52 protein-coding genes, 3 tRNA genes, 1 other RNA gene and 2 pseudogenes are annotated in these 57671 nt (G+C 66.6%); 2 read left to right on the top strand and 56 right to left on the bottom strand.

Annotated features, from left to right (window positions below; translation table 11 throughout):
- Positions 1 to 152 precede the first annotated feature (152 nt).
- The 20 genes from E6K79_08185 to E6K79_08090 all read right to left on the bottom strand — a co-directional run bounded on the left by E6K79_08185 (position 153) and on the right by E6K79_08090 (position 21570).
- Positions 153 to 1631 carry a hypothetical protein gene (locus E6K79_08185; GenBank protein TMQ64247.1) on the bottom strand — a complete coding sequence of 493 codons (1479 nt, stop codon included), beginning with the start codon at positions 1629 to 1631 and terminating at the stop codon, positions 153 to 155.
- Positions 1632 to 1653: 22 nt separating this feature from the next.
- Positions 1654 to 2823, bottom strand: coding sequence for a glycosyltransferase family 2 protein (locus tag E6K79_08180; GenBank protein TMQ64259.1), 1170 nt, complete (start codon positions 2821 to 2823; stop codon positions 1654 to 1656).
- Complete coding sequence (locus E6K79_08175) at positions 2810 to 3958, bottom strand: GNAT family N-acetyltransferase (protein ID TMQ64246.1); 1149 nt, start codon at positions 3956 to 3958, stop codon at positions 2810 to 2812. The genes E6K79_08180 and E6K79_08175 overlap by 14 nt, the downstream gene beginning before the upstream one ends.
- A complete protein-coding gene (nadE, locus tag E6K79_08170; protein TMQ64245.1) occupies positions 3862 to 4854 on the bottom strand; it encodes an NAD(+) synthase in 993 nt (330 codons plus the stop codon). The genes E6K79_08175 and nadE overlap by 97 nt, the downstream gene beginning before the upstream one ends.
- Positions 4851 to 6422, bottom strand: coding sequence for an acyl--CoA ligase (locus E6K79_08165; GenBank protein ID TMQ64244.1), 1572 nt, complete (start codon positions 6420 to 6422; stop codon positions 4851 to 4853). Before E6K79_08165 ends, nadE begins: the two co-directional genes overlap by 4 nt.
- The gene (locus tag E6K79_08160; GenBank protein ID TMQ64243.1) at positions 6412 to 6678 is read right to left on the bottom strand and encodes an acyl carrier protein; all 267 of its coding nucleotides are present in this window, start codon (positions 6676 to 6678) and stop codon (positions 6412 to 6414) included. Before E6K79_08160 ends, E6K79_08165 begins: the two co-directional genes overlap by 11 nt.
- On the bottom strand, positions 6678 to 8618 hold the full coding sequence (gene asnB / locus E6K79_08155; GenBank protein TMQ64242.1) for an asparagine synthase (glutamine-hydrolyzing): 1941 nt from the start codon (positions 8616 to 8618) through the stop codon (positions 6678 to 6680). Before asnB ends, E6K79_08160 begins: the two co-directional genes overlap by 1 nt.
- Before the next feature lie 39 nt (positions 8619 to 8657).
- Positions 8658 to 9611 (bottom strand): SDR family oxidoreductase, encoded by a 954-nt coding sequence (locus E6K79_08150; GenBank protein TMQ64241.1) that lies wholly within the window; start codon positions 9609 to 9611, stop codon positions 8658 to 8660.
- A 7-nt stretch (positions 9612 to 9618) separates the two neighbouring features.
- Complete coding sequence (locus E6K79_08145) at positions 9619 to 10947, bottom strand: nucleotide sugar dehydrogenase (protein TMQ64240.1); 1329 nt, start codon at positions 10945 to 10947, stop codon at positions 9619 to 9621.
- A gap of 20 nt (positions 10948 to 10967) precedes the next feature.
- Complete coding sequence (locus E6K79_08140) at positions 10968 to 12059, bottom strand: CpsD/CapB family tyrosine-protein kinase (protein ID TMQ64239.1); 1092 nt, start codon at positions 12057 to 12059, stop codon at positions 10968 to 10970.
- The gene (locus tag E6K79_08135; protein TMQ64238.1) at positions 11741 to 13381 is read right to left on the bottom strand and encodes a hypothetical protein; all 1641 of its coding nucleotides are present in this window, start codon (positions 13379 to 13381) and stop codon (positions 11741 to 11743) included. The genes E6K79_08140 and E6K79_08135 overlap by 319 nt, the downstream gene beginning before the upstream one ends.
- Before the next feature lie 9 nt (positions 13382 to 13390).
- Complete coding sequence (locus tag E6K79_08130) at positions 13391 to 14431, bottom strand: hypothetical protein (GenBank protein ID TMQ64237.1); 1041 nt, start codon at positions 14429 to 14431, stop codon at positions 13391 to 13393.
- A 31-nt stretch (positions 14432 to 14462) separates the two neighbouring features.
- Positions 14463 to 15512 (bottom strand): UDP-N-acetylglucosamine 2-epimerase (non-hydrolyzing), encoded by a 1050-nt coding sequence (locus E6K79_08125; GenBank protein TMQ64258.1) that lies wholly within the window; start codon positions 15510 to 15512, stop codon positions 14463 to 14465.
- Positions 15513 to 15553: 41 nt separating this feature from the next.
- Positions 15554 to 16291 carry a DUF92 domain-containing protein gene (locus tag E6K79_08120; GenBank protein ID TMQ64236.1) on the bottom strand — a complete coding sequence of 246 codons (738 nt, stop codon included), beginning with the start codon at positions 16289 to 16291 and terminating at the stop codon, positions 15554 to 15556.
- Between the two features lies 1 nt (position 16292).
- Positions 16293 to 16958, bottom strand: coding sequence for a hypothetical protein (locus tag E6K79_08115; GenBank protein TMQ64235.1), 666 nt, complete (start codon positions 16956 to 16958; stop codon positions 16293 to 16295).
- Positions 16959 to 16989: 31 nt separating this feature from the next.
- Positions 16990 to 18099, bottom strand: a complete 1110-nt coding sequence (locus E6K79_08110; protein TMQ64234.1) for a sensor domain-containing diguanylate cyclase — start codon at positions 18097 to 18099, stop codon at positions 16990 to 16992.
- Between the two features lie 65 nt (positions 18100 to 18164).
- On the bottom strand, positions 18165 to 18368 hold the full coding sequence (locus E6K79_08105; GenBank protein TMQ64233.1) for a hypothetical protein: 204 nt from the start codon (positions 18366 to 18368) through the stop codon (positions 18165 to 18167).
- Between the two features lie 50 nt (positions 18369 to 18418).
- Positions 18419 to 18495 (bottom strand) — tRNA-Arg (locus E6K79_08100).
- Positions 18496 to 18552: 57 nt separating this feature from the next.
- A complete protein-coding gene (locus tag E6K79_08095) occupies positions 18553 to 19179 on the bottom strand; it encodes a carbonic anhydrase (GenBank protein TMQ64232.1) in 627 nt (208 codons plus the stop codon).
- A 21-nt stretch (positions 19180 to 19200) separates the two neighbouring features.
- Entirely contained in the window at positions 19201 to 21570 is a 2370-nt protein-coding gene (locus tag E6K79_08090; protein ID TMQ64231.1) for a glycosyltransferase, read from the bottom strand.
- Between E6K79_08090 and E6K79_08085 the strand changes: the two genes are divergently transcribed.
- Positions 21560 to 22456, top strand: a complete 897-nt coding sequence (locus tag E6K79_08085; GenBank protein ID TMQ64230.1) for a class I SAM-dependent methyltransferase — start codon at positions 21560 to 21562, stop codon at positions 22454 to 22456. The two genes, E6K79_08090 and E6K79_08085, sit on opposite strands and share 11 nt — an antisense overlap.
- Here E6K79_08085 and trpB read toward each other — a convergent pair.
- The 32 genes and pseudogenes from trpB to E6K79_07925 all read right to left on the bottom strand — a co-directional run bounded on the left by trpB (position 22453) and on the right by E6K79_07925 (position 51579).
- Positions 22453 to 23583 carry a tryptophan synthase subunit beta gene (gene trpB / locus E6K79_08080; GenBank protein TMQ64257.1) on the bottom strand — a complete coding sequence of 377 codons (1131 nt, stop codon included), beginning with the start codon at positions 23581 to 23583 and terminating at the stop codon, positions 22453 to 22455. The two genes, E6K79_08085 and trpB, sit on opposite strands and share 4 nt — an antisense overlap.
- Before the next feature lie 77 nt (positions 23584 to 23660).
- Positions 23661 to 24293: a phosphoribosylanthranilate isomerase gene (locus E6K79_08075; protein TMQ64229.1), complete on the bottom strand. Its 633-nt coding sequence runs from the start codon at positions 24291 to 24293 to the stop codon at positions 23661 to 23663.
- Positions 24290 to 25108, bottom strand: a complete 819-nt coding sequence (locus E6K79_08070) for an indole-3-glycerol-phosphate synthase (GenBank protein TMQ64228.1) — start codon at positions 25106 to 25108, stop codon at positions 24290 to 24292. The genes E6K79_08075 and E6K79_08070 overlap by 4 nt, the downstream gene beginning before the upstream one ends.
- Positions 25108 to 25995, bottom strand: coding sequence for an anthranilate phosphoribosyltransferase (gene trpD / locus E6K79_08065; protein TMQ64227.1), 888 nt, complete (start codon positions 25993 to 25995; stop codon positions 25108 to 25110). The genes E6K79_08070 and trpD overlap by 1 nt, the downstream gene beginning before the upstream one ends.
- Positions 25824 to 26120 (bottom strand): hypothetical protein, encoded by a 297-nt coding sequence (locus E6K79_08060; protein ID TMQ64226.1) that lies wholly within the window; start codon positions 26118 to 26120, stop codon positions 25824 to 25826. Before E6K79_08060 ends, trpD begins: the two co-directional genes overlap by 172 nt.
- Positions 26117 to 26710, bottom strand: a complete 594-nt coding sequence (locus E6K79_08055) for an aminodeoxychorismate/anthranilate synthase component II (GenBank protein ID TMQ64225.1) — start codon at positions 26708 to 26710, stop codon at positions 26117 to 26119. The genes E6K79_08060 and E6K79_08055 overlap by 4 nt, the downstream gene beginning before the upstream one ends.
- Positions 26707 to 28173, bottom strand: coding sequence for an anthranilate synthase component I (trpE, locus tag E6K79_08050; GenBank protein ID TMQ64224.1), 1467 nt, complete (start codon positions 28171 to 28173; stop codon positions 26707 to 26709). The genes E6K79_08055 and trpE overlap by 4 nt, the downstream gene beginning before the upstream one ends.
- Positions 28170 to 29915, bottom strand: coding sequence for a DNA repair protein RecN (gene recN, locus E6K79_08045; GenBank protein ID TMQ64223.1), 1746 nt, complete (start codon positions 29913 to 29915; stop codon positions 28170 to 28172). The genes trpE and recN overlap by 4 nt, the downstream gene beginning before the upstream one ends.
- Before the next feature lie 4 nt (positions 29916 to 29919).
- The gene (locus E6K79_08040) at positions 29920 to 30879 is read right to left on the bottom strand and encodes an NAD(+)/NADH kinase (protein TMQ64222.1); all 960 of its coding nucleotides are present in this window, start codon (positions 30877 to 30879) and stop codon (positions 29920 to 29922) included.
- The gene (gene dxs / locus E6K79_08035) at positions 30813 to 32723 is read right to left on the bottom strand and encodes a 1-deoxy-D-xylulose-5-phosphate synthase (protein TMQ64256.1); all 1911 of its coding nucleotides are present in this window, start codon (positions 32721 to 32723) and stop codon (positions 30813 to 30815) included. The genes E6K79_08040 and dxs overlap by 67 nt, the downstream gene beginning before the upstream one ends.
- An 11-nt stretch (positions 32724 to 32734) precedes the next feature.
- Complete coding sequence (locus E6K79_08030; protein ID TMQ64255.1) at positions 32735 to 33124, bottom strand: divergent PAP2 family protein; 390 nt, start codon at positions 33122 to 33124, stop codon at positions 32735 to 32737.
- Positions 33125 to 33197: 73 nt separating this feature from the next.
- Complete coding sequence (locus E6K79_08025; protein TMQ64221.1) at positions 33198 to 34091, bottom strand: polyprenyl synthetase family protein; 894 nt, start codon at positions 34089 to 34091, stop codon at positions 33198 to 33200.
- Positions 34069 to 34368 carry an exodeoxyribonuclease VII small subunit gene (locus E6K79_08020; protein TMQ64220.1) on the bottom strand — a complete coding sequence of 100 codons (300 nt, stop codon included), beginning with the start codon at positions 34366 to 34368 and terminating at the stop codon, positions 34069 to 34071. The genes E6K79_08025 and E6K79_08020 overlap by 23 nt, the downstream gene beginning before the upstream one ends.
- The gene (gene xseA, locus E6K79_08015) at positions 34365 to 35864 is read right to left on the bottom strand and encodes an exodeoxyribonuclease VII large subunit (GenBank protein TMQ64219.1); all 1500 of its coding nucleotides are present in this window, start codon (positions 35862 to 35864) and stop codon (positions 34365 to 34367) included. The genes E6K79_08020 and xseA overlap by 4 nt, the downstream gene beginning before the upstream one ends.
- Positions 35762 to 36646 (bottom strand): bifunctional 5,10-methylene-tetrahydrofolate dehydrogenase/5,10-methylene-tetrahydrofolate cyclohydrolase, encoded by an 885-nt coding sequence (locus E6K79_08010; GenBank protein ID TMQ64254.1) that lies wholly within the window; start codon positions 36644 to 36646, stop codon positions 35762 to 35764. Before E6K79_08010 ends, xseA begins: the two co-directional genes overlap by 103 nt.
- A gap of 8 nt (positions 36647 to 36654) precedes the next feature.
- The gene (locus E6K79_08005) at positions 36655 to 37461 is read right to left on the bottom strand and encodes a TIGR00282 family metallophosphoesterase (protein ID TMQ64218.1); all 807 of its coding nucleotides are present in this window, start codon (positions 37459 to 37461) and stop codon (positions 36655 to 36657) included.
- 6 nt (positions 37462 to 37467) lie between these two features.
- Positions 37468 to 39036, bottom strand: coding sequence for a ribonuclease Y (gene rny / locus E6K79_08000; protein ID TMQ64217.1), 1569 nt, complete (start codon positions 39034 to 39036; stop codon positions 37468 to 37470).
- Between the two features lie 23 nt (positions 39037 to 39059).
- Positions 39060 to 39241: non-coding RNA, 6S RNA (gene ssrS / locus E6K79_07995), on the bottom strand.
- Between the two features lie 74 nt (positions 39242 to 39315).
- Positions 39316 to 39609: a cell division protein ZapA gene (locus E6K79_07990; GenBank protein TMQ64216.1), complete on the bottom strand. Its 294-nt coding sequence runs from the start codon at positions 39607 to 39609 to the stop codon at positions 39316 to 39318.
- Positions 39610 to 39673: 64 nt separating this feature from the next.
- Positions 39674 to 39961 carry a cell division protein ZapB gene (gene zapB / locus E6K79_07985; protein ID TMQ64215.1) on the bottom strand — a complete coding sequence of 96 codons (288 nt, stop codon included), beginning with the start codon at positions 39959 to 39961 and terminating at the stop codon, positions 39674 to 39676.
- Positions 39958 to 42390: a phenylalanine--tRNA ligase subunit beta gene (locus E6K79_07980; protein TMQ64214.1), complete on the bottom strand. Its 2433-nt coding sequence runs from the start codon at positions 42388 to 42390 to the stop codon at positions 39958 to 39960. The genes zapB and E6K79_07980 overlap by 4 nt, the downstream gene beginning before the upstream one ends.
- 9 nt (positions 42391 to 42399) lie before the next feature.
- On the bottom strand, positions 42400 to 43413 hold the full coding sequence (gene pheS / locus E6K79_07975) for a phenylalanine--tRNA ligase subunit alpha (GenBank protein TMQ64213.1): 1014 nt from the start codon (positions 43411 to 43413) through the stop codon (positions 42400 to 42402).
- Positions 43414 to 43428: 15 nt separating this feature from the next.
- The gene (gene rplT, locus E6K79_07970; protein ID TMQ64212.1) at positions 43429 to 43791 is read right to left on the bottom strand and encodes a 50S ribosomal protein L20; all 363 of its coding nucleotides are present in this window, start codon (positions 43789 to 43791) and stop codon (positions 43429 to 43431) included.
- Positions 43792 to 43826: 35 nt separating this feature from the next.
- Positions 43827 to 44027, bottom strand: a complete 201-nt coding sequence (gene rpmI / locus E6K79_07965) for a 50S ribosomal protein L35 (protein TMQ64211.1) — start codon at positions 44025 to 44027, stop codon at positions 43827 to 43829.
- A 10-nt stretch (positions 44028 to 44037) separates the two neighbouring features.
- Complete coding sequence (locus E6K79_07960) at positions 44038 to 44733, bottom strand: translation initiation factor IF-3 (GenBank protein TMQ64210.1); 696 nt, start codon at positions 44731 to 44733, stop codon at positions 44038 to 44040.
- A 211-nt stretch (positions 44734 to 44944) separates the two neighbouring features.
- Positions 44945 to 46857, bottom strand: a pseudogene (thrS, locus tag E6K79_07955) (threonine--tRNA ligase).
- A 31-nt stretch (positions 46858 to 46888) separates the two neighbouring features.
- Positions 46889 to 46965 (bottom strand) — tRNA-Val (locus tag E6K79_07950).
- Between the two features lie 60 nt (positions 46966 to 47025).
- The gene (locus tag E6K79_07945; GenBank protein TMQ64209.1) at positions 47026 to 48669 is read right to left on the bottom strand and encodes a hypothetical protein; all 1644 of its coding nucleotides are present in this window, start codon (positions 48667 to 48669) and stop codon (positions 47026 to 47028) included.
- Positions 48669 to 49682, bottom strand: coding sequence for a 3-deoxy-7-phosphoheptulonate synthase (aroF, locus tag E6K79_07940; GenBank protein ID TMQ64208.1), 1014 nt, complete (start codon positions 49680 to 49682; stop codon positions 48669 to 48671). The genes E6K79_07945 and aroF overlap by 1 nt, the downstream gene beginning before the upstream one ends.
- A 98-nt stretch (positions 49683 to 49780) precedes the next feature.
- Entirely contained in the window at positions 49781 to 50395 is a 615-nt protein-coding gene (locus E6K79_07935; GenBank protein TMQ64207.1) for a hypothetical protein, read from the bottom strand.
- A 1-nt stretch (position 50396) separates the two neighbouring features.
- Complete coding sequence (locus E6K79_07930; GenBank protein TMQ64206.1) at positions 50397 to 51374, bottom strand: MBL fold metallo-hydrolase; 978 nt, start codon at positions 51372 to 51374, stop codon at positions 50397 to 50399.
- A 128-nt stretch (positions 51375 to 51502) separates the two neighbouring features.
- Positions 51503 to 51579 (bottom strand) — tRNA-Arg (locus tag E6K79_07925).
- A gap of 289 nt (positions 51580 to 51868) precedes the next feature.
- Here E6K79_07925 and E6K79_07920 point away from each other — a divergent pair.
- The gene (locus E6K79_07920; protein ID TMQ64205.1) at positions 51869 to 53281 is read left to right on the top strand and encodes a glycosyltransferase family 39 protein; all 1413 of its coding nucleotides are present in this window, start codon (positions 51869 to 51871) and stop codon (positions 53279 to 53281) included.
- A gap of 16 nt (positions 53282 to 53297) precedes the next feature.
- Here E6K79_07920 and E6K79_07915 read toward each other — a convergent pair.
- The 4 genes and pseudogenes from E6K79_07915 to E6K79_07900 form a co-directional block, all read right to left on the bottom strand.
- Positions 53298 to 53989: pseudogene (locus E6K79_07915) on the bottom strand (HAD family hydrolase).
- A 19-nt stretch (positions 53990 to 54008) separates the two neighbouring features.
- Entirely contained in the window at positions 54009 to 54959 is a 951-nt protein-coding gene (locus tag E6K79_07910; protein ID TMQ64204.1) for a hypothetical protein, read from the bottom strand.
- Positions 54956 to 55417: a chromate resistance protein gene (locus tag E6K79_07905; GenBank protein TMQ64203.1), complete on the bottom strand. Its 462-nt coding sequence runs from the start codon at positions 55415 to 55417 to the stop codon at positions 54956 to 54958. Before E6K79_07905 ends, E6K79_07910 begins: the two co-directional genes overlap by 4 nt.
- Positions 55418 to 55518: 101 nt before the next feature.
- Positions 55519 to 57624, bottom strand: coding sequence for a PKD domain-containing protein (locus E6K79_07900; protein TMQ64202.1), 2106 nt, complete (start codon positions 57622 to 57624; stop codon positions 55519 to 55521).
- Between the last annotated feature and the right edge of the window lie 47 nt (positions 57625 to 57671).

Raw genomic sequence — 57671 nt, 5'->3', positions numbered from 1 at the left:
CGGCCAGGTCCCAGCGAACGCGCTCCAGCTCCCGCCGCGGATGCCATTGGCTCCGCTCGAGCGAGCGCCACTCGGAGAGCCGTGCGCTTCGGTCCTTCAGATCCCAGAGGGGATAGAAAAGGCTCCGGGTCAAAGAGGCGCGCAGATCCACCCTACTGCCTTTCGAGGCCGAGCCGACGAGCGACGAAGCTTCCGGCCCGCCCGACATCCTCCCGCGAGATGGCGCGCGTCAAGAACAGAAGCACGGGAAACGCGAGGAAGAGCCCTCCCTTGAAAACGACAGTCTCCGCCAGCCTCGGGAAATGAATGAGCCGCGAGGCGAAGAAGAGAAGGGCCGCGATCCCGGCGACCCGGAATTGGCGGCCGAAGTCGAACGGGATCGCATAGAGCCGTTGACCCGCCACGTAGACCGCGACGGTATTGAAGCTCACGGTCCCGACAGCCGCCAGCGCGGCCCCGAAGACTCCGTAGGCGCGGACGAGAATGAGGTTGAGCGTAACGTGAAGGACCGCGGTCGCCATGTTGATCACCGCGTAATGGTGCGTCTTCTTTGCGTAGAGGATCCCGAACTCGAAGTGATACTTCATTCCGAACAGGACCATCGACAGCACGATCCACGGGACGAGAGCGCCCGCCGAGTAGAAGCCGGGGGTGGTCATGACCAGAAGAATTTCGTCGACGAAGAGCACGACAAAGAGCCCGCACGTCGTGATGGCGAGGAAAAAGTATTCGCCCACGCGAGCGAACGTCTCCGGCGCATCCGCGCGCTTCACGATCTCGAATCGGCGCGGCAAGAACGTCATGATGAAGGGAGAGGTGATCAGCATGTGGATCGCCGTCCCCATCTTGTTCGCGAGACCCCAGATGCCCGCGTCCGCGATCGACGCGAAGTGCTTGATGAAGTAGCGGTCGGAATAGTTGACCAGAGTGGACGCCAAGCTCGACGGGACGAGCGGCGCTCCGAACCGGACCATCTGCTTCGCCAGTGGCCAATCCAGCCCCAGGCCGGTTCGCGTGAGGGTCCAGACCGTGAGCGGCAGGCCGATAATGATTCGCGTCACCAAAGAGCTGAGCAGGATCCCCATGACGCCCCAGTGGAACGCGACGATGAAGACGACGTTCAACGTCACGCCGAGCACAAGGCTCAGGATCGAGATCGCGTTGAAGACCATCGATTTGTATTGGAGACGGAGGTTCAGCTGTCCTATGTCGACGATGACCCCGATCGCGAGCGCCGCGAAGCTGACCAGGAGGAGCGGGGCGCTCTTCGACGAGTCGAGGGCGAGTCCCGCGAGCGGTACCGCGAAGAGAGAGGCGACAAACGCGCCGGCGCCCGTGAGAGCGGTCGCGACCCAGTAGGCCGTGCTCACGACCCTGTTTCGCTCCTGGAGCGCGGTCGGCTCGTAATAGAAGCGGCTGACCGCCTCCGCGACGCCGAGGCCGATAATGATCCCGATCATCCCCGCCGTCACGTCGATCAGCTCGAGGATCCCGTAGTCCGTGGGCGTGAGATACCGCGTATAGAGCGGAAGCAGGATGAAGCCGACCGCCTTGGAAAGCAGGTTTCCAATGCCGTAGACCGAGGAGTGCTTCAGCAGGAATTTGAACTCGCCTTTCGATTCCTCGGGCATTCTTATCGCCTCACGCGGCGGCTCATCCTGTCCGCGGATTCCAGACAACGATCGTCTGCCCAGCCAGGAGCTTGAGCACGGCGTGGCAGGAGGCTGCCTGGATCAGAATGAAGTAGTACGGCAGCGAGAGAAGCCCGGGAACGGATCGGCGTCCGGAGAGAAGAAATCCAAGAGCCCCCGCCCCGTAGCCTGCGGCCTGAACCCAGAAAAGGAACCGGTAGAGCCCCGGCTGAACCGCCAGGATGCCACTGACGACGAGCAAGAGGAGAAGCGGCGCGAACGCTCCATACCGAAGCACCTTGTGCGAGAAGAGCTGCCATGAGAACACACCGAAGCGAAACGGGTTCAGGAGGTCGGGTTCATCCCGGAGCGCCCACAGCGCCCGGAGCGCGACCCGGACCCGCATACGGTACTCGTCCGCCGGCTTGGTGGTCGTTGCCTCGCGGAGCACCGCCGCGGGCTCATAGACTACACGGTAACCGGCGCGCGTAACATGCAGTGGCATAACGAAATCCGGGAGCTGATCCGGACGGAGCGGTTGGTACAGGCCCCGCCTCATGGCGTCCACCCCGCCATCCACCCCGACGATCGACCCGACCTTCGTCTCCCATTCCCGGAGCCGATTCTCGTAGCGCATGTAGGCCGAACAGCCCTCCCCGACGATCGAGCCGTCGGGGTGGGTGTAGACCATCTTTCCGGTGACGTATCCCACGGAGGGGTCCTCGAAGGCGCGGACAAGCTCCCGGAGGGCGGAGCGCTCGTAGATCGAATTCGCGTCCGAGAAGACGATGATCTCCCCCTTTGCGATCTCGAGCCCGAGGTTGAGCGCAGCCGACTTGCCGCCGCGCTCGTTCTGCCTGACGAGACGGACTCCCTGGTCCGCGAACTCACGGACGATCTCGTCGGTGCCGTCGTCGGACGCGTCCGAGATGACGATGATCTCCCGGCGATCCGCCGGGTAGTCGAGGGACAACTTGTTCTCGATCGTCGCCCGGATGCAGGACGCTTCATTGCGCGCGGCCGTCATGATGCTCACGAACGGCGTTCCAGTTCCGCGGCGCACGTCCCGAGGCCTCAAGCGGGAGAGCACGAGCAACGCCGCCGGATACCCGAGGAACGTGTAGAGGACGATTCCCGCGAGGACCCAGAAGAGGATCGTGAGGCTCCACCAGAGGGGGCTAGGGACAGTCATCATCGGATTGGAACAGCATCCAGGGGGCGGAGTTCATGAAGTCGGGATCGCCCGCGGCCACGCTCGGCCCCGGAAAGGCGTACACGTGGAGCGAATCGGGTCGCCTGAGGAAGGCGGCCCGCTTGAGGCAGAGCTGCTCCAGCATCTCGTTCTGAAGCCCCGTCCAGACCAGCGAGTGGGCTCCCCCGCCCCACGCCCAACCGGAGAACGCGGCGAGAAGCGCGGACCAGATCTCCGGGTCGGCCGGAGCCATCGCGTCCCGGACATCGACGGAGCCGCCTTGGCGCCGGTGGACCACATACCCCCGAAGGTCGGACGTTCCGCGGTCCCAGAGCCCGAAAACGCCGTGCGCCTCCCGCCCGACCGTCGGGTAGCGCCAGCGGAGATAGCTCGAATCGCGCTCGCCTAGCACCGGGTACGCGTCCGATACCTCGCCCCAGAGCGCGTCGAACCGATCGTCGAATCCGGCAAGCGGTCCGCTCGCGAGCTTCCGCTTGGACGGGCGGGCGGCCTGAAGATCCCGTGCTCGCAGGAACTGATCGACGATGAACCCGAAGGGGCGCCGCCAGAGCGCCGTCCCGCGGTGCCGGGCAAAGTAGGGCGCCGTGCGGAGGATCTTCACGTAGCGTGCGCGGGGTCCCACCCTCCGATAGCCGATCCGCTTCATGACCGGCTCCGCGAGCGCGTTGGGAAACCCGTACATGAACTCGATGCCGCGCTCCCAGGCGCCCTGCACGGCCGCGCGCTCGAGCTGGAGCGCGGGGCCCGCCTGTCGATGCCCTTCGTGGACCTGAAGGTCTCCGGCGATCCCGGCGCGCACGGAGCGGCCACGGACGCGGAAGAGCCGCGGAAAGATCGTGGCGAGTCCCACGTCCCGGCGGGAGCCTTCATCGTGAAGGATCCAGACGATCGCGGGCCCCGCGGGATTGTCCCGATAGATCCATTGGAATTTCGACTCGAACGATTCGCGATCGGCGTCGCCCACGTCCGGACTCGACGTCGACCGAATGGACGGAATAGGCCATGGGTGGGGGCCCTTCAGACCCCGACCTCTGGCATATCCTCGATCAGGAGAGGTTTCGAGTGGAGGTACCGTGTCGCCCGCCGCTTCGCTTCGATGTCGCGGTAGACCCATTCGACCTGTGGCTCAGTCAAATCGGCGACCGCGGCCACGTCGGCAGCGGGAATCCTGTGGTTCCATCCGTAGAGACAGAGGTCCAGCTGCCCGTGCGGGAGCGAGAAGTAGAACTCGTCCTGCGATTGAGGGAGTGAATAGGTATCCGTCGTGGGGGGGCGGCTCCGGACGTCCGCGGGGATGCCGACATATTCCGCGAGCTGATAGACCTGAGTCTTGTACAGATGAGCGATCGGCTTGAAGTCGGCAGCGCCGTCGCCGTTCTTGACGAAGAAGCCCTGGTCGTACTCGAGGCGGTTCGGCGTTCCGGCCACGGCGTAGTGCTTCCGATCGGCGTGGTAATACTCGAGCATTTTCCGCGTCCGTTGCTTGAAGTTCGTCGCCGCGACGATTCCCAGGTAGGCCTCCCCGGTGAGGCGGACGCGGATCTCCTTCCCCCGCGGATCCTCGGCCACCAGCCAATTGACCGCGTAGCCGCGCCGCTCCGAGAGGCCGGGCAGGACAATCTTGCTCTTGTACCCGGCCCCGTATTCGGGGAGGACCGAGCGAATCGCGTCGTCCCGCCGCTGGTAGCAGCCGGCGGCCTCGAGCACACCCGAGATATCCTCGAGGACGCTCTCGATTCCCAGGGACTTCGCGACCGACCGGCCCAGGCCGGTGGTCTCGCCCGAGCTATCGGCCTCCGGCATGAAGATGCCCAGGACGCGGTCGGGTCCCAGCGCTCGGGCGCATAGGGCGGCCACGACGCTACTGTCGATTCCTCCCGAGAGCCCGACGACCGCGCCGCGGAGACGAAGCTTCTGAGTCACTTGGTCTCGAATGGCGGCTTCGATCTCGGAGCACGAACGGGCGGCATCGAGCTCCAGAGCCTTATGGGAGAACTTGGGAGGGCTCATGAGGGCACCTCCCCGGCCGCCTGGAGGCGTAGCTCACGCTTGTTGACCTTTCCGTTGGGCGTGTGCGGAAGCGATTCGCGGAACTCCACGAGCTTCGGAATCATGAACGTCTCGAGGCGCCCCGCGCAGTGTCTCAGCACGTCCTGGGCGGAGACCTTGGCGCCCGCGCGAACGACCACGATCGCCTTGACGGCTTCCCCGAGGACCGGATCCGGCATGCCGACGACCGCAGCCTCCGCCACGCCCGGCAGCGAGGCGATGACCGTCTCGACTTCCTTCGGGCTGACCTTTTCGCCCCTCGTCTTGATGATGTCGTCTTTGCGGCTGACGAAATAGAGGCAGCCCTCCGCGTCCATGGTGAAGAGGTCGCCCGTATGGAGAACTCGCTCGCCCGGCAGCGGGCCGGGTCGAAGGGCACGCGCCGTCTCCTCGTCGCGTTCCCAGTATCCCCGCATCACATGCGGTCCGCGCACCACGAGCTCCCCCACCACCCCGGGGCCGACGCGCTCGGACGACTCGTTCACGATGTAGACCTCCGTGTTGGGAATCGCGATGCCGACCGAGCCCGGCTTCTTCTCCAGAAGGTGTGGGGGCAGATAACAGACGCGCGTGCACTCCGTCTGGCCGTACATGGAGTAGAGCTTGGTACTCGGGAAAAGATCCCGGATCGCGCGGATGTGCGCGGGAGGCAGAGCGGCGGCCGCGTTCGTTATATACCGAAGCCGCGGAAACTGTCCCGGTTTCAGTCCCTTCATCTGAAGCATCAGGGCCGCCATCGTGGGGATGATCGGAAAGCCGGTGACCTGCTCCTGGGCGAGCATCTCCATGATGCGGGCGGGATAGGCGAAGGTGCGCTCGAGGACGAGCGTGCCCCCGCTCCGGATCGTAACCAGAAGCTGGTAGAGCCCATACCCGAAGGAAAGGGGCAATACCGACAGGATGATGTCGCTGCTTGAATTCTCGAGATATTGGATGATGGAGGCCGAGACGTTGACGACGTTCGAGTGCGCCATCATCACACCCTTCGGGAATCCCGTGGAGCCGGAGGTGTAGATGATCATTGCGAGGTCGGCGTCGTTCGACGAGGCCGGCGGCGACGGTGCCAAGGCGGGCCCGTCGGGCCGCGTCACCTCGTTCCACTCGAGGCCCCGAGCTCCTGCGAGCGGCGATTCCTTCCCTCCTCCGACCAAGCTGGTCCACCGAAGCGACGGCGTGGCTGCGGTCATCCCCACGATCACCGATTCCAACCGGGCGTGGCTGATCAGCCCGACGGCGCGGCAATCGTTCAGGATGAACGCGAGCGCGTCGCTCTTGGTTGTCGCGTTGATGATCAGGAACACGGCCCCCGTCTTGAGGGCGGCGAACAGTCCGATGGCGGCCTCGACGGAGTTATCGAGGAAGATGGCGACCAGGTCACCCCGCTGGACGCCCGCCGAGATCAGGGCGCTCGCGAGCGAGTCGCTTCTCCGGTCCAGCTCGCGGTACGTGTGCCGCGTCCCCTGCGCGATGAGCGCGACCTTGTCGGGCGCGCGTTGAGCGGATTCTCGCAGGAATTCTTCAACCCGCATTCGGAGCGGCACTCCTCTTTCGGTCGATGAATTGGGTGAGCCGGGCGATCGAATCGAAATTCTCGGGGACGATCTCCTCGTCGCCAATGGAGAGCCCGAACGATTCCTCGACGAAGGCGACAAGCTCTAGAATTCCGGTCGAGTCGACGATGCCCCGCTCGGAGAAGGAGTCGTCCGGAGAGAGGGGCGCGTTCCGGTCGCCGAACAAGAAATTCTCCAGAATGAACTCCCTCAGAACCTCCGCGGCACCGGCCACTATGCTCCCTCCTCGTTCTGGAAGAATTGCTTGTGCCACAGCTGTGTCGTCACGGCGCCGATCAAAGCCATGTTGTCGCGGACTCCCAGGCTGGGTTGGCGGGCGCCCTTCTCCATCAACCCTCGGATCGAATTGGGCTGGAAGAGACCGGAGCCCGAGAGCGCCAACGGGGAGAGCGCCGCGCGCGTGAGCTCACCGGCGGCACCCTCTTGGAACAGGGCGTCCTGGTCCGGGGCCCGGTACGGTTGCTTCGCGCGGTCGACGATGGCTTCGGGGAGGATCTCCCGCACCCCTTCCCGGAGGACGTGCTTTTCCCGAAGACCGCGGATCTTGAGGTTCGGCGGGATGGTCGCGGCAAACTCGACAACACGGTGGTCCAGGAACGGATATCGTCCCTCGACCGCGTGCGCCATGGCCATGCGATCGCCCTGCGACGAGAGGAGGTACCCGGGCAACAGGAACGCGGCCTCCAGGTACTGCGCCTGCGACAGCGGATGCCAGGCGCTGAACTCGGCTGGCAGCTGGTCGCGGAGATCCGCGATCGCGTCGTACCCCGCCACCCTCTCGCGGATCGCGGGCCCGTAGAGCATCCGTAGCGGCGCGGAAACCCGCCAACGGGGCCGGTGCGAATAGAACGGATCGCCCGTGTCCTCGAGTCCCTGTCCGAAAAAGGCCCTCAGGTAGCCCGACGTTCGCTGGAGGTCGGAGAGGTAGGGGTAGAGCCTTTCCAAGAGCCGCGGCCGCCACGTCGACTGGGGATAGCGCGCCCAGAAGCGCCGGACCTTCGCCTCCTTGAAGATGTCGTAGCCGGCAAGGATCTCGTCCGCCCCCTCCCCGGTGAGCACCACCTTGATCCCCGCTTCGTGGACCCCCTTGGCCAGAAGCATCATCGGCACCGGGGCCGAGCGCAGGAGGGGCCGCTCCGCGTGATAGACGGCGCGCGGCAGTGCCTCGCCGATCGACTTCCCGCTGCAGCGGAATGCCCGGTGTCGCGTCCCGAGCCGCTTTACCACCGAGGACTGGAACGAGGCCTCGTCGAAGGCCGCTGCTTCGAACTCGATCGAGAACGTGTTGAATCCGCCCCCTAGCTGCTTGTGGCAGAGGGCGGAGATGACGGACGAATCAAGCCCTCCGCTCAAATACGACGCGACGGGAACATCGGCCCGGAGGCGGATACGGACCGCGTCCGAGAGGAGCGACATGAGCTCCTCCGCGTACTCTCGCGAGGACCGTCCCCCCGTGCCGTTCGCCTCCCCCGCCGCAGGGTAGCGAAGCGACCAGTAGCGCCGCGGCGTCTGGCTTTCGCTTGTGATCGTGAGCGTCGTGCCCGGGGGCAGCTCCTCGATTCCCTCGAATCCGGTCCGCGGCGCGATCGGAAACCAGAACGTGAAGATCTGATCGAGCGCGATCGGGTCGACCCGACGTGGAAGCGTCGGATCGGTCAGGAGCGCTTTGATCTCCGAGGCGAACCGGATGCCGCCGCCGTGCCATGTGTAGAAGAGCGGGCGCACCCCGAGGCGATCCCGCGCCAGCAGGAGGGAGCGCGTTCGCGTATCCCAGAGAGCGAAGGCGAACTGGCCGTTGAACGAAGAGACGCAATCCGCGCCGCGCTCCTCGTAGAGGTTGAGAATGACCTCGGTGTCCGAGGTGGTCCTGAACCGATGCCCCCGCGCGACGAGCTCCGCCCGGAGCTCGACGTAATTGAATATCTCGCCGTTGAAGACGATCCAGGTGGTTCCGTCCACGTTGCTCATCGGCTGCTGGCCGGAGTTGAGATCGATGATGCTCAGGCGGTCGTGGCCCAGCCCTAGATCGCCATCGAGGAACACGCCGTCGTCGTCGGGGCCACGGTGAGCGATCGAGGCCACCATCGCCCGTAATGACGACGGGGCGACCGGCTCGCGTGAGTCCCGGTTCCAGATCCCGGCTATGCCGCACATTCTGGGGATACCCTCAGGAGGCCGCGCCGGCTGCGGGCGTCACGCGCCGCCACTCCGGTAGTACTCCACGGTGCGAGTCAAGCCGTCCCGGAAATTCACCGCGGGCGCATAGCCGAGGAGTCGGGTCGCCCTCGAGACGTCGGCAAAGGAGTCTCGGACGTCCCCGGCACGGGGCGGTCGAAACTCGGGATCGGCCTTCACGCCGAGGATCGAGCCCAGCTGCTCGAGGAGCTGCAGGAGCGAGTTCTGCTCTCCCGCCGCGATATTGATCGACTGCCCGCCCGCTTCGGGCCGGGTGCACGCGTCCAGATTCGCCTGCACCACGTTGTCGATGAACGTGAAGTCGCGAGTCTGGCCGCCGTCCCCGAACACGATGGGGCGCTCCTTCCTGAGGAGCGCCGTGACGAACCGGGGAATGACCGCGGCGTACTCGGACTTGGGGTCCTGACGCGGGCCGAATACGTTGAAGTACCGCAAGCAGACGGTGGAGAGGCCCAAGCTCTTCTGGTACACCGAGGCGAAGTGCTCGCCCGCGAGCTTGCTGGCCGCGTAGGGGGACAACGGATGCGGCACCATGTCCTCATGCTTCGGGAGGGTCGGCGTGTCGCCGTAGACCGATGAGGAGCTCGCAAGGACCACGCGGCGCACCCCCCGCTCTCGCGCCGCGACGAGCAGGTTCACGAGGCCCCCCACGTTCACCTCGGTGCTCTCCACCGGGTTTCGAATCGACCGCTCCACCGAGGCGAGAGCTGCCTCGTGGAGCACGTACTCGACGCCCTCGCACGCTTGCTGGCATGTGGGAAGGGACCGCAGGTCGCCCTCGAGCCACTCGAACTTCCCTTTGGGGCCCTCCTCGCGAATCGCGTCGAGATTCGACTTCCTCCCGGTGGACAGGTTGTCGAGAACGCGGACGTGGTGCCCCAGCTTCAGGAGCCGCGCCGCGATGTGGGATCCGATGAATCCGGCTCCGCCGGTCACAAGGTAGAGTGCCATTGCTCTCCTAGAGTCGGACCAATCCCGAGCGTTTCCGGCCGGCGAGCGCGTTTCGGCAATCGACGATCGTGCGGGCGTGGCAAGCCACCACGGCGAAGTCGAACGCGCGATGGCGCGTGACGATCACTGTGCAGTCGGCGCCGCGCAAGACCGAAGGGCTCAGGCGGCGCGCCGGCCGCTTCTCTCCGTCGACGCGAATGTACGGCACGTGCGGGTCCGCGAACTCGACGTGGGCCCCTTCCTTCTCGAGGATCTCGATGAGGTCCAGGGCCGGCGATTCCCTCACGTCGTCGATGTCCGCCTTGTAAGCAACCCCAAGGATCAGGATCTTGGAGCCGCGAATCGACTTCTTCTTTTGATTCAAAGCCGTGGCGACCAGTCCGGCGACGTGGTGCGGCATGTGGCTGTTGACGTGCCCCGCCAGCTCGATGAATCGGGCTTCAAAGCCGCTTTGCTTCGCCTTCCACGAGAGGTAAAACGGGTCGATCGGGATGCAATGGCCGCCCAGCCCCGGCCCCGGGTAGAACGGCATGAATCCAAATGGCTTCGTCGCTGCCGCGTCGATGACTTCCCAGACGTCGATCTTCATCTTGTCGCACATGAGCGCGATCTCGTTCACGAGCCCGATGTTCACGCTCCGATAGGTGTTCTCGAGAAGCTTCACCATTTCCGCCACGCGGGTCGAGCCCACGGGGACGACGCGGTCGAGCACCGAGGAGTAAAGCTCGGAAGCGGCCCGCGTGCAGCCCGGGGTGACGCCACCGATCACCTTGGGGATGTTCCGCGTGTTGTGCCGCGGGTTGCCGGGATCGACCCGCTCGGGAGAGAACGCGAGGAAAAAGTCCCGTCCCGCGCGGAGTCCACGCGCCTCGAGCATCGGGCGCACCAGCTCGTCGGTCGTTCCCGGGTAGGTCGTGCTTTCGAGCACGACCAACTGTCCCGGACGAAGCCGCTGCGCGATCTCGCCGACGGCCGCCGCGATGTACGAGACGTCCGGGTCCCTCGTCTTTCGGAGCGGGGTCGGGACGCAGATATCGATCGCGTCCATCTGCCGCAGCGAGTCGAAGCTCAGCGTCGCCTTCAGCATCCCGCTCCGGACGAGCTGCCCGAGCTCCTTCGTCGGCACGTCCTGAATGTACGAACGCCCCGAATTCAAGATCCCGACGCGCTTCGCGTCGATCTCGAATCCCGTGACGCGAAATCCGGCGCGCGCGAATTCCACGGCGAGGGGCAGTCCCACATATCCGAGTCCGATGATCCCGATGCGGGCGGAGCGGTTCTCCACCCGGCGGAAGAACCGTGCCTCCCAGCTTCCCGTCTTACCCTTCTTGACCATGGATCTCCTCAGGAACGGGTCTAGCGTCGCGGCGCGGGCGAACCGGCGGACCTGGCCGCGGGCGGGTGCGTCTTCGAGTGGCGCACCGATGCCGGTCTGTAGCCGTAATAGCGGTAGTCGTGGTAATAGGGCAGCTCTTCGGCCGCGTTGTTGAGGATCACACCGGCGACCTTGGATGCCATCGGAGTCAAGATTTGATGCAGCCGCCGCGCCAAGGATGCGGGCGTTCGCCCGGCCATCGCCACGATCAGCAGCGCGTCGACGTGCTCGGCCATCAAGATCGGCTCCACGGCCGGTACCGCCGGGGCCGCATCGATGAAGATGAGATCAAAGGCGGTCCGGTATTTATCGAGGAGGGTACGGAACGCTCCGTCCTCGTAGGCGCCCGCGATCGGCCCCCGAGCGATCCCGCTCGGGAGCGCGAAGAGCATCGGGAGCGGCGTCGCGCGCGGAGCGATGATCTCTGAATCCGGCGCCCGAAGCGCCTCGAAGAGTCCCGGGTGTTGCGTCAACCCCAGGAGCCGGTGAAGCGTCGGCCGGTGCATGTCGCCGTCGATGATGAGGGTCCTTTTGTGGAAAATGCGGGCTGCGACCAGGGCCAGCATCGAGGCAATCGTGCTCTTCCCTTCCCCGCCACAGGCACTCGTCACAAGATAGACGCGCCGCTCGCCGTCCTTTCGGCTGCGGCTCAGGATTTGAAGAATTCGGCGCGCCTCGGTGACGTGAGGCGCGTCGATATCCAGGTCTTGAAAGAGGGTCCGCGGACGGTTTCTGGACACGCGCGGAGGTCGGCTTACCGCTGCTGACCCGACGTTGTCACGCGGGCGGAGCGGTTCGTGTGCATGGCAATCTGGGTGACGTAGAGGACGGTTGTCGCCACGACGACCAGCATGATGGCCATCATCGGCCAGTTGTTCATCAGGAAGGAGCCGGGACGTGGCCACCCCTCGACCCGAGGAATGGCTCCGATCACAGGCGCGCTGAACTCCCGTTCGGCGTCTTCGATGCTGCGAAGCGTCGCGCCAAACCGCTCGATCCCCAAGACGAGGCCCACGGAAAGCAGCACCCCCAGCAGAAGGGCCGTGCCCATGATCTTGTTGCGGTCCGGAAATGCGGCCGACAGCGGAAGCTGCGCGGGCTCGGCGACGCTGATCTGGAGCCCGAGCTGGCTGTTCTCCAGCGCCTCGGAAATGTTGGAGGAGGACTCTTCCTTTCGGAGAGCCAGCAAAAGCTCCCGATTCGACGTCACCTCGGCCTGGAGCCGCTGCAGCTCGATCTGCTGCGACGGCGACTCGACGAGGCTGTGAGTGTAGGCGTCAACCATTCGCTGCACGCGATCCCTCTTTTCGCGGAGCGAGTGCAGGATGGCCCGATCGAGCGCCGCCCCCGCCGCGGCATTCCGGGCTTCGTCGGAGATGTCGCCCGGGATGGCAAGCGAGAGGGACTGACATTCCTGGAAGAGGAGCTGCCGGACCTGACCGATCTGGGACTTGAGAGAAATGACCCCTCCGGGATGCGCCTCTTCTCGCAGGGCCCCCAGGGCGTAATTGATCTCAAGCTGCGTCAGCCGTACGTCCAGGTTCGTCAGCGTCTGGCTCGAGAGCGGTGTCGAGGTATCGAACGACTCCCCGCGGCTCACCGATTCGGCCCGACCGGATTGGAGCCGCGCGCGAATCTGCTCGATCTCCTCGTCGCTATCCCGGATCAACGATTTGGCCCGATCGACGTTGTCCGCGGTCACCTCGTTGCTCGAGATGCCCTTTCCGATCAGCGATTTCTGAAAGGCCTCGAGAGTCGCTTCCGACTTATGCAGGCGCTCCTCGTAAACGGCGCTCTGCTCCGAGCTGAAATCGATTCTCGCCTGCGCCCGCTGCTCCGAGGCACGCTGATTCTCCTCGAGGAGGAGAGTCGCGATGGTCGAAGCGACGTTCAGAGCGGATCGTGGGCTTGATCCGCTCGCCGTGAGACGCACGAGCGGGCCTTCCAGGGGCGTCAATTTGATGCGTCCGGCCAATGACATCACAGCCGAGCGGAGGGCGTACTCCTGGGGGGTGATGTCCCCGAGCCGTGCCGCGGCCACGGTCGCCTCCTGGATCAGGACGGGATCGCGCGTGATGCCGAGCCGGGTGGCGACTTCGTTCAGGAACGGCCGGCTGTTGATGCGGTTTTCCAGAAGGTTCATTCGATCCTTGAGGAGATCGCCCCCCTGACTCGTCTTGACCAACGGCTCGAGGGCCTCGGATACCTTGACGCGGTCTCCCAGAGAAATGATCACGTGCGAGTCGTATCGGGACGGCGTCATCTTGACGTAGAGAAAGGCGGCGCACCCGACGGCGAGAATCGGGAATGCGATCACCCACCGGTAGTGAACGGCCTTCCAGAAAATGGCTCTGAGGTCGATTTGACGCGGGGAGGATTGTTCCAAGCTTTCCATCAGGACTGCCTACCTACGGGTCAAGACGACGATGGATGTGACGAGGGCCGCCAACGGAGCAAGCACCGCAAGCACGGTGGTCGCCTTGGAAGAGGCCCTCATCCGGGGCAAATAGACGGTGTCCCCTGTTTGCAGCGCCGGGTTTCCCGAGAGGTCGCCGCGGCCCAAATAGTTTCTCATGTCGATTTTGAGGCTCAAGACGCCCAACCCGCTCCTGCGCACGATCTCGACATTCCTGAGATTCGCGTCGGGCGATGGGCCGCCGGCGCGGATGAGCGCCGTCACAAGGTCCGGAGCGTAAGGGTGCGCTCCAGGCGTCATGATCGCTCCAAAGATATAGACGACGTTCGAATCGACGGCCCCTTGGCCGCTGGTCCTTGGAATTCGGACCGTGTCGCCTGGACGAAGCCGCTCGAGCTTGTCCAGCCTCCCAGCCTGCATGGCCGCCGCGACGTCGATGGCACGGGACGCGCGACCGGATTTCGGGTCCGCGGGGATGATCTCGACCGCGGTCAGGATCGCATCCTGGGTGGCCCCTCCCGCCTCCGCGATCGCGTCCCAGACGTTCGGCATCTCCGAGAAGCTGTACCCACCTGGTCGGACGACCCCGCCCAGCACGTAGATTTTCCCGGTCCGATATTCCGCCAGCGAGGCCGTGACTCTCAGGATGTCCCGGTCAATCAACGAGTAACGGCGCGACAGGTCCGATGTGAGGTCGCTGACCGTACGGCTCCCCGCGCTCACCGTTCCCACCATCGGGAGCGTAATCATCCCATTGTTGTCCACGGTGTACAGGCCCGAGAGATCTTGCCGGCCCGCGACATCGACACGGATGATGTCGCCGCGCTCGATCTTCTTATTTGCGTTGTTCGCGTTGCCCGCAGGGGCCTCCTGGGCGAGGGTCGGGGAGACGCTAATCCCGATCCAAACGGCCGCCACGAGTCCGATCCAAAGGCCGCGGAGCAAGATGGAAGCCATTCCCCCAACGCCGCCGTTGTCCAGCGTGTAGGACACGGGGATCACGTTGCTCCTATTGAACATACCTGGCATCGAATGAGTCTATCAACACCCCTCCACCCTGTCAAGGGCACCCGAGAAACTCACCGAGCTCGGCCGCGATGCGTTGGCCGGCGTGACCGTCCCACAATGCTGGAAAACGAGGGCTTGGCGGGCCCCCTTGGAGCAACTCCTCAGCGGCGGACACGATCGCTGCTGGGTCAGCCCCGAGGATTTTGTTGGTCCCTTCCGAGACCGTCACCGGTCGCTCCGTATTTTCGCGGAGCGTCAAACAAGGTACCCCGAGAGCCGTGGTTTCTTCCTGGACGCCGCCGCTGTCCGTCAAAACGAAACGGGCCGCCGTCATGAGGCTGAGGAAATCGAGGTACCCCACGGGGCGGGTCAGGGTGAGCGCGACGCCCGGCCGGATATCCCCTCGGCGAATTCGCTCCAGCGTTCGGGGATGCGCCGGAAATAGAATCGGGATGCGTCGGGAAAGTTCATCCAGCGCGTGAAGGATTGCCCGAAGATTATTGGAATTATCTACGTTGCTCGGTCGATGCAGGGTCACGAGCGCGTAACCACGCTCGGAAAGACCGAAGCGCTCCCAGGTCCGCTTCCCACGGGCCGCCGGCTCGTTCCGTCTGAGTGTGTCGATCATCGGGTTGCCGACCAACCGCACCCGTGAGGCCGGAATGCCCTCGGCGGCCAGGTTGGTGACCGCGTCCTCGGAGGTCGCGAAGAGGAGATCAGAGACCGCATCGGTCACCAGCCGGTTGATCTCCTCCGGCATACTCCGATCCCAGCTTCGAAGGCCCGCCTCCACGTGCGCCAGGGGGATACCGCGTTTCACGGCGACGAGGCCGCACGCCATCGTGGAGTTGACGTCGCCCACCACGACCACGGCGCTCGTGCTCCGACCTTCGAGGAGCGCGTCGAAGGCGCTCATGATCTGCCCGGTCTGGCGCCCGTGGGTGCCGCTGCCGATCTCGAGATTTTGATCCGGCTCCGGGAGGCCGAGCTCGTCAAAGAAGACACGGGACATCTCCGCGTCGTAATGCTGGCCCGTGTGAACGAGGAAGGGTTGGATCTCGGGGTTGGGCCGGAGCGACTCTAGGATTGGCGCCATCTTCATGAAATTCGGCCGAGCCCCCACGACGCAGACGATCTCCTTGGTCACGCTCTTCCCCAACCCGACGAACCCGCCCAGTAGCCGATCGCGGAGGCGACCGCCGACACCATGACGTTCCTTCCGAAGTGTCGGAGCGGCCGGCCCAGCGGCGTCGCGGCGATCACGCTCTCGAGCAACGCCGCGCTGAACCCCGCGGCGGCGACGATGCCCGGTCCCGAGGATCCGCCGATGAGCCCCGAGAGGGCCGAGGCCCAGGCCACGGCAGCGGCCGCCACCGCCGAGGCGATCAAGCCGGTCATGCTGATTCCCCCCGGCGTCCCGTGTGGCAGACGCCTGAAACGTCCATCGCGGAGCGCGAACGCGAAGCCGCCTCCCAGAGGCCCGATCTCCGTCCCGCTCGTATCCGCGAACGCGCCCGCCAACGCGGCGGCGAAAGCGAACGAAAGTGGGGGACCACGGTGCCCTAGGATCCCGGCGATCCCGAGGAGAGCCGGAATGCCGAGCTTCGCCGCGACGTGCCATCCGCCGCGCCTCCCTTCATTCGCCTCGGCGGCGCCGGCAGCTTGCTTCGTCGGGCGGCCGAGGCGCGTGAGGGCGCCCGCCCCGAGAACAAACACAGCGAGCGGGAGGAGCGCGCCTGGGCCCAGGCCAAGGATGCAGAGGTACGCGACGACCAGCCCCGCGCCCGCGCCCGCCCGGGTCCCCTGCCCCGTGACCCGAACGACCACGGCACCGGCCGTTGCCAGCGCGAGCGCGACGACGGTTGCGCCCGTGATCAGCATCTCAAGCGAGGAGGTTGTAAGCGGCGGCGACGGTGAGCGGGATCGTCACGTTGTCCCATCCGGACGGCGTGAGCGCCTCGGCCGCCGCCCCCGCGAGGCCGCATCCGATCCCCATGCGCCAGGGGAACGCCTCTCCCCCGCCTCCCGACGCCACAAGCCCGATCCCGATTCCGGCCACCAGGAAGAACGCGGCCGACCCTTCGACGGTACGGCCGTGCCCAAACCCTTGGAAGCGCCGTTGACCGAATCGGGAGCCGACGACCGCAGCGATCGGATCCGCGAAGGCGAGCGCCGCGAGACCTGCCAGAATCGCTCTTCGACCGCTCTCCTCCCAGAAGAGGAGGTAGGTGACGAGCACCCCGAGCGGGAACGTCCATAGCCCGCGTGCCTCCGCGGGCGTCTCAGCCATCGTCGGCATGAGGCTCTTGGCCTTCCCCGACGCGTTCAGCGCGCCGAACAGAACGGGAGGGACCACCGCCCAGCCGAGATGCTGGAAAAAGGGGGTGACGAGGAGGGTCCACGCCCCCACCGCGGCGTGGAGCACCTTTCGGAGGGAGGGCGGGGAAATGCGGCCCGTGGTGATGATCGCGCGCGCGCCAAAGACAAGAGATCCGACGGCGAGAAGCGAGAGGAGAACTAGCGCGGGGTCGTGAAGCGTTGCGGGCACGGGCAGACCTTAGCGGGGCCCGCGTGGTGAGTCAAAACGATTCCCCGTCCCCCTCCTCGGGGCTGTTCGAACCCTCCATCTTGGCGCGGGCCGTGCCTGCGGGGATCTCTGGCGCGGCCGCGACCTGGTTCTTGCCGGCCTGCTTCGCGGAATAAAGGCCGAGGTCGGCTGCTTCCAAAAGCTCCCCCGCGGTAAAGCCGTTCTCGGGGTAGGTCGCGACGCCGAGGCTGACCGTGATCACGCCGGGGAGCACGAGGGGAAACGCGGTCGACTCGACCGACTGCTTCACCCGCTCGGCGAGCACGTGGGCGCCGTCCCGCAGCGTCTGCGGAAGGATGACGACAAACTCGTCCCCGCCGTACTTGGCCACCAGGTCGATCGAGCGCGCCTCCCGCACCAGGATCTGGGCGACCTGGCGGAGCACCTCGCTCCCCCGCAGATGCCCGTTCTGGTCGTTGTAGCGTTTCAGATTGTCCACGTCGATCATCAGCACGGAGAACCGCTGACTGAATCGGGCCGCGCGCTTCACTTCGCGCCGGAGCGCCATTTTCAGGAATCGGTAGTTGTAGACCTGGGTCAAGTCGTCGGTCACCGCCAGCTGTTCCGCGCGCCGATAGAGCTTCCCGTTCTCGATCGCGATCGCGGTCTGGTTCGCGAGGAGCGAGAGAACGCGAAGATGGCGCATATCGAACGGCGTCGACTGGACCCGGTTCACCGCCACCAGCACGCCGAGGACCGCGTCCCTTACCTTGAGGGGCGCGGCCAGGACCGCCGACGTCCGCAGGCCCGGTAGGGAGTCGACGCTCGGGTGGTACCGCGGATCCGTGCCGACGTCCGGCACGTGCACCGGCTGGCCCTCGAGGAGCACCCAGCGCGAGATTCCGGCGTGATTCGGCAGCTCGTAGCGCTCGAGGTTGTGGAGCTGACCATCCGGGGAGACGCGGCGCGCGAACTTCCGAATCCGACCGCCGTCCACCGTGATGAGGAAGACCGCCTGGGCGTGGAGCATCTGGAGCGCGCAGCTCAAGACCGACTCGAAGATGGTCTCCTGCGCCCTCCCGCCATTGATCAGGCTGGTAATTTCCTGGAGGGTGGCAAAGAACAGCTCGTTGCCTGCAAGGTCATCCGTTGCAGGTTGCATGATTTTCCGGGACTGGGACTCCACGGCGCGGAGTTAAATGCAATCTCCGTGCCCCGATTTGCGCGCTATTCGTCCTGGAGGAAAAGGAAGAGCTGACGGCGGAAGCGATACAGGGCGAAGAGGAATACGCCGGCGATCGCCGCGGGGATATACCAGTAGGCCTTCCAGCCCCCAGGGAGGGTGGAAGCGGACCGTACGAAGACGAACAGGAGAAGAAGATCAGCCACCACGACCGCGCCGCTGATCAGCATTGTGGCGAGGCGCGCCATACGCCGCTCGGTCCAGCGGAACGAACTCGGGGAATCGGCCATGTTTGAGTTGGTGCGCCCGAAGGGATTCGAACCCCTGGCCTTCTGCTCCGGAGGCAGACGCTCTATCCAGCTGAGCTACGGGCGCAAGAACGGATCATTCTACAGAGTCGAGCCCGGTCTGGAAAGGCCCGGGAGCCGCGCCCTAGTCCCCCGGCGCGCCGTCGAAGAAGTCGACGATCCCGGTGTCCAGTGAATACTCCGCCCCCACCACCACGAATCCGTCGTTCCGAACGAGGTGGTCGAGAATCTCGGAACCGTGGCGGAGCTGGCTCGCGGACCGGCGGATGTTGGCCCGAACGGCCTCCTCCACCAGAGCGTCGTGCTCGTGGCGCAGGTGGGTCGCGAGCAGCGGCTCCACGGACGGCCGGATGCGGTCGACGATCGACTGCAGATTTCGCGATTGGGCTTCGCGAGGGCGCATCAGCTCCTCGAGCGTCGCCTGAATGGCGCCGCACTTCGAGTGGCCCAGAACCACCGACAGCAGCGTGCCGAACCGCTCCGCGGCGAACTCGACGCTCCCGACCTGCGAAGGCGCGACGATATTGCCGGCGACCCGGATCACGAAGAGCTCGCCGAGTCCTTGATCGAAGACCATCTCGGCCGGCACTCGCGAGTCGGAGCACCCGAGAATGATCGCGAAGGGCTCTTGGCCCGCGGCGAGCTCGCGCCGGCGCGCCGGCGTCGCGACCTCGCGCGCGCTGCCGGCTTCGGACGCGAATCGGCGGTTCCCTTCGCGGAGACGCTTGAGCGCTTCGGGCGCGGAGATCACACGCGCGGCAGGGCCATCCTGCTACGCCCCCCACCAGTAGACCTCGGAGGGAATCGTCAGGTGCAGATCGTTGATCCTGGGACCACCCTCGACGAGGGAAACGATCATGACGTCCGGGTTCGTCTTTCGCAGTTCCTTCTCGGCGGCCTCCACGTAAGCGGGATCGTAGGTCTCGACCGCGTACACGTCCATGCCGAGCCCGCGCATCTCCAGCGCGGACTTCACACCGGAGATCGAAGCCCGTCCGATGGTGGTGCCCGGAACATCGACAAGGCCCGACATGAGCTCCGCGACGTGGATCCAGCTCCCAAAGACCACGACTGTCCGGCCGTGCGCCTGCTCCATGAGGCGGGCGTAGAACGGAAACGCGGCTCGGATCTGCGCCTTGTCCCTCTCCGTGCGCTCGAGGACGTTGTAGGTGACCATCGCGCGATCCGGATAGGTCCTCCCATCCACGGCCATCAGCGCCCATGGGAGCACGAGGTTCCCGGCCAGGATGACGGGAAGCGCCACATTCCAGCGCGTGATCCGCCGGCTGGAGATGCCGGCCGCGATCAGGCACGCGAGCCCGAGCGCCGCGACGTAGAAATGCCTCGGCGGGCTTGGGTTTCCGAGGTAGATGGCGATGGTCGGCAGAACGCCGGCCAAGCCCAGAAGGAGGAGCCCGAATTTCCGTCTGCGGGCCGCGTCGAACGCGATCCACGCGCCGCCGGCCAGGAGCGGCAAGCCCACCTCGGAAAGTAAGTGGACCGTGCCCCACCTTGCCTGCGCGGGATGAAGCGCGCTGAGCAGAACGGGGACCTTGCTTGCGAACGACTTGCCGTGGGGTACAAGGAGATTCCGGACCACGAGCCACGCGGTCACCGCCGCGGCGAAGGTGCCGCCCGAGATCGCCAATCTCCGCCAGACGCGCTCACGTCCCAGAGCCGCCACGCCGAGCATCAACACCGCGAAGACGGCGACCTGCTCGAATCGAATCATGAGCGCGACGGATTGGATCGCCGCAGCTGCCGCGATCCGGGCCCATCCGAGACGGCTCTGGGAGAGGCCGAAGAGCGGTCGCAGGAGGACCCAGGAGAGAAGGAAGACCAGCAGCGCCACCGAGAACGGGTGTCCATACGAAACGGTGAAGAGGTAGAGGGGACCGACGAGAAACAGCAGCACGGCCAGGCGGGCGCGGGCCGGGTCGCGCATGGCCGGAGTGAGCACGATCGCGAGCAGGAATGGGGTCGCGAGCCCTGACAGGCCCCCGGCCACATTCATGATCCCGAGCACGTTCGCCGCCGATGGAATCCAGGACACGGTGAACAAGTGGAAGAGGTAGTAGAAGAGAAACTGAAGGCCCGGGTCATAGCAAAGCGGGTTGATCACGTCCCCTGTTTGGGCGCCGCGCACAACGCCGGCGGCCATCATGAACGTGTCGTGCTCGCCCGACCCCGATCTGAAGAAGAGGCGGAGCGACGCGACGGCCCATACAAGAACGACCGCGAGCACGAACGGTGTTGTCAGCACAGGGCCCGATTTCGCGGGGGCATCCCCAGGGGTCGGTTGGCTCGAGCCCGGAGACGATGCGGATTCCTCCCGTATGCCTTCGGCCTCGTCCAGTGCCTGCATGTACCATCGTCGGATCCGCCACAGGTCGCGAACGACCCGGAAGATCTCGAACGGGCCGATCTTTGAGCCTTTTACATCCTGCCATGCCTGGAGCGGCAGCTCGGCGACGCACTCTTTGGACGGAAGACCCCCCGAACGCGCGCGCTCCTCCGAGAGCCTGGCGAGGATCTCCACGTCGAACACCCATCGCGACAGGAATGGAGATCCGAAGATGTGGACCAGGGTCGGGGTGACCCGGAAGAGCTTGGCGCCGCACTGCGTGTCGTACGTCGGGAGGTCCAGGATCCACGACACGATCGTCGCGAAGCATCGGCCCGCGTAGTGGCGCAGCTTATTGCGCTCGATGGCACGGCCCAGCATCAGCACGCGCGAGCCCAGCACCATCTCCAGCTCGCGGCGCGCCACGAACTGGGCGAGGAAGCTGGGGACCGCGTCGAGCGGCGTCGCGAGATCGGCGTCCCAGAAGCCGATGAAGTCGGCCGGCTTGGCGAGCGCGGCGAGGAAGCCTTGGCGGACCGCCTCGGCTTTCCCCACGTTTCGCGGCAGCTGCAACAGCCAGGCGCGAGCCGGAAACTTCTCGCAGAAGGCGAGGATGACGGCGGCCGTCTGGTCACGGCTCCCGTCGTCCACGAAGATCACGTCCACATCAGGGACGGCCGCGAAGAACGCCGCGAACTCATCCACGCGCAGGCGCTGCTCCTCGTTGTAGCACGGGACGACGAGGATCGCGCGGGATCGGGCGGGGCTTTCTACCGCTGGGCCGGGAATGGTCTGCATCGTCGGGGACGGACTTTACCACGCGTTCCAGCGGTTCGCCCGCCGTTTTCACTCTGTACAACGCCCGGAACGTCCAGCACCATGCCCCACTATGTCCGAAGGTCCTGCTCGCCGCGATTTCTCCCTGGAAGAGCTATGGAACGTTACTCGTGAGACGGGCGACGGCTCCTTCTTCACGAACGACAGCAGGGACTACGAGCTCCGCTACTCAGAGCGGCACTATCGCCGGCTGCAGGAGATCTTCCGGCTCGTGGCAATGGCTTGCCCGACTCAGGGCGACCTGCTCGACATCGGGACAACGCAGTTCACGTTTCTGCTGAAGAAGCTGACGCCGCACAGGATCTTCACGATCGATTACACCTCCGGGTTCCGGCAGCGGTGCGCCGACCATGACATCGGCTTCGAGACCCACGACATCACCTCTCCGGCGCTGCCCTTCGGCGGGCAGCGATTCGACGTGATCGTGTTCACGGAGGTATTCGAGCATTTGCTGGCGAATCCGGTGCGGATCTTCTCGAAGCTGAAGAGCATGCTCACCGACGGGGGCTCGCTTGTCTTTGGAACTCCCAATCTCGCGTCTCTTCAAAAGCGCATCCTCCTCCTGTTGAATCGGCCCATCCTGGATTGGCCGACCTGGGAGGTGGGCGATGAGGATATTCACGGTCACGGGCACAATCGGATCTACGTGCTGCGGGAATTGACGGCGTTCATGGAGAGGGCGGGGCTTTTGGTGACGAGCTCGGCCTATTCCCTCTCCATGGACTTTACCGAGCCCGAAGCCGGGATGGCCCTCAACGCCGCGAAGCTATTGCTCCTTGGGCCGAAGCTTGTGGTGCCGTCCTTCCGCTGGGGAATTCACATGGTCGCCCGGAACGCGAGGCACTAGCGCCGCCGCGACCGGGCCTCCGCGACGACTCCAAGGTCCTTGTCGCCGCGGCCCGAGAGGTTGATCACCAGAAGCGCCTGCCGGTCGATCTTGCCCCGCCTCCCCTCCCGCGCGACGTACGCGACCGCGTGGGCCGATTCCAGCGCGGGGAGGATCCCTTCCCTACGAGCGAGGAGATCGAACGCGTCCAGAGCCTCGTCATCGGTGACCGAGTCGTACCGCACCCTGCCCGCGGCGGCGAGCGCGGCGTGCTCGGGACCCACGGCTGGATAATCCAGCCCTGCCGAGATCGAGTGGGTCTCCCTCACCTGCCCGGCCGAATCCTGAAGCACGAGCGAGCGGGTTCCATGCAGCACGCCGGTGGCGGGCTCGGCGAATCGCGCGGCGTGGCGTCGCGACGCGATCCCCTCTCCACCCGCTTCGACACCCACCATCGCGACGCTCTCGTCCCCCAGGAACGGGTGGAAGAGCCCGATCGAGTTGCTCCCGCCCCCGACGCAGGCGACGAGTAGATCGGGCAGCCGCTTCTCACGCTCCACGATCTGAGCGCGGGCCTCGCGTCCGATCACGGTCTGGAAATCACGCACCATGGTCGGGTAGGGATGCGGGCCGAGGACGGAGCCCAGAAGATAGTGCGTGGTGCGGACGCTGGCCGACCAGTCCCGCATCGCCTCGTTGATCGCGTCCTTGAGGGTGCGGCTCCCCGAGCCGACGGCCCGCACCTCGGCGCCCAGCAGCTTCATCCGCTCGACGTTGGGCCGCTGGCGCTCCATGTCGACCTCGCCCATGTACACGACGCACTCGAGGCCGTAGCGCGCGCACACGGTCGCGGTCGCGACACCGTGCTGCCCCGCGCCCGTTTCCGCGATCACGCGGGACTTCCCCATCCGGCGCGCGAGCAGCGCTTGGCCGATCGCGTTGTTGATCTTGTGGGCGCCCGTATGGAGGAGATCTTCCCGCTTCAGGTAGACGCGCGAGAGACCCGACGCCTCCGCGAAGCGTGGGGCAGGCTGGAGGGGTGTCGGCCTGCCGGCGAAGTCGCGGAGCTCGCGCTCCAGCTCGGTCCCGAACGCCGGATCGCGATGGGCCGCCTCGTAGGCGGCGGCCAGCTCGAGCACCGGCGTCATCAGCGTTTCCGGGACGTAGACGCCGCCGAACTCGCCAAAGCGCCCCGGCGTAGGCGCGACGCTCTGCTTCACGGCGCTCACGAGCTCTTCGGGCGGGTCCGGTCTGCTTCGTGGATCCGCTCCACGAACGCCCGCACCTTCTCCAGGCTCTTCTTCCCGACCTCGGATTCGAGGCCGCTCGATGCGTCCACGCCAAAGGGCCGAACCTGGAAGATCAGCGACTCCACGTTCCCGGCGCTCAAACCTCCCGCCACGAAGAGGCGCCGGCCGTGCTGGACGCAGAGCTTGGCCCAGGCCCAGTCCGAGCGCTTCCCGGTACCCCCCGCGAGTGTCCGGTCATGGGCGTCGAGAAGGTACGTGCGCAGTGGGATCATGGGGAGCTGCGCTGGGTCCGGAAGCTCGGCGCCGCGGAGCACGTGCCAGACCTCGCACGAGATGTCGGGGCTCGCGTCGAGCCACCCGGCTACCTGGACCGCGTGAAGCGCGAGGTCCCGCGCGAACGGGGCCACCTGATCCGGGCGCTCTTCGGCGAACACGCCGACGACGGCCGCCTCCGCCGGAAGAGCGGCGCGGATCGCCTTCGCCTGCTCGAGGGATAGCTGGCGGGGACTCTTCGTCAAGACCAGGCCGACATAATCCGCTCCGGCGTCGAGGGCCATCCGCGCATCCTCGGCGCGGGTGATGCCGCAGATCTTGATCCGAGTTCTCATTCCTTTCGGTCCCCCTTCGATGCCCCGTTCCCTCCGAGGAGCGCGCGGAGCGCTTCCCCCGGGGACTCCGACCTGAGAAGGCTCTCCCCGACCAGGACCGCGTCAGCCCCGGCGCGGCCCAGGGCCTCCAGCTCGGCAGGCTCGCGGTATCCGCTCTCCGCCACGCGGAGCCGGTCGGCGGGAATCTTAGGGATGATCCGCTCGGCCCAGCCTTGGCGGATCTCCAGGGAGCGCAAGTCCCGGTTGTTGACGCCGATTCCAGCCCCGGGGACCAGGAGCGCGCGCTCCAGCTCGCGCTCCTCGTGGATCTCAAGAAAGGGCTCCAGCGAGAGCTCGCGCGCGAGGGACGCGTAATCGAGAAGCTGGGTGGAGTCCAGGAGGGCCACGATCAGCAGCACCGCGTCGGCGCCCGCCGCGCGCGCCTGATAGAGTTGGCGCTCGTGGATCACGAAATCTTTGAGCAAGACCGGAAGCTGAACGCGATCCCGCACCCGCGAGAGGTGCTCGATGGCCCCGCCGAAGCGGGACGGCTCGGTCAGGACCGAGATCGCGGACGCTCCAGCCTTCTCGTAGGCCATCGCGATCGCGGCCGGCTCGTACTGCTCTCGAAGAACGCCGGCGCTGGGCGACGAACGCTTCACCTCGGCGATCGCCCGGACGCCGCCCTGGTCGCCGCGGCGGAGCGCCTGACCGAAGGGCCGGACGTCGGCGCTTCGCATTTCGGCCTGATCGCGAAGCTCGGCCGTGGAAACGCGCCGCTCCTCGCGGAGAACAAGCTCGCGCCGCTCGCGAGCCATGGTGGTAAGGAAGTCCACTATTCCTCCCCTGCCGTCTGGGAAATCTCGACGTAACGCTCAAGCGTGCTCTTCGCCGCGCCCGAGTCAAGCGACTCCGCCGCGAGGCGCGCGCCCTCTTCCAGGCTCGAGGCCCGCTGGGCGATCCAGAGGGCCGCGGCCGCGTTCAAGACCACCGCATCCCGTCGCGGGCCCCGTTCCCCCGATAGGACAGCGCGCACGTGGACCGCGTTCTGTGCCGCGTCTCCCCCGCCGAGCGCCGGGGCCGGAGCCGGCGCCAGCCCAAGCGCGGCGGCTTCGATCGATACCGGGCGAGGCGCGCTCCCCTGCTCTACAAGGAACGCCTCATTGCCCGACTCGAGGGAGAGCTCGTCGAGGCCGCCGGCGCCGTGGACCACGAGCGCCCGCGAGACCCCCAGGGCCTGGAGGACGCGCGCCATGGCCTCGAGCCGGGACCGCTCCGGGACACCGACCAGTTGGTGCGTCGCGCGCGCCGGATTGGCGAGGGGGCCGAGCCAGTTGAAAAGGGTTCGGACGCCAAGCGATTCCCGCACGAAAGCCACGTTTCGCATCGACGGGTGAAACCGCCTCGCGAAGAGAAAGCAAAAGCCGGTCTCGGCGAGCGCGCGCGCGGCGCCGTGAGGTCCGATCTCGATCTTGGCGCCGAGGTGAAGCGTTCGTCGCCCAGCGCCGGCGTTCTTCGAGAGCAGTACGAGCCGGCCGCGATCGCGATGGCCTACGAGAAGGCTGGAGCGTCCGCGATCTCGGTCCTGACCGAGCCGTCCCCACCCGTGCCGCAGGTATCGAGGATCGGCCCCTTCGTCGCCGGGAACGGAACGGCCGCGGCGCGGAGCGCCTCGGCCCCACCGGTCAGCTCCTCGTCCGACTCTCCGCGCTGCGCCAAGCAGACCAGGAAGGCCGCGACCACGGTGTTGTCGTTTTCACCGCGGACGATGGAGCCGATCGCCGCCGCCGCTTCCTCGCGGGTGAGCCGATCTCCGCGCAGGAGCCGCGGGAGGAGCTCGCGGATCATCGCCCTCCGGCGGGCGTGGGTGCTGGCAGAAGGAGGAGGAAGTTTCGGAGGATGTCCTTCCCGACCGTCGTGAGGATCGATTCGGGATGAAATTGGACTCCCCACGTCTCGTGCTCCTTGTGCCGGAGCGCCATGATCTCGTTCTCCGGGGTCCAGGCCATCACTTGCAGCGAGTCCGGGAGACCCTCGCGTGCCACGATCAACGAGTGATACCGCGTGGCCTGGAACGGATTGTCGATGTCGAGGAAGAGCCCGCGCCCAGTGTGGATGACGGCGGAGGTCTTCCCATGCACCAAGCGCTCCGCCTGGACGACCTTGCCGCCGAAGACCTCTCCGATGCACTGGTGCCCCAGGCAGACGCCGAGGATCGGGATCTTCCCGGAGCAGCGCTTCACGACGTCTGAGCTCACGCCCGCCGCGGCGGGACGGCCCGGCCCCGGCGAGATGACGATCGCCCGCGGCCGCATCGCGAGGATCTCGTCGACCGTGATCGCGTCGTTTCGCTTCACGACAGGCGTGTCGCCAAGCTCCCCGAAATACTGCACGAGGTTCCAGGTGAAGGAGTCGTAGTTGTCGATCATCACGATCACGTGTCGAGCCCCCGAGCCGCGAGACGAACGGCCTCCTCGACCGCGCGCCCCTTGTTCTGCGTCTCCGTCCATTCCTCGTCCGGATCGGAATCGGCCACGATCCCTGCCCCGACCCCGCACTGAACGCGGCCGCCGTCGAAGACAGCGGTCCGGATCGTAATGCAGAAATCGGCGTTCCCGTGAAAATCGAAGTAGCCCATCGCGCCCGCGTAGGCACCGCGACGCGCTCCCTCCAGCTCCTCGATCAGCTCCATCGCGCGCTTCTTGGGCGCTCCGCTGACGGTGCCCGCGGGAAAGCAGGCGCGCAGTACGTCGAAGGGGCCGAGGCCTTCGCGGAGCTTCCCCTCCACGTGACTCACCAGGTGCATCACGTGGGAGTAGCGCTCCAGGGTCATGAAGGCGGTCGTCTTCACGCTTCCGATGCGCGCGACCCGCCCGACGTCGTTTCGCCCCAGGTCGACCAGCATCACGTGCTCCGCGCGGTCCTTCTCGCTCGCCATAAGCTCCCGGCTCAGGGCCTCGTCCTTCTCCGGGTCGGCGCCCCGGGCACGAGTGCCCGCGATGGGTCGAAGCGAGATCCGATCCCCGCTGACCCGGATCAGGATCTCGGGCGATGAGCCTGCCACGGCCCGCTCGCCGAACCGTAGATAGAACATATAGGGCGACGGATTCAGAACGCGGAGCGCCCTGTAGACGTCGAACGGGGCCACCGGGACAGCCGCCTCGAGCCGGTGCGCGAGCACGACCTGGACCACGTCTCCGGCCCGGATGTGTTCCTTGGCCTTCAATACTGCGCCTTTGTAAGCTTTTTCACCCATGGTGCTTGTGAACTTTACATCGCCATTCAGATGAGGCGTCGGAGGAGCCGCGGGGAGCGGGGCCCCAAGACGCGCCACCATTTCGTCGATGGCCGCGACCGCCTCCCGGTACGTCCGGTCCGGGTCCTTATCGGGACGGCTCCAAACCACGAACCTGAGGCGATGGCGGAAATTGTCGAACACCAGCACGATGTCGGGGAAGACGAAGTGGAGGTCAGGATGGCTGAGATCGTCGCTCAGCCGGGCCGGGAGCTTCTCTAGGAATCGGACGTAGTCGTAGCCGATCAGTCCCACGGCTCCGCCGCTGAACCGCGGGAGCCCCGGAACCGGGGCCGCACGGAACTCGCTCAGCAGGGACCGGAGGGCTTCGAGAGGGTCATCCGAGGTCAGACGCTGGGTCTTGTGGATCTCGATGGCCGTTCCCTTGGAGCGGAACTCGATCGACGGTCGAAAGCCGAGGATCGAGAACCGGCCCCACGTCTCCCCTCCCTCCAGGCTCTCCAGGAGGAACGAGGCATCCCCGCGATTCAGCTTGGCAAAGGCGGAGACGGGCGTGTCAAAGTCGGCCAGGATCTCCCGCGTGACCGGGACCAGGTTCGAATCGCGCGCGTATCGCCGGTATTCCTCCAGGGTCGGACCGATCATGCGCCCCGCGCCCCCGCGGCCCGCGCCCCCGCTCCCCGGACGCGCGTCGGCGTACCGGCGCGCGCCTCGCCGGCCGCGTCGAGGAGCTCCCGCGCCTGCTTCCGCGTCGTCGGCGTCACGCGGTCCCCCGCGAGCAATCGTGCCACCTCAAGCTCCCGTTCGTCGGGAGCCAGCGCCCGGACCGTGGACGTGGTCCTCCCCTTCCGCGTCTGCTTGGACACCTCGAAGTGCCGCGTGCCATAGGCCGCGATGAGGGGCAGATGCGTGATGCAGAGCACCTGACGACGTTCACCGAGCGTGCGAAGCAGTCGGCCCACTTCCTCTCCCGCGGCGCCGCCGATCCCCTGGTCGACCTCGTCGAATACGAGGACAGCCACCTGATCGCGCTCCGCCATCAACGATTTGATTGCCAGCATCACCCGCGAGAGCTCTCCCCCGGACGCGATTCGTCGGAGCGGGCGCTCCGCCTCGCCCGGATTCGGTTGGAACGCGAATTCTAGGGTCGGGATCGCGGCGGGGTCAACCGCCGCCCGGGATCGGTCGACCTCCGCCGCGCGGACCCGGAGCGCGGCGCGCGAGAACCCGACCCGCGAGAGCCGCGCGCCCACGTCCTCTTGGAACGCCCCGAAGCGGTCGCCTCGGTGCGTCATCAGCGCGTCCAACCTGAGCTCGAACCTCTGGAGGCGATCGTCGTGGGCCCGCTCCGCCTGCGTGAGCTCGCGCCCGGCGGGGTCGAAGTCCCGCACCTTCGTCTCGAGCGTGTCCCGGAGCGTCAGGAGCCCCGGCACGTCGGTCCGGTGCTTTCGCTTCAGTCGGTGGAGCAGGTCCAGCCTCGCCTCGAGCGCCTCGAGGTCCACGGGCTCCTCCGAGAGGCCGTCCTCCATCCGCTCGAGACGTCCATCGAGCTCGCCAACCTCGTCCAGGATCCGCTCGGCCTCCGCGGCGAGGGACGAAGTATCCGGGTCCAGGCTCTCGAGGGCCCGGATTGCCCGGACCGCCCCTTTCAGCCGCTCCGAGGCGCCGGTCTCCTCGCCGGCGAGGCCTCGGCGGGCGTCAGCGAAACCCTGAAGGAGGCGCCCCCGATGCTGAAGGCGCGCGCGGTCCCGCTTCGCGTTCTCTTCCTCATCCGGATGGAGCGCCGCGACACGAAGCTCTTCGTAGTCCTCCCGGATGGTCGCCTCGTCGGCGCGCTCCCGTTCCCAGCGCTCCCGCTCCCGGCGCAGCTGCTGGCGCTCCTCGACGAGGGCGCTACGCTCTTCTTCCAATGCGCGGCGCTCGCCCAGGAGACCCGCCCACGCGTCGAAGAAGTCGGCTTGCCGGTCCGGGCTTAGGAGCAGCTGGTGCTCGTGCTGGCCGTGCAGGTCGACGAGCAGGTCCCCCACCGTCTTGAGGAGGGAGGCGGGCGAGGGCCTTCCGTTCACGAACGCCCGGCTCTTCCCGTCGGGATGAATCTCGCGCCGAAGGAGGAGCCGTCCATCCTCGGGCTCGACGCCGAGCGGGAGCAGCGACTCGACTAAGTCCGGCCTGTCCTTGAGCTCGAAGGTCCCGTCGACCGAGCCCCGCTCCTCGCCCGAGCGGAGCCAGGCCGCGTCCGCGCGCTCGCCCAGGAGGAGCCCGATCGATCCTAGAATGAGCGACTTTCCAGCGCCGGTCTCACCGGTGAGGACGTTCAGGCCGGGGTCGAAGGCGAGCTCGACCGATTCCACAAGAGCGAGCCCCTGGATCGAGAGCCACGAGAGCATTCGGTCACCCGCGTCGCGTTCGGGAGCGCGGCAGCTCCGCCCAAGCGAACTTCGAGCGGAGCACCTCGTAGAACGACCCGCGCTCGAGAACCAGGAGATCCACGTGCGATTTCGCGCGGCGGATCGTCACCTCGTCGCTCGTCGCCAGTTCACGCGAGAGCTGGCCGTCCACCGTGATGGCCGCCGGGGCGTGGCCCGATCGCACGCGCACCCGCACCGACTCGTCGGCGCCGACGAGGAGTGGGCGGAACGCCAGCGTGTGCGGGCTGATCGGCGTGGTGATGAGGGCCTCCATGGTCGGCCGGACGATCGGCCCGCCCGCGGAGAGCGAGTAGGCCGTGGATCCGGTCGGGGTGGCGACGATGAGCCCGTCGGCCACCAACGTCCCGATCGGCGTCCGTCCGATGCCGATGTCGATCGCGACGACCCGCGACCGATCGCGCGCGTGGATGACAGCGTCGTTGAGACCGACCGCCATCCAGGCGCGTTGGGTTCCGCGCTGCCGAACGACCGCCTCCACCATGATCCGCCGCTCCACCTGGAACTCGCCCCGAAAGAGCCGGGTGAGCACCGGGTAGAGCGATTCCTCGTTCGTGTCCGTCAGAAAGCCGAGCCCGCCCAGATTGATTCCGAAGATCGGCACGCCGGTCCGGCTCGCCGCCCGCGCCGCGTGGAGCATCGCCCCGTCCCCTCCGAGAACCAGGAGGACATCGACCCGCTTCACGAGCGTCGTGAGCGGCAGACCGGGACCTGCTCCGCGAACGCCCCGGGCCAGGCTCCGGTCCACCGTGGCGCGGCGGCCCTTCGAATGGATCCAGCGGAGGAGCGACGGGAGGAGCGCGCGAACCTCGTCCTTGTCCCGGTTCCCGAAGATCCCCACGTGGCGGGGCGGGAGGGTCATGCGTTCGTGACGGCGGGGGCGATGGGTTCCGGGGTCGTTCGGGGCTCGTCGCGGAGCCAGCATTCCAGCTCGGCGGCGATGGGTTCGGGCGTCAATCCGGCGGCCCTCAACAGGGACTCGCGGGTCGCGTGATCGAAGAAGCGGTCGGGTACGCCGAAGCAGCGGGCCTTGAGTCCGGGGATCGGATGGCGCGAGAAGAGCTCGAGGACCGCCTCACCGAACCCTCCGGAGATCGCCCCCTCCTCCATCGTCGCGACGCGCGGCACGCGGCGTGCCCACTCGATGATGAGGCGCTCGTCGAGCGGCTTCGCGAACCTCGCGTTGATGACGGCCGCGCTCAGCCCTCGGCCCGCGAGCAGCTGGGCGGTCCGCTCCGCCGTCGCCACCATGGTGCCGTACGCGACGAGGAGCAGGTCGTTGCCGGGCCGGACCAGCTCTCCCTCGCCGATCGGCAGCACCCGGAGCTCTTCATCCATGGACACGCCGCGCCCGCTTCCTCGCGGGTACCTGACCGCGATCGGCCCCTGATCGTAAGCCGCCATGGTCGCCAGCATGTGCCGGAGCTCGTTCTCGTCCTTGGGGGCCATGAGCACGAACCCGGGGAGGCAGCGAAGATATGGGATGTCGAAGAGGCCGTGGTGCGTCGCGCCGTCCTCGCCGACGAACCCGGCCCGGTCCAGCGCGAATCGGACGGGGAGCCGTTGGACCGCGACGTCGTGGACGATCTGGTCGTACGCGCGCTGGAGGAACGTGGAGTAGATCGTGGCGAAAGGTTTGGCTCCGGCCGCCGCCATCCCGGCGGCGAAGCACGTGGCGTGCTGCTCCGCGATCCCCACGTCGTGGAATCGGTCCGGATAGGTCGTCGCGAACTTCGCGAGACCGGTCCCGTCCGCCATCGCGGCGCTGATCGCGACGATCTTCGGATCGTTCGCCGCGATCTGGAGGAGCGTCTGGCCGTAGACCTCGGTGTACGTGGGCGCGGCCGGCTTCTTCGCGCTGGCCCCCGTCAGCTTGTCGAAGGAGGCGACGCCGTGGTATTTCCGCGCGTCGTCCTCCGAGAATTTGTATCCCTTCCCCTTGCGGGTGAGCGTGTGGAGGAGCACCGGTCCCTTCACTTCCTTGAGCTGGCTCAGGATCTCGAGCAGGTTGGGAAGATCGTGGCCGTCGATCGGACCGTAATACTTGAAGCCGAGCTCCTCGAAGAGAATGTTGGGGATGATGAGGTTCTTCATCCCTTCCTTCACCCGGCTCACGAGCTTCCGGGCGCGTCCCCCCGCCGGAACCTTGCCCAAGAGCTCCCACACGTCGTGCTCCAGGCGCCGATAGGTCGGCGAGGAGGAGAGCCGCGTCAAGTAGCGCGCGATCGCTCCGACATTTGGGGAGATCGACATCGAATTGTCGTTCAGCACGACCAAAAGATCCGTGCCGAGAGCGCCCGCCTGGTTTAGCCCCTCGTAGGCGAGCCCTCCGGTCAGCGCCCCGTCCCCCACCACGGCGATCACGCTGTGATTCCCGCGCGCTAAGTCCCGCGCGCACGCGAATCCCAGGGCCGCCGAGATCGCGGTGGAAGCGTGGGCCGTGCCGAACGCGTCGTACTCGCTCTCCATGCGACGCGGAAAGCCGGAGAGGCCGCCTTCCTGACGGAGCGTGTCGAACCGGGAATTCCGGCCGGTCAGGATCTTGTGCCCATAGGCCTGGTGGCCCACGTCCCAGATGAGGATGTCCCGGGGGGTATCGTAGATCGCGTGGAGCGCGATCGTGATCTCCACCGTGCCGAGGCTTGGGGCGAGATGCCCGCCCGTGCACGAGACGACCTGGATGATCCGGTCCCGGATTTCCTGCGCGAGCTCCGGGAGCGCCTCCCTGGGGAGCCGCTTGAGATCGCTTGGGTCCTTGATGCCGGCCAGATGGTTCGTGCTCACATGCCTCCCGGCGGACGGTAGATCGCGAATGAGTAGAGGACGCCGATGATCGCTCCCACGAGCACCTCGATCGGCGTATGACCCAACAGCTCCCGGAGCCGCTCGTGCGGCTGCCCCGGCAGCTGGATGTGCTCGTGAAGAATCCGGTTGAGTAGCGTGGCCTGGCGGCCCGCCGCTCGTCTTAGGCCAGCGGCGTCGTACATCACGATCAGGCTGAAGAAGAGGACGACGCCGAACAGCACCGAACCGACCCCTTCACGAAACCCCACGCACGTGGTGAGCGCGCACACCGAAGCCGCATGCGAGCTGGGCATTCCGCCCGTCTCCACGAAGCGCCGTACGTTGATTTTCTTCTCTCGCACGAGGAAGGTCAACACCTTGCTCATCTGCACGAGAAAACCGCACGAAAGCGCGTGGAAGAGCGGGCTGGAGGCGACGTCGACCGCCACGGGTCCTCCCCTAGTGGGTCCGGTGCAGCAGGTAATCCGCCAGCGATTCGAATTCGGCGGCGCGGCGCCCCAGACGGGGGGCCATCCGGGCCGCCTCGCGAAGGAGCTTCGCCGCGTCCCGCTCGGCCCGGGCAGGTCCGGCGCGGCCGGGGGCGGTGGCCTTGCCCCGGGCCCGATCCGATCCCGCGCTCTTCCCCATCCGCTTCCGCGTCGAGCGGACGTTCAGCAGGTCGTCGACGATCTGGAACGCGAGGCCGATGCGACCGCCGTAGGCGTCGAACGCCCGTAGCTCCGCCGCCTTCGCTCCCCCGATCTGCGCGCCCAGCCGAAGGGACGCGCGCAGGAGGGCACCCGTCTTTCGCCGGTGCATCGCATAGACCCCGCGCAGCGACACCCTCTTGCCTTCGAGGAGGAGGTCCATCGCCTGGCCCCCGATCATTCCGTCCGCCCCGGTCGCCCGGGTGACGGTCTCCATGAGCGGGCGGGGATCGCGGAGGCGGCCGATCGGGGCCCGCGCGAGCGTCTCGTAAGCCAAGGAGAGGAGCGCATCGCCGGCGAGGATCGCCATTCCCTCGCCGAACACCTTGTGGTTCGTGGGCCGGCCGCGTCTCCAGTCGTCGTCGTCCATGCCCGGAAGGTCGTCGTGGATGAGGCTGAAGGTATGAATCATCTCGAGGGCGGCCGCGGCTTCCATGGCCGGCCCACCGCGTCCGAGAACCGACTCGCAGGCCAGGAGGCAGAGGGCCGGACGAATGCGCTTTCCGCCGGCGAAGACGCTGTAGCGCATCGCGCGGTGGAGCGGACGAGGCTCCCGAGCCGCGGGCGGCAGAAGGCGGTCGAGCGCGGCGTCGATCCGAGGCCGGACCTTCGCGAGATAACGCTCAAAACGGGAGCTCGTCGCCACCCTCTTCCTCACCCTCCTCCTCCAGTGGCACGGCGACCGGCTCCCCGGTCGCGTCTCGAGTGAGCTTGAGGATGCGCTGCTCCGCTTGGCTCAGCACCCCGGTGCACTTGCGGACGAGCGCCATTCCCTCCTCGAACGACTGGATCGATTCCTCCAGCGTCAGATTCCCCGTCTCCAGCCGGGCGACGAGCTCCTGGAGGCGCTCCATCATGGCTTCGAACGTGCGTGCGTCGCCGGGCGTATCGGACGGCGGGACCGCCGTTCCCTTGCGCTTCATGTCGTCTCCTCCGCGGCGAGCGGCCGCACGCGCGTCACGCGCGCGTCCGCCTGCGCATCTTGAAACTGGACCCGGATCGCTTCCTCGGGCCGGAGCGGCAGACCCCGCTGCACGAGCCGCCGGCCCTCGGCGTCCCAGACAAGGGCGTAACCCCGCTTGAGCACTCCGCGATAATCGTAGGATTCCAACAGCCGGCCACGCCCGCGAACCTGCTCCAGAAGCCGGCCGACCAGCCCGGACGCACTCGTCCGAAGCCGATGATCCAGGGTCTGCACGCGCTCACGGGAACGCTCCATCACGTGGGAGGGGGTGAACGCCTGGAGCACGCCCGCGTATCCCTCCAGGCGTCGGCGGCGAACGAGCACCCAGTCCGAGAGTCCCCGCGTCAGCCCGTCCGCGATATCGTCCAACGCACGGCGGTTATCCTGGACGCGCCGCGCCGGATCGCGGAGCGCATGGTGATTTCGGATGCCGGCGAGCTGAGCGGCGGCCTCGCGGAGCTCTCGACGGAGCCGCTCCCGCGCGTGTTTCGAGAGGTCCTCCAGCGCGGCCCGGACGTCCTCGCGGGCCGGGACCACCTGCTGTGCCGCGTGCGTGGGCGTTGCCGCGCGCAGGTCCGCCGCGAGGTCGGCGAGCGTCACGTCGACCTCATGCCCGACCGCCGAGACCACGGGAATCCGCGATCCCGCGATGGCGCGCACGACCGCTTCCTCGTTGAACGCCCAGAGATCCTCCAGCGATCCGCCCCCGCGACCCGCGATGATCACGTCCACGAGACCCCATTCGTTCAGGAGAGCGATCGCCGACGCGATCTCCCGCGCGGCCGCCTCGCCTTGGACCGCGGCGGGCGCGAGCGTGATGCGGACGTAGGGCGCGCGGTGGCGCAGGATCCGGAGCATGTCGCGCAGAGCGGCCGCGCCCGGAGACGTCACGATCCCGACACGGGTCGGATACGCCGGCAGCGGGCGCTTCCGGTCTTCGCGAAAGAGACCCTCCGCCTCGAGCTTCCGCTTCAGGGCGTCGAACCGGGCTTGAAGCGCGCCGTATCCGAGAGGAGAGACCCGATCCGCCAGGAGAGAGACCTCTCCACGCGGGCCGTAGAAATCGATTCTCCCCTCGACCTGCACGGCGATGCCGTCCGAGAGCGCGTCGTGGGCGCTACGGACCTTGCTCTTGAAGAGCGCCACCCGGATGCGCGCCTGCTCGTCCTTGAGATCGAAGTAGACGTGTCCGCTCTGCCGGTGGCGATTCAATCCCGAAATCTCGCCCTGGACGACCACGCTCGGAAAGGAGTCCTCCAGGGAGAGCTTGATCGCTTGGGCGATCTCGGAGACGGAGTAGACCCGCGGCTCCCCTTCCCGGGGCGTCAGCCGCGCCACGTTTGACCTCGCGCTCACGAGCGCCCCGCGCCGGCTTCGGCGGCGTCGGCGAGATTCCGTAGGAGCATCGCCACGGTCATCGGACCGACCCCGCCGGGGACCGGCGTGATCGCGGATGCGATCGACCGGACCACCTCGAAATCAACGTCCCCCTCGTAGCGCCGGGCTCCGGGCGCGGGGTTGGCGACCGCGTGGATCCCCACGTCGATCACGACGGCTCCCGGCCGGACGTGCGCCGCGCCGATGCCGCGGCGCTTTCCCATCGCGACGACGAGGATCTCCGCCTCGCGGGTGATCGACGGGAGGTCCTGGGTTCCGGAGTGGCAGAGCGTCACGGTGGCATTCATGCCGGGGCTCCGCTCGGAGAGAAAGACCGACAGCGGCCGGCCCACGATGCGGCTTCTACCGATTACAACCGCGCGCTTGCCGCCCAGGTCGCCCACGTGCCGCCCGAGCATCTCGACGATTCCCAGCGGCGTCGCGGGGCGGTGCCCCGGCAGCCCGCTCACCCACCGCCCGACGTTCCAGGGGTGGAGCCCGTCCAGGTCCTTCTCCGGCGAGACGTCTTCCAGATGCCGCTCTTCGTGAAGCTGGGCGGGAAGCGGAAGCTGGAGGATCACGCCGTGGACGCTCGGATCGGAGCTCAGCGATTTGAGACGCGAGCGGACCTGGTCCTCGCTCGAATCGCCCGGAAGGCGGGTGATCGTGGCGCGCGCGCCCAGCTCCTCCGCGGCGGCGACCTTCGAGCGGACGTAGGGGTTGCCGCCGGGGGGCTCCCCGACGGTGACGATCGCGAGCCCGGGCGTGATGCCCTGCGATTTGAGGCGATCGAAGCGAACGCGCACCTGGGCGCGGATCTCGGCGGCAATGGGAGCGCCCGCGAGGAGCACCGCCGTCATCGCGATGCTCACGCCACCGTGGCCCGGGGTGCCGGCTCAAGGGAGAGCGAGAGGCGCTCGATATGGCGGCACCGGCCGGTCGTTTCATCGATGTCGAGGTGGACCCCGTTGAGCCGCACGTCGCCCACGGCCGGCTCGAAGCGGGTCGGCAGGAGCGTCAGGAACTTCTGGATCGCCTGCTCCTTCCGCACGCCGATGACCGAGTCGAACGGCCCGGTCATGCCGGCGTCCGTGATATAGCCCGTGCCCTTCGGCAAGATCCGCTCATCCGCGGTCTGGATGTGGGTGTGGGTGCCGAGGAGCGCCGACACGCGCCCGTCCAGATACCATCCGAGGGCGATTTTCTCCGCCGTCGCCTCGGCGTGGAAATCGACGATCACGACGTTCGCCTCCTCGCGGAGGACGGCGACCTCCCGGTCGGCGACGCGAAACGGGTCTTCCAGCTCCCGCATGAACACCCGTCCCATTAGATTCAGAACCCCGACCTTCACGCCCGCCTTCGTCGTGAACATGCGGGAGCCCGAGCCCGGGACGCCGGGCGGATAATTGTGCGGGCGCAGCAGCAGCGGCTCTTCGGTCAAGAGCGGCAACGACTCGCGGCGATCCCAGATGTGGTTCCCGCTCGTCATGCACTCGACGCCCAGTCCCTTGAGCTCCACCAGGATGTCCTTCGTGACGCCGAACCCGGCGGCCGCGTTCTCGACATTGGCCACGACGAAGTCGATTCCCATCGAGGAGACGATCTCGGGCATGAGATCACGGACGGCCTTCCGGCCGGGCGAACCGTAGATGTCGGCGATGAAGAGAACGTTCATGGCGTCTTACTTGGCGTACTCCATGGCGCGGGTCTCGCGGATGACGACGACCTTGATCTGTCCCGGATACTGAAGCTCCCGCTCCACGCGGCGCGCGACGTCCGCGGCGAGCTGGACGGCCCGGGCATCGTCCACGTTCTTGGGCTCGACCATGATCCGCACTTCCCTGCCCGCTTGAATCGCGTACGACTTCTCGACGCCGGGGAAGCTGTCCGCGATCTTCTCGAGCGCTTCCAGCCGCTTGACGTAGTTCTCGATGCTCTCCCGGCGCGCGCCGGGCCTCGCTCCCGAGACCGCGTCGGCCGCCATGACGAGGACCGCGTAGAGGTTCTCGGCGGTGGGATCGTGGTGGTGATAGCCGACCGCGCGGACCACGTCGTCCGGCTCGCCGTACTTCTTCGCGAAGTCCATCGAGATCTGCGCGTGGGCCCCTTCGACCTCGTGCGTCACGGCCTTGCCGAGATCGTGGAGGAGGCCCGCCCGCTTCGCCAGCTGAACGTCGAAGCCGAGCTGGGCCGCCATGATGCCGCAGATCCAGGCGACCTCTTTCGAGTGTTGAAGGATGTTCTGACCGTACGAGGTCCGGTATTGGAGGCGGCCGAGGAGCTTCACGATCTCCGGGTGCATCGAGTGGACGCCGACCTCGAGCACGGCGGCCTCGCCCAGCTCGATGATCTGGTCCTCGACCTCCTTCTGGACCTTGGCGACGATCTCCTCGATCCGCGCCGGGTGGATCCGTCCGTCGGTCACGAGCTTCTGGAGGGAGCGCTTCGCGATCTCGCGGCGCACCGGGTCGAACCCGGACAGGATGACGGCCTCCGGCGTGTCGTCGATGATGACGTCGATGCCGGTCGCGGTCTCGAAGGCGCGGATGTTCCGCCCCTCGCGGCCGATGATTCGTCCCTTCATCTCGTCGTTCGGGAGGTGGACGACCGAGACAGTGGTCTCGGCCGAGTGGTCGGCCGCGCAGCGCTGGATCGCCAGGGTCACGATCTCCCGCGCCTCCTTCTCCGCGTTGCGCGTCGTTTCCTCGCGGATCTCCTGAAGCCTCTTCGCGGCCTCGGACTTCGCCTCATTCTCCATGTTGGCGATGAGCTGAGACTTCGCCTCGTCGGCCGTCATGCCGCTGATCCGCTGGAGGCGCGCGTTCTGCTCCCCCAGCACGCGGGTGAGCTCGCGGTCCCGTTCCACGAGGGACTCGCCCTTCACTTCGAGGTCGCGCTCGAGCTTCTTCTGCTCGCGCTCCTTCTTGTCCAGAACCTCGGCCCGCCGGTTCAGATTCGATTCCAGGTCGTGCAGGGCACGCTCGGACTTCTGGATTTCCGATTTCTGCCCCTGTACCTCCCGGTCCAGCTTCGCCTTCTCCCGGAACCATTCGTCCTTGGCCTCGAGGAGCGCGCTCTTCTTCTGGTTTTCCGCTTCACGCTCGGCCTCGCGGACGATCTTCGCCGCGAGCTGCTCCGCGTTGTAGACCTTGCCCTCGCCGATCCGACGGTGCGCCACCCATCCCAGAAGGAAGGCGACGGCCGCGGCGGCGAGCGTGATCAGCAGCACCATCCACGGGGTAAGCGTCATGGGATCAACCTCCCTATATAAAAAAGCGCCCCGCCGATGCCGTGGGTACGAGATTTTTGAACCTGGATATCTCCAGGTGGGCGCCCTAGCTCCGGGTTCGCGTCGTCCGCATTACGCGGACCACCACTCCGCCGGATGTTCAGGCCCCCGTCTCTTGAGTTGTGGCTCAAAAATATCTGGCACATCACGAGCATGGCAGGGTGCCGTTTCCACTCTATGTTTGGTTTGCGCTACTCGATAGTCCTCCGGGTCACCGGGTGGTCGTCGCGTTCGATCGATTCACTTTTCGCTCAGGGTCTCGCTCAGAATGCGCCCCCACTCCTTGGCGCGGTCCCTCAATTCGTTGTCTCGACGCGTCCGCTCATCTCGTTCGCGGAACAGCTCGTCGGCGATGTTGAGCGATGCTAGGATCGCGAGCTTCGTCTGGCTCCCGGCGGGGAGGCGCTGCTCCAGCTCGCGCATCTTCCCGTCCACGTAGGCGGCGACCACCTGGATGTAGTCCGGATCGGCGCCCCGGATCTTGTACTCGCTGCCGAAGATCGTCACGCTCTGCGTGTTGGGTTCGGTCGTCATCGCGATCCCTCTGATCGATCGTTGCTGCGACGGCCCCGGAAATACCCGGACCGACCGTGGCTCCTCAAGCGTGGACCGCCTTCTGCAGCAGCTCCAGCTTGGTTAACATCTCCTCGACGCGCCGCGCAACCGCCCGGCGCTCGTCGAGAAGGGTGCTCCGTTCCTCTTCCAATGCCTTGAGACGCGGCCTCAGGTCATCCGCGTGCTTCGCCGCGGCGGGGACCATGGAGCGAAGTCGCCCCTGTAGCTCCTTGTTCTCGGCCTCAAGCCGCCGCTTTTCCTCGCGGAGCCGGGCGACGAGCCCGACCGCCGCCTGAATTCTCTCTTCCAGCTTGTCCAGGTCCACCGTCATGACGGGACTCCTCCGGACCGCCGCGCGGGAGCTCCCCCGCGAAGCGTGGCTCCGAATTTTGTCTGTAGCGCGCGAACGATGGCTTCCATCAGCCCGTCGACCTCTCGATCCAAGAGCGTCCGATCGGGCGCCCGAAATTCCAAAGCGTAGGCCATGCTCTTCTTTCCAGCACCGACCGGCCCCCCTTCAAAGACATCGAAGAGCCGGACTTCCTCCATTTGGGCGCCGCCGGCCGCCCGGATCGCGTCCTCCAGATCGGCGTGATGCGTGTCGGCCGGGACGATGACCGCGAGGTCCCGCTTGGACGCCGGGTAGCGGGCCACCGGCCGGTACCCCCGCTTCGCGGGTACCACCGCGGCCAAGGCGGCTACATCCAACACCGCCGCCCACGCTGGGCGATTCAGGCCCAGTGCCGACGCCAGCGAAGGGGCCACCTCGCCGAGACGGCCCAACCGCCGTTCCGACGCTCGAATCGAGGCGCCGGTGCCGACCTTCCAACAAGGTTCATGGTAGGCGTCGGTGCGGAACGAGTCAATTCCCAAAGCCCGGAGCAGCGCCTCCACGGCGCCCTTCAGCTCGAGATAGCGATCCTCCTCCGCGCCGGGATGATCCCACTCGTCGGATTTCCCCGCGAGGATGAGGGCCGCCTCGTGACGCTCGGAGCCGAGGGGTGGCGGGCTCGCCCGAAACACCTTTCCGACCTCCGCCAAGCGGACCTCGCGGATGCCGTGGTGCAGGTTGCGCGCGGCGGCCCCGATCAGCCCGGGAAGAAGTCCCACCCGAAGATGCTTCAGCTCCCTGCTCTTTGGATTCTGAATCTCCCAGATCTCCGAGTCCTCGAGGCCGTGGCGCGCCTCCGGCGGGATCTCCCCCACGAGAACCGGGCTCAAGGCTTCGTGGAATCCGAAGCCGCGCGCCAGGTCGGCGAGGCGGTTGTCGAATGGGGCCGCGCCCGCCTCCGGCTGATACGCCGTGGACACGGCCCGGAGGCGGCGGGGGATCGCGTCGTAGCCGATGACCCGGCCCACCTCTTCGATCAGGTCTTCCTCGATCTCAATATCGAGCCTATGGGAAGGAACCCGGAACGAGGCGACCTCGTCGCCGTCCTGTTTCTTCCACGGGCCCGCCCCCTCGATCCCGAGGGATCGGAGCGCCTGGGTTGCTTTGTCCTTTTCAACCGCAACTCCGAGGAGCTGGGCGAGGCGCCGGAGCGAAAGCGCAATTTGGGGGCGCTCGGCGCGTCCTGGCCAGAGATCGACGCGGTCGCGGACGACCTTGCCGCCTGCGACGTCCGCGAGAATCCGGGCCGTCGCGTCGAGAGCCGTCGCGACCCCTTCGGGATCGACGCCCTGCGCGAACCGATCGGCGGCGTCGCTCGCGATGCCGAGCGAGCGCGCGGTCGCCCGCGTGAGGGCAGGATCGAACTGGGCGCTCTCCAGAACGACGGCAGTCGTCGCGTCGGTCACGCCGGATGGGAGCCCGCCCATCACGCCAGCCAGACCCATCGGCACCCTCGAATCGGCGATCACGAGATGTGCGGGGGTCAGCGCGACCTCGCGACCGTCCAGGAGGGTCAACCGCTCCCCGGCTTTCGCCCGTCGAACCCGGATCGCGTTCCCCCCGACGTTCGCCGCGTCGAACGCGTGGATGGGCTGACCAAATTCGCGAAGCACGTAGTTGGTCGCATCGACGACGTTGTTGATGCTGCGGAAGCCGCTGGCCTGGAGGCGGCGGCTCAGCCAGTCGGGCGAGGGGCCCACCTTGAGCCCCGTCACCACGCGGGCCATGTAGCGAAGGCAGTCGGCCGGGTTCTCGATCTTCACCTCGGGGAGCGCCCCGGCGCCCTCCGCGCGAAGCGCGGGTGCCGGCTTCAGCCCCGCGCCTCGGGCGGAGGCGACCTCTCTCGCGATGCCCACGACGCACATGCAGTCGGTCCGGTTCGCCGTGATCTCCACGTCGATCGCCGGATCCGCCGATCCCGTAACCGAAGCGAGCGGCGCCCCGACGGGAGGGTTCCCGGGGAGAACCCAGATCCCCTGCGACTCGTCGCTCAGCCCAAGCTCCCGCTCGGAGCAGATCATCCCCTGCGATTCGACGCCGCGGATCTTGGTCTTGCGGAGCTTCGTGCCGTCCGGGAGGCGGCTCCCGACCTGGGCGACCGCGACGCGCTGTCCGGCCGCGACGTTCGGCGCGCCGCAGACGATCGAAAGGCGCTCCGACCCGATGTCGACCGTGCAGAGACTCAGCCGATCCGCGTCCGGGTGCCGCGCGACCTCGACGACGCTCCCCACCACGATGCCAGGATCGAACGAGGCCCCTCGCTCCAGCGATTGGACCGGAAGCCCTCGCATGGCGAGCAGGTGGGCGAGATCCTCGGGGCGGTCCGGAAGCTCCACCCAATCCTCGAGCCACTTCCATGTGATCTTCACCGGCTCACCTCAGAACTCGCGCAGGAAGCGGATATCGTTCTCGTAGAAGAGCCGAACGTCGGGCACCCCATGCCGGAGCATCACCAGGCGCTCGATGCCGCCCCCGAACGCGAATCCCGTCCACCGGCTGGGATCGTAGCCCACCGCGCGGAACACATTCGGATGCACCATTCCCGCGCCGAGCACTTCGAGCCAGCCGCCCGAGAGCGGCCCGCAAACGGAGCAGCCCTTCCCCGCGCAGAAGAGGCAGCGGACGTCGACCACGGCGCCCGGCTCGACGAACGGATAGAAGGACGGGGCGAACCGGATCTCGGTCTTCGGCCCGAAGAACTCCTTGAAGAACCGGTCGAGCGTCCCCTTCAGATCGGCCATGCTCACGCCCTCGTCGACGTAGAGGCCCTCGATCTGGTGGAACTCCACAAAATGCGTCGCGTCGACGGCCTCGTTCCGATATGCCCGGCCCGGGCAGATGATCCGTACCGGCGGCTGCGTCTTCTCCATCACCCGGATCTGAACCGAGGAGGTGTGCGTTCGAAGGAGGACGTCGGGCCGGAGATAGAACGTGTCGGTCTCGGCGCGCGCGGGGTGCCCTTTGGGCATATTGAGCGCGCCGAAATTATGACGCTCGTCCTCCACGTCGGGGCCTTCCGCGACGGAGAAGCCGAGACCTCGGAAGATCTCCTCGATCTCCTGGATCACGGATTGAATGATGTGGCGGTGGCCTACGGGCGGACGGCGGCCAGGCAGGGTCACGTCGCGCGAGGCATCGGGGGCGCTGCGCGCCTGCACGCGCGCTTCGGCCTCGGCGAGGAGCGCCTCCAGGCGGCCGCGCGCTTCGTTGGCCCGAGCCCCGGCTCGCGCGCGGGCGTCCGGCTCGAGGTCCTTCAGCCCGCGGAGAATTTGCGTGAGCTCGCTCTTCCGACCGAGGAAGCGCACGCGCACGGCCTCGAGGTCCGCGGAGGTCGCGGCCCCGGAAAGCGCACGCTCACCCTCGGCTCGGAGGGCGTCGATCCGCTCGATCACGGGCAATGTCTTCGCTTAGGCTGCGGCGTGCGCCTGCTTCGCTACCTCGGCCAGACGGGCGAACGCCTGGGCGTCGCGGACCGCGAGGTCGGCAAGAACCTTTCGGTCGATTTCGACCTGGGCCGTCTTGAGGCCCCGGATGAACGCGTTGTAGGAGAGCCCATGGGCCCGAGCGGCCGCGTTGATCCGGATGATCCAGAGCTTGCGGAACTCACGCTTCTTGGCGCGGCGATCGCGATAAGCGAACTGCAGGCTCCGCATGAGGGTCTCGCGGGCCGTCTGGTAGAGCTTGCGGCGACCCCCGCGGTTCCCCTTCACCGCGATCATTACCTTGCGGCGGCGCTTGCGCCCCGGTACGACTGTTTTGGTGCGTGGCATGGTACGTTCCTCGTGGCCGGCCGAAGCCTAACGCTTCAACCGCCGTAGGGTAGGAGCTTTTGAATGTGCTTGCGCTCGGTCGGTTCCGCGATGGCCGAAGCGCCCAGGCGCCGTTTCCGCTTGCGCGATTTGAGTCCCAGGTGGTGCCGCGCGAAGGCGTGCCCGCGCTTGATCTTTCCTGAGCCGGTCCGCTTGAACCGCTTCGCGGCGGCCCGGTTCGTCTTCATCTTCGGCATCTTCGCTCCTCTAGGGTTTCGTCGACGGCTGTTTCGGCGCACCCGCGGCGGCGTTCTGCTTCGCCAGGCCGGCGGCCGATGGTTGCTTCACCGAGCCGCCCGACGATGGCTGCTTCGTCGAGCCGGTGGCGGATGACTGCTTCGTGGAGCCGGCGACGCCGGCCGGTTTCTTCTCCGGCGCTCGTCCGGCCAACGGACGAGGCACCATAAGGAGAACAAGGCTCCGTCCTTCCATACGGGCGGGGATTTCCACGTGCCCCACGCCCTCGAGATCCTTGATCACCTTCTCCAAGAGTCGATGGCCGGCTTGTGGGTGGGCGAGCTCGCGGCCTCGGAATGTCACCGTGAACTTCACCTTGTCGTGCAATTCCAGGAACCGGCGCCCGTGCTCGACCTTGAACCGGTAATCGTGCTCTTCGATCTTCGGGCGGAGCTTCACTTCCTTCAGGTGCGTGACGTGCTGCTTTCGCTTCGCCTTCTGCTGCTTCTTGTTCTGCTCGTACTTGAACTTTCCGAAGTCCATCACGCGGCAAACCGGAGGCTTGGCGGTGGGCGAAACCTCGACGAGGTCCAGCTGGCGCTCCTGGGCGTAGGCGAGCGCTTCGCGGATGCCCAAGATTCCTACCTGCTCGCCGTCCGGCCCGATGACGCGGACCGACGGAATCCGGATGCGATCATTGACCCGGACTTCCTTGGTTGTGGCGATAGTCTTCTCCCTCCTCTAGTCGGGGCTTGAAGATCCTATGGCAGGGGGCGCGCGGCTCGGGCGAGGGACGGCGTGGGGGCGCGTTAGCGCCTTACCCGTCTGCGTGCGGCCAGGGCTTTCGCGATGGCGCATCGCCTTACGAACCCCGGTAGCATTGCGCCTCGGGGTGAGAAGCCGGCGGCTCCTGCTTGGAACTCAACGAGCCCGAAGTCTACGTTCTCGCGGCGATTTCGGCAACGAGTTTTTCCACGAACGCGCCCAGCGGGACGCTTCCCTCGTTGCCCTTCTTCCGGCTCCGGACCGAGACCGCGCGGCTCTCGACCTCCTGCTTCCCGAGCACGAGCATGTAGGGGATCTTGAGGAGCTCGGCGTCCCGGATCTTGGACCCCATCTTCTCCTCCCGGATGTCGGCCTCGACCCGGACTCCGCGCTCGAGCAGCAGCGTGCGGATCTCCTCGGCGTACGGGATCTGGGCGTCGGCGATCGTGATCAGCTGGACCTGCACGGGGGCGATCCAGACCGGGAAATCGCCGGCATAGTGCTCGATCAAGGTCGCGAAGAACCGTTCCATGGAGCCGAGAAGCGCCCGATGGATCATGTAGACGGGGTGGTCGTGGCCGTCGGGCCCGACGAACTGGATGTCGAAGCGCCTGGGGAAATTGAAGTCGAACTGGATCGTCGAGCACTGCCACGGACGGCCGAGCGCGTCGGTCAGCTTGATGTCGATCTTCGGGCCGTAGAAGACCGCCTCCCCCACCGCGCGGTGGTACTGAAGGCCGGCCCCCTTCACGACGCGCTCGATCGCGCCCTCGGCCAGGTCCCACTCCTCGTCCGAGCCTAAGTAATCCTTCTTCCGCTCCGGATCGCGAACGCTCAGATCGACCTGGTAGTCGTGAAATCCGAACGTATCGAGCATGAAGCGGGCGAAGTCGAGGACCCCTTGGAGCTCGCGCTCGACCTGATCGGGCGTGCAGAAGAGATGCGCGTCATCCTGCGTGAACCCCCGGACGCGCGCGAGCCCGTGAAGCACGCCGGACTTCTCGAACCGGTAGACCGTGCCCAGCTCCGCGATCCGGATCGGCAGCTCGCGGTACGAGTGTTTCTTCCGCTTGTAGATGAGGACGTGGAACGGGCAGTTCATCGGCTTGAGCACGTACTCCTTCTTGTCGACCTCCAGGAAGTACATGTTCTCGCGGTAGAAGTCAGTGTGCCCCGATTGCTGCCAGAGGTCGACCTGGGCGATATGCGGCGTGTTGACGATCGAGTAGCCGCGCTTCAGGTGCTCCGTTTTCCAGAAGTCCTCGATCACGCGCCTCATGGCGGCGCCGTGCGGGTGCCAGAAGATCAGCCCGCCGCCGGGGCGTCCTCCTGGACGCTGTAGAGGTCCAGGGTGGCGCCGATTTTCCGATGGTCGCGGAGCTTCGCCTGCTCCAGCCGCTCGAGGTGCTCCTTCAGCCGGTCCTTGGTCGGGAACGCGGTCCCGTAGATCCGCTGGAGCATGGGCCGGTTCGAGTCGCCCCTCCAGTACGCGCCGGCGACGCTCAAGAGCTTGAAGTGCCGGAGCATCTTGGTGCGAGGGACGTGCGGCCCCCGGCAAAGGTCCGTGAAGAAGGAGTGCGTGTAGGTGCTCAGCTTGGAATCCGCGATACCTTCGATGAGCTCGACCTTGAACGGCTCCTCCCGAAACCGGCTGAGCGCTTCCTCCCGCGTCAGCTCCCCGCGCTGGAATTGGTGGTTCTCGTCGGCGATCGCGTGCATCGACTCCTCGATCCGAGCGAGGTCGTCGGGCTGGAAGGGGCGGTCCACCTGGAAGTCGTAGTAGAAGCCCTCCTCGATGGCGGGCCCGATCGCGAGGTTCGCCTCCGGGAAGAGCTTCACCACGGCCGAGGCCATGAGGTGCGCGGTCGAGTGGCGGAGCACGGAGAGACCTTCCGCGCTCTCCACGGGAACGAGCTCCAAGCGCCCCGATTCGCGAATGGGGGTGTGGAAGTCGACCAGGCGTCCGTTCAGCTTGGCCACGACGCCGAGGCGAAACGCCTCCTGGTATTGCTCGTGGAACAGCGCCCCCAGCGTGGTGCCGGGCTCCGCCTGAAGGCTGCGGCTATCGACTTCGATCTGAATCAACGGTTGGGATTCCCGATACGAATTGTGGAGGTGGTGGGCGATAGAGGACTTGAACCTCTGACCTCCTGCATGTCAAGCAGGCACTCTAACCAGCTGAGCTAATCGCCCGTCAATACTGTTGTTGGCGCAACGAAACGCCCGCCGAGTGTAGCCGACCGCCGCTCCCTGTCAAGGCGCTTGAGCGCCGGGCTTGTCGGGCAGCACCTCGTAGACGAGCGCCTTGGGGCTCTCGAACACCCTCGCGAACCCTGGCACCTGTCCCTCCGTCCAGAACGGGCGAATGCCCTGCGCCCGCATCCGGAGCTCGATGCCGGAAACCAGGAGAAATCGCACGTGCTCTTTCAAGGCGTACGCGCGAATCTCGGCTGGCGAGCCGACTTCCGGAATCGGCACGAATCGCATCTTCGCCATGAAGGCGGCGTGTGGTTTCCGAGCAAGGAGCGCTTGGCCGGGGCCTTGCTCGCGTAGAAAATCGACGACCGGGAGGAGCTCGTAAGGGCCAACGCCCACGCGCTCCTTGTTCCCCGGATCCTCGGTCCACTGGTAGGCCTGGGCCACGGTCGGGATCCAGAGCAGAAGGAACAGGACCGTCCGGAGCGGAAAGGAGCGCTCCACGGCCGCGATCCGTTTCCCCAGGGCCGGAGAGACGAACGGCCAGGCCGCGAGCAGGAGCCAGAACGCGAGCAGCGGAAGCGAGAACCGCGCTCCGTAGAACACCGGGATCAAGGTCAGGAAGTAGAGAGCCCAGAGGAGCGCGTACCCTCCGAAGCGCCGTCCGGGGCGCTCGATCAGAAGCAGCACCCCGCCGATGACCGCGATGATGCTCCATGCGGGGGCGATCAGCTCGCTCAGATCCCGCTGCAGGTGGTCGAAGGTGTTTTTCACCATTACCGTGGCGAATCGACCCGGGTTCTGCCGCACGATGTCCAGGAACGACCCGATCTTGTGGCCGCCGCCATAGAAATACTTGTCCCAGTCCCCCTCGCCGTACACCGCGTACCCCACGTTGATGTAGTTCGAGTTGGTGAGCGGATTCCCCGTGTGCACGGCGTTGACGACCAACCAGGGAAGCGCCGCGGCGAAGAAGCCGGCCGTCCAGATCCCGGCCCGTCGAAGGCGGATAGCGGCCGGTCCCTCCGCCGTCCGGACAAGCAGCAGGAGCGCGAGCGCGCCGGGCCACAGGAAGAGACCGTTGTACCTGGTCGAGAACGCCCAGCCGCCGAGCAGCCCTGACGCGAGAATTTCCCGGCCGCGTGGATTCGAGCGACACAGGAGGAGCGCCATCGATCCGAGCGCGATCGCGAAGAAGAACATGTCGGTCCCGATCTCGTACGTATTGATCAGGAAGCTGTGATTGCCGAGCAGGAGCAGGACGCTCGCCAGCGCGACGCCGGGACCGAGCAGGCTTCGGTGGATGCGGTAGAGGAGCGCGGCGGCCGCCACGGCGGAGAGGAGCCCGAGAACTTGCGCCGCGCGGAAGGTATCGAATCCCAAGAGGGACACGAGCGCGACCGCGGCCGGGTAACCCCAGCCCTTCGAGTCGTAGTTATCGATGTTGATCCGACCCTGGAGGAGATCGCGTGCCGCGGAGCCGTACTTCCAGTAGAAGTCGGTCTCGACGCCGTAATTTCCGATGCGGTGTACGATGAACGCCTTGACGCCCCAGTAGATCGCGAAGACCGCGATCGCGGTGTAGGCGATCCAGCGGGTCCATCGATACGACGCGCCGGGCGCTCCCGAGTCGGCCTGCGTCCTGGGCCGCTCCGGCTTCCCCTTCGGTGCGCGCCCGCCGCGCCGGGCGGGGGCCGCCATCAGAACCTCCGACCCACCGCTTCCGCGATCAGGCGGATCTGCGCCGTCAGAGCCGCGAACTGTTCGGGGTACAGCGACTGCTGGCCATCGCAGATCGCCTGCTCGGGCGCGTAGTGAACCTCGACGAGGAGGCCATCGGCGCCTGCGGCGATCGCCGCGCGGGCGAGCGGAACCACCTTGTCCCTCACTCCGGCGGCGTGGCTCGGATCCACGATGACCGGCAGGTGGCTGATCGCCTTCGCGACCGCCACGGCGTTCAGGTCGAGCGTGTTCCGGGTGTAGGTCTCATAGGCGCGCACGCCGCGCTCGCAGACGATCACGCGGTCGTTCCCGCCGGAGATGACGTACTCCGCGCTCATGAGCCACTCGTCCACGGTCGCCGCCAACCCACGCTTGATCAGGACGGGGCGCTCGACCTTCCCCAGCTCGCGAAGGAGCGCGTAGTTCTGCATGTTCCTCGCGCCCACCTGGAAGATATCCACGTAGCGATCCATGAGGGAGATCTGGCTCTTGTCCATGATCTCGGAGATGACCAGGAGCCCTTGGGAGTCCGCGACCCGGCGGATGAGCTTGAGCCCCTCCTCTCCGAGGCCTTGAAACGAGTAGGGCGAAGTGCGCGGCTTGAACGCGCCGCCGCGCATGACGGTCGCTCCCGCCGAGCGCACCGCCGCGGCCGTTCGCACCATCTGCTCCTCGGACTCGATCGTGCACGGCCCCGCCATGATCACGACCGAAGGGCCGCCGATATCCACGTTGCCGATCCGGATCACGCTCGTGGTTTCGCGAAAGCTGCGACTGGCGAGCTTGAACGGCTCCGGAATCGGACGCGCCTCCGCGACCCCAGGGAGGGCGCGAATCTCCTCGAGCGGCGGCATGCTTCCCTCTCCGACCGCGGCCATTACAACGCGAGGAGAGGATGGCGCGAGCACGATCTGAAATCCAAGCTCACGCATGCGTGACTCGACCGCGTGCCGCTGCTCCGGCGTGGCATCGGGCCGTAGGATGATGACCATGGGCTCCTCAAGCGCAGAAACGCCCATCGCCTGGCCTTCGGCAATGGGCGGGGGTCTCGGGGCACAGGCCGTAGGCTAACACTGTTGCCGGGAGCGGGTCAAACCCCGTCGGGCTGGGGATCGTCCTCGGCCGCGTAGAGTGAGAAGGCGATCCACTTCCCCGCGGGGGCCTTCAAGAGGCGAAGGATCATTTCGCGGTCGACGGGCTTCGGGCCGATCACGGGTCCGGCATAGCGGATCCGCATCCGAATCGCGCGCGTCTCGAGGAGGGTCTCGGAATCGTTCAGCACGCCGGGCCTCGAGAGGGCGATCGCCCGGAGCGCGTTTCGGTAAATGACCTCGACGCGGGCCGCGCGACGGACCTCGTCGAATTGCGCATCCTTGTCGCCCCCTCCCGGCCGGGCCCAGAGCGATTCCGCCCGTTGGTGGGTGGCGGACGCCGAGGACGTCAGGGAGTCGAGCAGCGAAATCGGGACGCGCCGTGCGGGGCCCAAGCGGAGCACGTTTCCGCCTTGCACGGACTGGAGCGACACGATGCAGGTGGCTCTCTCTCGCAATTCCGCGAGATCCTTCCCCGCCATCGCCGCGACGAAACGCTCCGCCGCGAGCCGGGCCTCGTGAACGTCCTGGGGCTCCCGGGCACAGCCCGCGGCGATCGAGAGCCCGAAGAGGACGAGCGGGAGGAGGACTAGAGCCCGATCGCGGACAGGCACCCTACCTCTTGATGGTGCGCGCCTGGGACCGGCCGGGGGTCTTGATGCCGCGCGCTTGGTTGTAGAGGCGCCGCATGTTCAGGAAGTGGACCTCATTGTAGAATTCGGCATCCTCGTACGGGCCGAGGTAGGCCCAGTCCTTGACCGCGTTCAAGCTCGTGCCCCACGCCGCCACGCGGGCAGCCTTGTCGTACGAATCGGTCAAGTAGCCGCGGGTGAATCTCACCTCCTCGACGGGATCCGCCAAGACCCCGTGCCCCGGGATCAGCTTGTCGAAGACGAACGCCTTCGACATGAGGGAGTCCACCGACGCGATCCATCCCAGACGATCAAAATTGGGATCGAGCAGCAACGGGATGGCCTTGTTCGATATGAGGTCGCCCGCAAAGAGCACCTTTTGCTTCGGGAGGTAGACGATCAAATCGTTCGACGTGTGCGCGGGCTTCCCCAGCCAAAGGATCTCTACCTTGCGATCCACGGGGCCAAGGAACTTCTTCCGATCGACGCGTAGAGACGGCTTGGACGCCTTGGTGGTCGAATCGATCTTCGCGGCGACCTTCGACTGGGCGATGATCGTGGCCCCGGAAGCCGCGAAGTAGGCGTTTCCTCCGATGTGGTCTCCGTGAGCATGGGTGTTCACGACGTATTGCACCGGCTTCGGCCCCGATCGCGCCCGGATCGTGTCCGCGAGAGCGGCCGCGGTCCGCTCATCGAGCCCGCTGTCGATCAGGAGGGGCCCGCCGGGAAGCTCGACCCAGCCGGTCCAGACATAGTTCACCTTCGCCGCGTAGACGCCAGGCGCGAGCGAATGGACCTCGATCGTGATGACCGAGTCCGGAGGCGCCTTCTGCTTGGTGGGAGGCTCCGCTCCTGGGAGGTAGGTCGTCTGGGCGTGGACCGGGCCCGCGAGCAGGCCGAGCAGAAGGAGCGGGAGGAGATGGCGCACTGGCACGGGACGACGGGGCGTGAAGCGGATCATGATCCTCCTCTGGACGTAGGCCGCGCTGGTGTCTCGATGTCTACCCCGTTCGCGCCGGCGGGGTCCAGCCTGTGAGTATACAACGGTGTGGGGCCGAGCGGTCGCCGGGATCGGGCACCGACCGAGTGTGGTGCCCCCGGGGTGAGTCGAACACCCGGCCAACGGTTTAGGAAACCGCTGCTCTATCCGTCTGAGCTACGGGGGCAAATTCCCGCCAGTATCACTCGCCGGCGCACGCCGCGCAACGCTTCCGATCGCCCGAAAGCGGACTCTCCCGGTGCCAAAAGTATCCAAGTAGTCCATTATCGCGGCCACGGTCGCGGAGATCGTTTCGTCATCACACGCTCGGGATCGACCTGAACAGCACGCCCTCCATCTCCCAACGGACAGACTCCGGCGGCGACGCGCTTTCGGCTGCTTTCGCGCTCGCCGCGCTCTTCCTCCACCTGACCTGCCTCACGCAATACGGCTGGTTCCGCGACGAGCTCTATTACATGGCGAGCACGCGTCACCTCGCATGGGGCTACGTGGATCACCCCCCGCTCTCGATCGCTCTCCTCGCCCTCGTACGATCCCTGTTCGGCGAATCCCTCGCAGCCATCCGGGTCGTGGCCGCACTGCTGGGCGCAGTCACCGTGTTCCTGACGGGAAGGCTGGCGCGTGCGGCCGGCGGACGAGGGTTCGCGCAGGGACTGGCCTGCCTGTGCGCGCTGCTCGCGCCCGTGTACCTCGCCGTCGGGCACTTCTACTCGATGAACGCGATCGAGATGGCGCTCTGGCCGGCCGCTTCCCTCCTCCTGCTCCGCGCCCTCCGCACCGGCCGCACCCTCGACTGGGCCATCCTCGGGAGCATCCTCGGCCTCGGTCTCCTGAACAAGATCAGCGCGTCCTGGCTCGGACTCGGGATCGGGTCGGGGCTCCTGCTCACGGCGCATCGACGCGCGCTCCGGACATCGGGACCCTGGCTTGCAGCCGGGATCGCCGCGCTGATCTTCCTGCCTCATGCGCTCTGGCAGGTGGCGAATCACTATCCGACGCTCGAGTTCATGCGAAACGCGACCGCGCAGAAGATGGCCCGCGTCGGTTCCCTGGATTTCTTCCAAGGCCAAGTACTGACCATGGGCCCCGGCAATGCCCCGGTGTGGATCGCGGGACTCCTGTTCGTTTTCTTGGCACGCTCGGGGAAGCCGTGGCGGCTGTTCGGGTGGCTGTGGCTCTCGATCTGCCTGCTGCTCCTCGCCGGCGGCCGGAGCCGCGCGAGCTACCTGAGCCCCGCCTACCCGGCGCTCTTTGCGGCGGGCGGCGTGGCATGGGAGCGCTGGCTCTCGAGCGGACTCGCGCGCTGGGCACGCCCGGTCCTCGTGGCGCTGGTTGCCCTGCTCGGAGTCCTCGCCGCGCCGTTCGCGCTGCCGGTGTTGCCGGTCCGGAGCTTTCTTCGCTATCAGGCGGCGTCAGGCATGACGCCTAAGACCGAGGAGCGCCAACAGGTCGGCCCCCTGTCGCAGCACTACGCCGATATGTTCGGCTGGGAGGAGATCGCGGCGATGGTGGCGCGCGCCTGGGAGAGCTTGACCCCGGAGGAACGACAGCACGCGCGCGTGTTCGCCCAGAACTATGGCGAGGCGGGCGCGGTCGACGTGCTCGACCGCCGCTTGGGCCTTCCCCCGACTCTGAGCGGGCACAATAGCTACTGGCTCTGGGGTCCGGAGGGATGGGACGGCCGCGTGCTGATTATTATCGGCGGAGATCCCGCCGATAACGCGCAATGGTTCGATTCGGTCCAGCAGGTGGGCACGGTCGACTCGACGCTCGCGATGCCTTACGAACGCGGGATCGGAGTCTCCATCGGCCGCCGCCTGAAGATGCCGGTCGCCGAGGCCTGGCCGAAGCTCAGGAAATTCATCTGACGACGACGCGGCGTTGTTATGAACGCTTTGTGGTCTTCGTGCCAAGCAAAGCGGCGAGATCGCAGGTCACCAGATCGCCGATACGTTCGACCGTGAGATCGGCTTCGGGGTATGCGCAGAGGTTTTTCGGGTCGTGGGCGTAGTGTCCCTGGCGCGGAAACACCGTCGTCAGGCGATCGCCCCAGATTTCTTTCATCGCAGCGAGGATGCGCAGCTTGTCATCGACCATGACAAGTGCCGGGCCGGATAGAGCGCCGCGACGGCGTCGAGCATCTGCTCCTTGTGAACATAGATCAACACCCGGCCTTCCACCGCGGCCCAGAGGCCGGAGCGCTGGATCTTTCGCGGTTGGAACACGACGTCGCCGTCCGACAAGATCACCGTCGGTCCCCAGGTGCGCAGATGGCGGACGACGTCGAGAGCGCCGGGATACAGCCGGCCTGCGAACGGATAGTCGACCAGGAACGACGACATCAGGAGCAGCCGCGTGTTGCTCACATCCCCCAGGCGATAGCGTTGCAAGGCGCCCAAGTAGTCGGCGTACCCGAGCTCCGCGCGAAGTTGTTCGAAGATCGCCCAGTACCGGTCACGGTTAGCGGGCCCGAACTCTGCCGCAAGGTGATCGCGGAGATCGTCATTCACGCGATCGTTATCGAGCAGTGTGTTGTCGCAGTCGATGAGGAAAACGACGTCTTCGAGGGTGGCCACGCCGCCGTAGGATAGCCCCTCAGGCCCTGTCTTGGAAGACCGCCGCGCTGTGGCTCTCGGGCAGAAAGGCGTACACCCGATTCGAGTCCTCGTCGTGCGCGAGGGTATGCGCGCCGCGCTCGGTGGGAACGACCTCGATCGTCTTCCACGCGTCGATGTCGATGACGTCGATGACACCGGGGTCCCCGATCGCCACGTAGAGATGCGCGAGCGACCGGTTCAGGAAGACGACGTCCGGCGCACCGGTCAGCTTCAGCGTCCCCAACACCTCCCCCGATTTGGAGTCGAGCGAGACGAGATCGCCCTCGTCGCACGCGCAGAGAAGTCGGTGCCCCGACGGATCGAGCTCCAGCCCGTGCGGCCCTCGTGCGGGGATGTCGAGGTAGCGCTCCCCCTGCTCGGGGTTCCCCGGACCGATGACCGCGATCCGGGGCGGATCCGCGATGTTGACGAAGAACAACCGCTGCTCGGGATCGAAGATCGCCCAGCGGGTGCGCCCGGGCATGGGATAGGTCGCGAGCGGACGCCCCGCCCGGACGTCGACGAGGGTCACGCTCGGGGGATCCCCGCCGCCGGGATCCCCCACGTTCGCGCACAGCAACACGCCGTGTTCGGGGTCGTAGGCCAGCCCGTTCGGGCGATGCCCCACCACGACCTTGATCGGAGCGTCCTCGGAAGCCGCCGACATGATCGCGACGGTGTTCTCGCCGCGGTTGGAGGTGAAGAGCAGACCCTCCCCTTCGTGCACGAGCGCTCCCGCGACCCCCTTCAGCCCGTCTATGGAGCCGAAGTAACGGCCCCCCTTGATGTCGATCACGTCCACCGCGTCGTTCGCGGTGTGCGCCACGTAGAGACGGCCCAGGCGGCGATCCGTCGCGGCGTGATCGAAGCCTCCCTCGCCCCGATGGGCCGGCAGCTCGACGTGGTCCAGGAGCGTCAGTCCGCCGAGTCCCACCGCGCCCTTCTTCACCGGGAGACGCCTTCCGCGTCGCGCTCCCGAACCATCTGTTGGCAGTAGGCGTAGAGCGCGTCGTAGACGATCCACTCGGCCGCGTTCAGGGCGAGATCATCCTTGTAGCCGAGGCCGCGAAAGCCTTCGGCGACCGCCTTGAGCCCCGCGGACTCAGGCTGATTCCAGAGGGAATTGTCGGTATCGGCCCCGTTCACGATTCTCGCGAGCAGGACGAGTGCCGGATCGGACGTGAGCCCGTGTTTCTTGATGATCGCGTCGAAGGAGCACTCCTTGCCGTGATGCCCAAGCTCCACGCCTTTCACGTCGTAGGGCGTGGCCTTCTCCCGCTCCGCAACGGCCATCACCTGATCGGCGGGGACGAACAGAAACTCCGCCTCCGGATCCAGGAACTTGCGAATAAGCCACGGGCAGGCCACCCGGTCGACATGCACGTTCTCTCGTGTCACCCATTTCATGACGATTTCCTCCGAATGACTCGTAGAGATTCTTGAACAGCTGTGCTACGGGGCTTTACGTGTGGGGCAGACTCAGCGAACGACCAGACGCGGAGAAGCGATCAGCGAAGCAGAACCATCTTCCTCGAGACACTGACGCCGGCCGCCTTGAGCTGCTGGAAGTAGACACCGGCCGGGAGCGCGCTCGCGTCGAAGGGGAATTGGTACCGTCGCTGGGCCTCCGCGACGCCGTCGAACAGCGTCGCCACCACCGCCCCCCGGACGTCGAAGATTCGAAGGGACGCGTGACCTCGCGTGGGCAGCGCGAATTCCAGCACGCTGCCCAACCGGAAGGGGTTGGGACGCGCGCCCAGCAGCATTGCGCGAGAAACCGGCACGAGCGGAGGGCCCTCGACGGCCGTGACCGAATCGTTGGTGCGGAGGCGGCTCCTCGGGATGATCTCTTTGAGCTGGCTCGGGCTCGACCACGAGAGATGGACTTCCCCTTCCTGGGTGTTGTCGAAGAAATCCATCTGGAGGTTGTAGAACTGGCCCGCCGTGAGAGCGACGCTGCCCGAATCTTCTCGGAGTGCCTGGTGGGTCCATCGATCGATGATGAGCTGGTTGTTGATCCAGAGGCGATTCCCGTCGTCGCTTTTCGCGTAGAAGCGATACGTCTCGGTGTAGCGGGGCGACACCTGCCCCGTCCATTCCACCGAATAGGTATCGTTGCCGATCCGGGGATCCGGAGACCCAAATCCCCAGTTGAAGTCGATGGTCGAATCGACCCGTGAGAACTTGAAGCCCGTGAACTCTAGATTGTCATAGTAGTTGCCCGTCAGCCCGGGCTGGTACGTGACCGTGCTGGCACTCACGGTGACATAGGCCGCCTTTTGGGCCGTCACGACGCCGTTCGATCCCGTCACGTCGAGCCGGACGTCGTAGGTACCGGCCGCGGCGTACAGATGATTCGGACTCTGGGTGGAGCTGGTGGTTCCGTCCCCAAAGTTCCAGACCCACGCCGAGGGGCCAGGCACGGTCGACAAATCAGTGAATTGCACCGAGAGCGGCGCTAGGCCGCTCCTCGGAGACCCCGAAAAGTCCGCCACCCCCGCGCTCACGGTGCGGAGCCGGCCGACCGGGATGATCTCCTTCGGCTGGCTGGGGCTCGACCAGGAGAGATGGACGATGGCATCCTGGGTATCGTCGAAGTATTCATACTTGATGTCGTAGTACTGCCCCGCGGTGAGCGTGATGAAGCCAGAATCCTCTTGGAGGGCCTGATTGACCCATCGATCGATGACGAGCTGGCCGTTGACCCAGAGGCGCGCGCCGTCATCGGTATTCGAGTAAAAGGTGTAGGTCTCCGTATAGAGCGGCGACACCTGGCCCGTCCAGCGGACCGAGAACTGGTCGTCCCCCATCAGCGGGCTCGGCGATCCGAGCCCCCAGTCGAAGTCGACGGTGGGATCGACGCGCGTCAGCGCGAGAGCGGTGAAATCCATATTGTCGTAGTAATTTCCCGTGAGGCCCGGCACGTAGGAGAACGTTCCTGCCGTAATGTAGTTCGACTTCTCAGCCACGACGATGCCGTTCGTTCCGGTCACGCTCAACCGTACGTCGTACACACCCGCCGCGTACGTATGGGAAGGATTCCGCAAGGTGCTCGTCGCGCCGTCCCCAAAGTCCCAGAACCACGCGGAGGCGCCGGGTACGTCCGACAAGTCGGTGAACTGCACCGCGAGCGGCGGGGGGCCGCTCGTTGGCGTCGCCGAGAAGTTGACGGCGCCGCGGTATTTGATCCGGAGGACGTTGGCCCCGGGATCGATCGGGGTTGTCGCCCCAAGGTCCTTGTAGAGATCGGTCAGATAGAGGCCGTCGGGGCCGGCGGCAAGTCCGACGGCCGTCGCCTGTCCGGTCCCGGTGTAGTGAATGAGCGGTGTCGGCCCACTCACGTAGTTTCCTCCGGGCCCGACGACAAACTCGACGACACGTTTGTTAGCGTTCGTCCCGGTGGCGTAGGTCGCCCCGGACTCCGTCACGAATCCGTGGTCTTGCTTGCTGGCCGGGAAACCGCTCCCTCCGAACGTGGACGGCTGGATCCAGGCGACATTCACGGGGGCTGAGACCTGGACCCAGTTGTAGATCGCGTTGGTGGTCATGCTGGCGTCGCTGCCGTCCCAGCCATAGCTCGTGCCGCGAGTTACCTTGGCGAACCGGTCGTTCACCGACGGCCCATTCTCCACCTCGTAATGCGAGTTGTCCGCGGCACGCC

The organism is Candidatus Eisenbacteria bacterium (assembly GCA_005893305.1).
Lineage (GTDB): Bacteria > Eisenbacteria > RBG-16-71-46 > SZUA-252 > SZUA-252 > WS-9.
The sequence above is the reverse complement of the archived record's forward strand: the minus strand, read 5'-3'. Positions and strand labels throughout refer to the sequence as shown.

Coding starts and splice junctions, on each gene's coding strand:
- E6K79_08060 (TMQ64226.1), bottom strand. CDS start 26,120: ATGATCCGCGAGCTCCTCCCGCGGCTCCTGCGCGGAGATCGGCTCACC.
- recN (TMQ64223.1), bottom strand. CDS start 29,915: ATGCTCTCGTGGCTCTCGATCCAGGGGCTCGCTCTTGTGGAATCGGTC.
- E6K79_08090 (TMQ64231.1), bottom strand. CDS start 21,570: ATGCAGACCATTCCCGGCCCAGCGGTAGAAAGCCCCGCCCGATCCCGC.
- E6K79_07920 (TMQ64205.1), top strand. CDS start 51,869: ATGGCGAGCACGCGTCACCTCGCATGGGGCTACGTGGATCACCCCCCG.
- E6K79_08180 (TMQ64259.1), bottom strand. CDS start 2,823: ATGACTGTCCCTAGCCCCCTCTGGTGGAGCCTCACGATCCTCTTCTGG.
- nadE (TMQ64245.1), bottom strand. CDS start 4,854: ATGAGCCCTCCCAAGTTCTCCCATAAGGCTCTGGAGCTCGATGCCGCC.
- rplT (TMQ64212.1), bottom strand. CDS start 43,791: ATGCCACGCACCAAAACAGTCGTACCGGGGCGCAAGCGCCGCCGCAAG.
- E6K79_08110 (TMQ64234.1), bottom strand. CDS start 18,099: ATGCAACCTGCAACGGATGACCTTGCAGGCAACGAGCTGTTCTTTGCC.
- E6K79_07905 (TMQ64203.1), bottom strand. CDS start 55,417: ATGAAATGGGTGACACGAGAGAACGTGCATGTCGACCGGGTGGCCTGC.
- E6K79_08120 (TMQ64236.1), bottom strand. CDS start 16,291: ATGCTGATCACGGGCGCAACCGTCGTCGCGCTCGCGCTGGCAACGGCC.
- E6K79_07945 (TMQ64209.1), bottom strand. CDS start 48,669: ATGGCGGCCCCCGCCCGGCGCGGCGGGCGCGCACCGAAGGGGAAGCCG.
- E6K79_08150 (TMQ64241.1), bottom strand. CDS start 9,611: ATGGCACTCTACCTTGTGACCGGCGGAGCCGGATTCATCGGATCCCAC.
- trpE (TMQ64224.1), bottom strand. CDS start 28,173: ATGATCGGTCCGACCCTGGAGGAATACCGGCGATACGCGCGCGATTCG.
- E6K79_08175 (TMQ64246.1), bottom strand. CDS start 3,958: ATGGGTCTACCGCGACATCGAAGCGAAGCGGCGGGCGACACGGTACCT.
- E6K79_07990 (TMQ64216.1), bottom strand. CDS start 39,609: ATGACGACCGAACCCAACACGCAGAGCGTGACGATCTTCGGCAGCGAG.
- E6K79_08165 (TMQ64244.1), bottom strand. CDS start 6,422: ATGCGGGTTGAAGAATTCCTGCGAGAATCCGCTCAACGCGCGCCCGAC.
- rny (TMQ64217.1), bottom strand. CDS start 39,036: ATGACGCTTACCCCGTGGATGGTGCTGCTGATCACGCTCGCCGCCGCG.
- E6K79_08125 (TMQ64258.1), bottom strand. CDS start 15,512: ATGAAGATGGCGCCAATCCTAGAGTCGCTCCGGCCCAACCCCGAGATC.
- E6K79_07930 (TMQ64206.1), bottom strand. CDS start 51,374: ATGATCCGCTTCACGCCCCGTCGTCCCGTGCCAGTGCGCCATCTCCTC.
- E6K79_08135 (TMQ64238.1), bottom strand. CDS start 13,381: ATGGAAAGCTTGGAACAATCCTCCCCGCGTCAAATCGACCTCAGAGCC.
- rpmI (TMQ64211.1), bottom strand. CDS start 44,027: ATGCCGAAGATGAAGACGAACCGGGCCGCCGCGAAGCGGTTCAAGCGG.
- E6K79_08130 (TMQ64237.1), bottom strand. CDS start 14,431: ATGCCAGGTATGTTCAATAGGAGCAACGTGATCCCCGTGTCCTACACG.
- E6K79_08185 (TMQ64247.1), bottom strand. CDS start 1,631: ATGCCCGAGGAATCGAAAGGCGAGTTCAAATTCCTGCTGAAGCACTCC.
- E6K79_08075 (TMQ64229.1), bottom strand. CDS start 24,293: ATGAGAACTCGGATCAAGATCTGCGGCATCACCCGCGCCGAGGATGCG.
- E6K79_08010 (TMQ64254.1), bottom strand. CDS start 36,646: ATGACGGCGGTGCTCCTCGCGGGCGCTCCCATTGCCGCCGAGATCCGC.
- E6K79_08005 (TMQ64218.1), bottom strand. CDS start 37,461: ATGAACGTTCTCTTCATCGCCGACATCTACGGTTCGCCCGGCCGGAAG.
- zapB (TMQ64215.1), bottom strand. CDS start 39,961: ATGACGGTGGACCTGGACAAGCTGGAAGAGAGAATTCAGGCGGCGGTC.
- aroF (TMQ64208.1), bottom strand. CDS start 49,682: ATGGTCATCATCCTACGGCCCGATGCCACGCCGGAGCAGCGGCACGCG.
- E6K79_08040 (TMQ64222.1), bottom strand. CDS start 30,879: ATGCTGGCTCCGCGACGAGCCCCGAACGACCCCGGAACCCATCGCCCC.
- asnB (TMQ64242.1), bottom strand. CDS start 8,618: ATGTGCGGCATAGCCGGGATCTGGAACCGGGACTCACGCGAGCCGGTC.
- E6K79_08085 (TMQ64230.1), top strand. CDS start 21,560: ATGGTCTGCATCGTCGGGGACGGACTTTACCACGCGTTCCAGCGGTTC.
- E6K79_08145 (TMQ64240.1), bottom strand. CDS start 10,947: ATGGTCAAGAAGGGTAAGACGGGAAGCTGGGAGGCACGGTTCTTCCGC.
- trpB (TMQ64257.1), bottom strand. CDS start 23,583: ATGACGCCGGTGCTCGAGCTGGCCGCCGCCTACGAGGCGGCCCATCGC.
- E6K79_08030 (TMQ64255.1), bottom strand. CDS start 33,124: ATGAGCAAGGTGTTGACCTTCCTCGTGCGAGAGAAGAAAATCAACGTA.
- E6K79_08020 (TMQ64220.1), bottom strand. CDS start 34,368: ATGAAGCGCAAGGGAACGGCGGTCCCGCCGTCCGATACGCCCGGCGAC.
- E6K79_08105 (TMQ64233.1), bottom strand. CDS start 18,368: ATGGCGCGCCTCGCCACAATGCTGATCAGCGGCGCGGTCGTGGTGGCT.